We start from the raw sequence: 57,671 nt of genomic DNA, 5'->3' as shown, positions 1-57,671 counted from the left end.
GAACCTCTGCTCGGGTCTGGAGCAGAGGGAAAACCTTATGCCACCGGCTCCACCAGCACGCAGGCCGCTGCATGGCCATTGCCCAGATCGCGCAGCGCAGGCGGATCATGTTCGTCGAAATCAATCACCGCACCCTTTGCGGTATCAGAAATGGTCGCCGCTTGGGCAAGACTTGGATGTTTGGCTTCCATCGCGGCGACAAGTGCTGCCTGTGCTGCGGCAAAGCCTTGTGGCGCGCTTACTGTCAGTTGCAATCCGTTCCGCGATACAGTTCCCAAGGCTTTGGCCTGCGCCTCGCCCCGTGCCGCATCTGCAATCCCAACATCTGTAAGTGCAGCCTCCACGTCGCGGGCCTCCCAGCCACATTGCGGCGTTGCCACCGGACAACGCGTGTGAAAACGACAGCCGTTTGGCACATCAATAGCCGAAGGGATCTCACCAGCTGCTTCCGGCGGCGGCTTCACCACATCAGGATCAGGTTCGGGCGAAGCTTCGATCAAAAGTTGCGTGTACGGGTGACGGCGTTCCCTGATAACGGTTTCAGTTGGGCCAACTTCAACCACCTGCCCCAAATACAGGATTGCCGTCCGGTCAGCGACATAGCGAATAGTTGGCAAATCGTGGCTGACATAGACAAAGCTGATTCCCAGATCATCACGAAACCGGCGCATCAAATTCAAGACACCTGCACGGATGGATACATCAAGCATCGAGACGGGCTCATCGGCAACAACGAAACGCGGCTCTAGAATGATAGCGCGTGCAATGGCGATACGCTGGCGCTGGCCTCCCGAAAGCTCATGCGGGAAACGCTCTAGATAAAGCTTGGCCGGTTTAAGCCCCGCCCGTTCAAGTGCCTTTATGACCCGCTGCTTTTGTTCTTCGCCTTTGGCTATTCCGTGGATTGTTAAAGGTTCCCCCACAATCCGTGCAATAGTGAAGCGTGGATTGAGCGTTTGATAGGGGTCTTGGAACACCATTTGTGCGCGGCGTCGAAACGCCTTGAGCGCCGCGCCGGACAAATCCGAAATATCCTCGCCCTCTGACAAAATCCGGCCAGATGTCGGTTCTTGCAATTTCACCAGAACCTCGCCGGTAGTGGTTTTGCCAGACCCCGATTCACCGGCGAGACCGAGGATTTCACCGGCCTGCAGGCTCAGGTCTACACCATCAACGGCATGAACTTTCTTTTCTGGCCCAAACATGGGGCCGGGAACATCAAAGTGACGCTTCAGATCATCAACCTGCAACACCTCTCCAATGCGGGGCGGGGTGTCAGGTGTCAGCTTACCCTCAACTTCTGCACCAAGACGGCGGCCGACCTCTTCCCATGTGCTATTGCGCGCCGCGACTTTTCGGAACTCCTCTACTTTCTCAGGATAGTGACATGACGCAGAGCGATCAGGTCCCACAACATGCAACGGCGGCACATCTGACCGGCACATGTCAGTTGCAAAGGGGCAGCGTTCAGCAAAACGGCAACCCGCTGGCGGGTGAAGCAGATTGGGCGGTGACCCAGGGATCGAAATCAGCTCTTTCTGCGCGCCTTCAAGGGTTGGGAACGCATTGGTCAGCCCCATCGTGTAGGGGTGAAATGGTGCGCCAAACACTTCCCGCACCGGCCCGGTTTCCATGATTTTGCCGCCATACATTACCGCCACCCGGTCACATGTCTGCACAACCACAGAGATGTCGTGCGTAATGAACAACAGCGACATACCGCGATCTTTACGTAGCTTCGCGAGCCGCGACAAAATTTGGGCTTGCGTCACAACATCAAGGGCGGTCGTTGGTTCGTCGGCGATAACCAGCTTGGGTTCAAGCGCCATGGCCATCGCGATCACGGCACGTTGCTTCATACCACCTGACATTTCGTGCGGGAACGCTTGCAGCCGCGACGGGTCAATCCCCACAGCGCGGAACAGCCCCGCGGCGTGTTCCATCGCCTCTGCTTTATTGATATCGATATGTGCCTGCATTGCTTCGACGATCTGATCGCCAACACGGTAAACCGGATCAAGCGCATTCATGGCGGCTTGACTGATCCAAGCAATTTCGTTCCAGCGCACCTTGCGTATGTCTTCGCCATCTAGCGGCACCAGATCACGCCCGTCCACGTCGATGCGACCTTTTGCGATTGCGCCATTTGGCGGCAGAAGCTTCAACATCGCCTTCGCCGCTGTGGTCTTGCCGCAGCCCGACTCTCCGACCAGCCCAAGCGCCTCGCCGGGGCGAATGAAGAAATCAATCCCGTCGACAGCTTTGACAGGACCATCGCCGGTCTCATAATGGATCGCCAGATCCGCAACGTCTAACATCGGTTTTACTTCGTTATTGGTCATCGGCGAGCCCTCAACCGTGGGTTTGCGACCAGTTCAAGCGACCGCGAAATGAAGAAAACCGAAAGAACAGTCATCATGATGAAGATGCCGGGCGGCAGGTTCCACCACCATGCGGTCCGCCACGCCCCGGACAATCGGGCATCATGCAAAATGCCGCCCCATGACACCGATTGCGGCGGCCCAAGACCAAGGAAGGACAGCGTCGCCTCGGCGATGATTGCTACGCCAACCGTGATCGCGAGCTCAAGGAAAACAAGCGGCATGACGTTGGGCAAAATATGCAGATACATGATCCGCAGATCAGAAGCGCCGGCAACACGCGCGGCTTTTATAAACGGACGTTCACGTAACGACAGCACCTGCGCGCGGATCAACCGCGCGGTTGTTCGCCATGTCAGCAATGACACGGCAAGGATCACGATGCCCAAACTGGGTGTGAATAATAACACAAGGATCAGTGCGAAAGGTTCGAATGGGATGCCATACATCACGTCGACCGTTCGCATAAGTATGGTGTCCGTCTTGCCACGGTAAAAGCCTGCAACAAGACCAACATTTGTGCCAATAATCATCACAAGTGTCGCACCCAAAAAGCCGACTAAAAGAGCGATGCGCGAGCCGTACATGCTGCGGCTGAACAGATCACGGCCCAAATGGTCGGTCCCGAACCAATGCGCAGCAGAGGGGGACGCAAAACGGACCACGAATTTATCCGAGCCCAGCGCTATCGCGCCTGCATCATTAACCAATATCGTGCGCAAGTGACGCTCTGATTCAGTGCTCGCTAAAATCCAATCTTGCTCGGGTGCGCGCTCCATGATGATGCCATTTCGCCCCACGGCATATCCTCTGCCCGCATCATCAATCCAACCAGCCATAAGACCTCGGCTATCCGGGGTTTTGTCGACGGTCCATTTGCCGTCGGGTCCATCACGCCGGATAAGAGTGCCACGCTCTCCAATTGCCAAAGCTGTTCCGGACGACGCGATATGCAAATCTTCCAACGTGCGACTGGACCCCAGACGAACAAGTTCCACCGCGTCGCTGGCAGGGTCATAGCGCATCGCAACGCCACGTTCGCCTACCACAAGGACCGTGCCATCGACATCTTTTGCCACCGCATTAAGTGTCATGCCGCGACCCAGCGGAGAATTCAGGGGGCTTAGCGATTTATCCGTCACGTCAAAACGCAGGATCGTTTCATCCTGTCCGACGATCAATGCCGTTTCATCATCCACCCAAGCAACTGAATTCAGCGCAACCGTTTGATCAGTCGTGACAACCTCCCAATCGGTGCCAGTGCGCAGTAACAGAGCGCCGTCGCCACCCACGATGATCGCCGAACCTGTGTCGGTCATGGCAACACCGTTCAAATCGGCAATGACAGGCAGATCGACTCGTTCCCAATTGTCTGCTGTGCGGGTCCACAGGCTGCCCTGACGCCCGACGATCAAATCCTCACCCGCGCGGGACGCGGTGTCGTTCAGCGCAACCTGACCAAGGGAAGGCTGCAACAACCAGCCGTCGTCCGTCCGCAACAAAACAGATCCGTCTTCATCTTCGTTGATCGCAAAAGGGTCTTGCGATGCGATCATTGGTGCAAACAAAGCCATGCAGAAGATCATCGTCAACACAATAAGCCCGACAACCGCCAACCGATCTTGCAACATCAATCGCAGGGGCGCGAATGCCTCTTTTAGCGCGGGAGAAATCATGACAGGCGCACCCTCGGATCAAGTGTAGAATAGAGTATATCGACCAGCAAATTCAGGAAGATAACGAACGTGGCCATGATAAGAAAACAGGCCTGCGCCAGCGGAAAATCCGATGTGCGGACCGCATTGAGAATCTCGCGACCCAAACCGGGCCAAGAGAAGACAACCTCGACCACAACCTGGCCACCGGCGGCAAGACCAATCGTGACAGCAAGCTGCGTTACCACCGGCAACAGAGCATTGCGAGCAGCATGACGAAACAATACCGAGCGTTCTTGCAGGCCCTTGGCGCGGGCCATTTCGATGAAATCCTCACCGTAAACCTCAAGCATGGTGTTGCGCATGATAAGCAATGGCGACCCAAGATAGAACAGCGCAACAATCATCGCGGGCAAGATCAGGTGGCGTAAGAAATCCAACGTCAGGATCTTGTCCCAGAACCCCGTTGCTTCGTACGGCAAGGTCCGCATACCGGATGTTGGCAACCATTCAAGCCAGACGCCAAATATCAGAATCGAAATCATGCCCGTCCAGAACATTGGCGCCGAGCGAAACATGAGACCGAAGAAAATTCCCCACGAATCCACCGACGAACCGCGACGCCACGAAAGCCATGCACCCAACGGCACACCAATGCCGTAAGACACAAAAATTGCGGCAAGCATCAATACCAGTGTGTTACCCAAGCGCTCCCATATGATCTCGGATACCGGTGCGCGATAATGAAAAGATGTCCCGAAATCACCGGTTAAAGTGTTTTGCAGAAAGATCAGATATTGGTTCCAGAGCGGCAGATCGAGGCCGAACTGCCGACGGACGTCTTCCCGCTGTTCAGGGCTTAACCCTTCAGACACAAGCACAGTTGTCGGATCAGGTAAGCCTAACCGAAACAAGAAAAAAAGAAGCGTCGCAATGATGAACAGAGCCAGAAGTGCCTGAAGAAAACGACGGATCAAATAGCCGCTATTGCGCATTTGATATCCTTATAAATATAGCCCCGCCACGAGTGGTCATGGCGGGGCGATTGACGATCAGAAACTGCTTACTTCTGTAGTTTCCCGTCTGACGACCAGCTGTAACCCGCTTCTTCAAGCTCGGTTTTGGCCGCCTCCATGTCATAATCAAGACGCTCGGTGAAGGCATTATGCCAAAAGGCATTGACCGGAGCGATGACGCTTGACCCGGGCTCACCACGACCATCAAGCAGAACGTTCACGATACGCTCACGATCAATCGCTTTTGTCAGTGCGCGGCGGAACGCCACATCCTCAAAATGAGGTTTCCGCAGATTGTAGGTCAGGTGATAGTAGCCAAAGTCCGGCACGGATACGACCTCAAGGTTTTCGTTCTGCTCAGCCAGCGGTATCTGTCCGGCTTCCATCCGCCAAGCGGTTACATCGATCTGTCCAGTCTGAATGGCGGTAAAAACACCCTCACTATCGGCGAAAATCTGGAACTCTACGGAATCAATGGCGATTTCATCCGCGTGGAAGTGGTCCTCAAATTTGTCGAGCTTCATGAATTCGCCAAGAGTGTATTGGCTGAACTTGAACGGACCCGAGCCAACTGTCGGAATGTCGCCCGGCGCAAGCTCCATCGGGTTTTCGATCTTCTCCCAGATATGCTTGGGCAAAATTGAAATCTGGCTCAGCGTGATGGACCCAAACGGCGCGGAAGGTGCATTCAAGTTAAAACGCACAGTCAAATCATCCAAGATTTCCACATTATCAAGCGCGGTCAGATAACTGTTAAAGTAGCCGTAATCCGAATTTACAAGATAATCATAGGAAAACTTAACATCCGCAGACGTAACGGGCATGCCATCATGAAAAGTAAGCCCTTCACGAAGCTTCACTTCAATGGTCTGCTCGTCGATAGCCGTCACAGATTCTGCCATCCAGTTTTTGACTTCGACATCGGGGGTCAGACGCACAAGGCGGTCATAGTAAAGACGCATCCATTTCCAAGCCCAGACGGTGTTGGCCAGCATCGGGTTGATATTGTCGGGCGATTGCGGTCCGCCATAACGCAGGGTTTTACGTTCGGTTAGCGGCTTGGCCTCCATCGGTACCCATTCGGAATACAGTGCCTCTCCGGCCATCGCTTTCATATTCTCGAAGTTGTTTTTGTTATAGGCCACCACTTCGTCGCGATGAAACAGGATTGCCAGCGGTGCATCAGGTGCCGCAATTTCTTGCAGTTTATGGACCATCTCCTGACGTTTAGTTTGATCAAACTCGCGCGATTGCGCTTCAAAAAGCTTATCGTATTCGGGGTTGGAATAACCACCCGGGTTGTTCGCGCCCATAACAGCATTGTCCGAGCTAAGCGTGCCGAGATAGAATTGCGGATCAAGACGGTCCACACGCCCCGACCAACCCGAGATCGTGACTGCAAAGTCCTGCTGATCGTAGAACTTGCTCAAAAGCGTGGAAAACTCAGTTGGTGAAACAGTGACATCCAGCCCCAACTCTCTCCAAGCCTCTGCGATAATATAGGCGCCTTCATAGCGGATCGGATCATATGCCTCGGTGGTTGTGATGATCTCGATCGGCTCAACCGCCGTTTGCGCCTGCAACGCTACTGGTACGCCAAGCGCCAAACACAGCGCAAGACGGCTTGCTACTTTTCCTCGACACATGTCGGAATCCTCCCCTACAGAACTTTAATAAGTCAGCCTAGTCGCTTAACTAATATAGTCAATGGACATATCCATGTAATAAGGGCCGCGGTTCTCGCGGCCCTTAAATGACTGATTGGAGGCTAATTTTATCAATGCAGTAGGTTAAGCTTCTGCTTGATTAAAGATCTGACTCTGAGATCCCAGTCCGCAGCCTAAGAGGATTGCTGATCTTGGTGCATCTTGGCTTGCCCCTGCGCCGATGGGTGTCTGACATGAACGATTTCAGGAGGGCTTTGATACCATGACGATATCCCGAGCAAGGCCTGACAGAATTTCCGGGCCATCCTCGCGCAAGATTACAATATCTTCCAGGCGCACACCGAACTCCCCATCCAGATAGATGCCCGGCTCGATCGAAAACACGTTGCCTGCGCGCATTTTGGTGGAGCCACTTGCACTGATATAGGGCGGCTCGTGAATGTCCACGCCAAGGCCGTGGCCTGTGCGGTGAAGGAATTTTTCACCGTAACCAGCCGCCGTGATAGTGTCGCGCGCGGCCCGGTCGATGTCTGATGCAATGGCACCGGGGCGGGACGCCTCCAGCGCGGCTTGCACGGCGCGTTCCACAATACCCGCCACCTTGAGGAATTCGGTCGAGGGCTTTTCCCCGAACCAGCCACAGCGGGTCATGTCGGACGGTGCGCCGTTCAGGCGGCAGCCGGTGTCGATCAGCACGGCCATTTCAGGCTCCAGCTTGGTGTCACCAGTGTGGTGGTGTGGATAGGCGCCATTGTGGCCAAATCCGACGATGGTAAATTCCGGCGTGGCTCCGTTGGCCTTGTAATGAGCGTGGATCGCGGCCTGCACGTCGCGTTCGCTGACACCTTCGGCCAGTGCGGCGAAACCGGCCATGGCGGCGTCATCGTTCAGGCGGGCACTGGCGCGCAGCGCTTCGTATTCCGCGTCATCCTTGATCTGGCGCAACAAACCCACGGTGTCGGCAGCAAAGCTGCGGCGCGGCGCGTCCATTGCATCCAGCAGCAACAGCGCAAAATCTGCGCGCATGGCTTCGTCCACCGCGACGGACAGGTTCGCACCCGTGGCGTTACTTTCCTGCAAAAGCTCTTTCAACGCCGCATCGGGGCCGGTGTGGTCAGCCCATGTGTGGAACGGCAGATCGGTGTCCTTTCGCGCGGCATCGGCGTTCAGCGCGGGCATCAGAAGTCCAGCATAGTCCTGTGACACCAGCAACATCACCGGCCGCTCGTCGCCGTGGGGGTCAAGACCGGTCAGCCAGAGCATATGGCTGGTCGGGCCAATGGCCACAAGATCGGTGCCGTTTTCGGCCATAAGAGTGCGCAGCTTGGTCAGACGGGTCTTCACAGAGATAATCCAATTCAAGTTAGTATTGCAGTCAACAGGGCGGCCCCACACGGGCCGCCCCATCCTTTGGTCTCAGTCGGCTTACTCTTTTTCGACCAGACGATAGAACACGAAGTCCGACGTAGCGCCGTTCACATAGCCCGACACATCTGCATCCATCGCCACCTGATAGGACGCTTGGAACATGATCACGATGGGGCTTTCCTTCTGCACCGCGCGTTGCAGCTCCAGATAGTCGTCCAAGCGGGCCTCGGGGTCAGGTTCAGTCAAAGCACCAAGGGTCAGTTTATTCACCTCGTCCGGCACTGCCCACGCATTACGCCATGTCGTCGTGGCCTGATAGTTCTCGTCCGAGTTGTCAGCATTATAGGCGAAGGCCTTGGCGTTGGAATGAGGGTCCATGAAGTCGGGGCCCCAATACAGCAACATCGCCGCATGAGTCCGCTCACGGTACTTGGTGATGACTTGTGCGCCGGTGCCCGGCAAGATTTCAAAGTTGATGCCCGCGTCGGCAAAGCTTGCTTGCAACGACTGCGCCATATCAGTGAAGGGGGCTGCGTTGATCACGTCAAGCTCGACGGTGATTGGCAGGTCAATATCTGCCTCTTCAAGGATTTGCTTTGCTTTTTCAAGATCATAGCTATAGGGCGTTTCTTCCAGCGCACCGGGGAAACCCTTGGGCCAGAACGCCTGATGAATTTCCATCTGACCTTCAAGGAAACTGTCGGTCATGCCAGAATAATCCACAAGATAACGGGCGGCTTCCCAAAGGGCTGGGTCAGTCAGCGCATCGTTCTTTTGGTTGAATGACAGGAAATGCACAGCCGCCTGTGGGAACGATTCGACCTTGATGTTGTCGCCACTCATCCCTTTGATCTGATCCGGCGTCAGGTTGCGCGCCATGTCAATGTCGCCCTTTTCCAGCAAAAGCTGCTGCGTCGCAGCCTCTGCCACGTGTTGTAAGATCACGCCCTGCATGGCAGGGGCCCCCTTGAAATAGTCAGGGTTGGCCTTAAGCCGAACCAGCTCCGCTGGACGGAAGGTTTGCAGCGAAAACGGCCCCGATCCGGCACTGTTTTCGTTCAGCCACGCGTTGCCCATATCACCATCAACTTCGTTGGCCATGACCGTTTCCATGTCCACGATGGACGCGGGGCGGGATGCAAGCACGTTCAGAACAAAAGCTGGGGAATAGTTACCGTCATAGCGGATGGTGATCGTGTTGCCGTCGGCGGTGACCATATCATCCACGTTTTCAGGCGTCCAACCCAGCTGCGCCAAAACGAACGCCGGCGTGAGGTTCAGTTTGATCAGTCGCGCAAGACTGCCAGTCACGTCTTCGGGGCGGACCGGATTGCCCGAGTGGAACGTCGCCCCCTCGCGCAAGTGAAAGGTCACCGTTTTGGCGTCTGCGTCGGTTTCCCAGCTGTCGGCAAGGCCTGCGGCCAGCACGGTGGTGTCTTCGGCGTCATATTGCACCAGACGGTCATAGATGTTGGTAACCAGTTCGCCGCTAGTGAATTCATAGGCTTGCGCGGGGTCGATCGCGACGATGTCGTCGATGTTCTGCGCCACAACCAGCAGGTTCGGTGGTGTGTCGGCCATGGCCGGTGCAGCCAGTGGCAAGGCCAGAACGCTGGCCAGCAATGCGGTTCTCAGGGTTTTCATGGTCTCTCTCCCGTTAGGTTCGGTTTCTATGATTGTTCACTTGCGCATCAGAACGCTGAGCGTGCCAGTCCAGATCATCCGCGCGGGCTTGTCGCTGTGGTTGGCCCATCGGTGCGGGGTTGCCCCGCTGTAGTGCAGCGCGTCTCCGGCTCCCATCACGATGACCTCATCGCCCAACGATTGTTCGATTTCGCCCTCAAGCACCATGATGATTTCTTCCCCGTCATGGGTCGCGGTTTCAGATGTATAGCCGGGCGGGACGATCAAGATATAACTGCTTAGCTCGGAACCGGGGTAGTCATGGCTGATCGCCTCGTAAGACAGGGTCGATCCGGGCAATGAAAACTGCGGCCGCTCGCTTGCGCGTGACAAGGCCGTGGCTGCGCGAGGTGTGGTGATGAAGTAATCCAGCTCCACTTCAAGTGCATGTGCGATTTGCGCCAGCGTACCAAGCGACGGCACCGCTTTGTCGGTTTCAACCTGGCTAAGGTAACCCACAGACAGACCGGCCCGTTCTGCCACCGCCTTCAGCGTCAGCATCAGCTTGCGCCGTCGCGCCCGAATGCGCGGACCCAGAACCGTCGTCGCCTGACGTGCCGCAATATGCGTGCTGTCATTGCTTTTTTCCGGTTGGTTCTTCACGCGCCCCCCTAAAAAACTTTTTTAGATATAAGCAAAACTTTTTGCATTTGCCAAGCGGTTTCACTAACCTTCGCTGAAGCCATACCGCCGCGCCTCGAAAGGGTCGCGATCATAAGGACCGCCGCACCATGTCATTCAACCCCAACGTTCCGCACATGCGATTAGCCCGCTTCGCACGGTCGTTGGGGGGCTTTGCGGTCATCACGGTCCTGACCTTTCTGGGCCTTATGGCGATCACGTTCTTTATCGGCCGCGTCGTTCCGATTGATCCGGTGCTTGCTGTCGTCGGTGATCGGGCGACAAACGAACAATACGAAGCCGCGCGCGTGGCGATGGGGCTGGACCGACCCCTGATCATGCAGTTCTTTTCCTATGTGGCCGACGTAGTGCAGGGCGATTTCGGCCGGTCGGTATCCACCGGGCGACCTGTGGCGCAGGATTTGGTCCGGGTCTTTCCCGCCACGCTGGAAATGGCCACAATTGGCATCATAATTGGCGTCGTGCTGGGCGTGCCAATGGGGGTCTATGCCGCCGCCCACGCTGGCAGCTGGGCGGATCAGGTGATCCGTGTTCTGGCGCTTTTGGGTTATTCAGTGCCGGCCTTCTGGCTGGGTCTGGTCGGTCTGGCGCTGTTTTATGCGGGGTTGGGATGGGTCGGTGGACCGGGCCGGATTGATGTGTTTTTTGATGGGCTGGTGGAACCGGTCACGGGGTTGCTGCTGGTCGATTCCCTGCTGGACCGGAACATGGAGGTCTTTCGCAGTGCCCTGCACCGGATCATCCTGCCTGCCACCATTCTCGGGTTCTTTTCACTTGCCTATATCGCGCGGATGACCCGCAGTTTCATGCTAGATCAACTCAGCCAGGAATACGTCACCACCGCCCGCGTCAAAGGTCTGAGCGAGACACGCGTGATCTGGGTCCACGCCTTTGGTCCCATTCGCGTGCCGCTGATCACGGTTATCGGGCTAAGCTACGCTGGGCTGCTTGAAGGGTCGGTGATGATAGAAACAGTGTTTTCGTGGCCAGGTATCGGCAACTACCTGACCACCGCCCTTTTCAATGCCGACATGAATGCCGTGCTGGGCGCAACGCTGGTAATCGGCGCAGTGTTCATCCTGATCAACAAGATATCGGACGTGCTTTATCGCGTTCTTGACGCGAGGAGCAGATAATGCACGCATGGCTGATTTCCGACAGTCCGGCATCGCGCCTGCAAGCCAGCGCCGGACGCGCCTATCGTGCAAGTGGGATGTTGCTGCGCAACCCACTGGCCGTTGCAGGGGCGCTGATCATCGGGCTGCTGATATTCACAGCCATCGCCGCCCCTTGGATTGCACCCGAAAGCCCCGTGGGACAAAATCTGTCCAACCGCCTTCTACCCCCTTCGGCCGATCACTGGATGGGCACGGACGAACTGGGCCGAGACATCTTTTCAAGGGTCATCTATGGGTCGCGGATCACGCTGATGATCGTTGCGCTGGTGGCGGTAATTTCGGCACCGCTTGGCCTGGTGATCGGGGCTATTTCGGGCTATTTCGGCGGCTGGACAGATCGCATCTTGATGGGCCTGACAGATGTCTTCCTGTCGATGCCAAAACTTATTATGGCGCTCGCATTTGTGGCCGCCTTGGGGCCGGGGATCGAAAATGCAATCATCGCCATCGCGATCACTGCATGGCCGGCCTATGCTCGCATCGCGCGCGCCGAAACGTTGACTTTCCGTAATGCCGAGTTTGTCTCGGCCACGCGTCTTCTGGGGGCGTCGCACTCACGGATCATCGTTCGTCATGTGTTGCCGCTGTGCACCTCTTCCATGATCGTGCGGGTGACGCTGGATATGGCCGGGATCATCCTCACCGCCGCGGGCCTTGGCTTTCTTGGGCTTGGTGCGCAACCGCCCCTGCCGGAATGGGGCGCGATGATTTCGCGCGGACGTGTGTTCATCCTTGATCAATGGTGGGTCGCGACGATGCCGGGGCTGGCGATCATTCTGGTCTCGCTGGGGTTCTGTTTCCTCGGCGACGGCTTGCGCGATGTTCTGGATCCGAAATCGGCGGGAAAATCATGACCGAACCCCTTCTGTCCGTGCGCAACCTGCACGTCAACTTTCCTACGCCGCAGGGCCGTGTCGATGTGGTTAAGGGCGTATCCTTCGATCTGGGGCAGGAGCGCCTTGGCATCGTCGGTGAAAGCGGGTCGGGCAAATCCATGACCGGCCGCGCAATCTTGCGTCTGATCCGGCCCCCCGGCCGCGTCACGGCTGAAAAGCTTGAATTTCAGGGGCGCGACCTGCTGTCCCTGCCCGAGCGTGAGATGCGTCACCTGCGCGGTGCGCGAATTTCGATGGTCATGCAGGATCCACGCTATTCACTTAATCCAGTCATGACCATTGGGCGGCAGATTGCCGAAGCATTGCGCGCGCACGAAAAATTATCGCGCAGCGCGACACGCGCGCGGGTGCGCGACATGCTGGAATCAGTGCAGATCAACGACCCCGACCGCGTCGCCAAGATGTATCCGCACGAGGTATCGGGCGGCATGGGCCAACGTGTGATGATCGCAATGATGCTGATACCCAAACCCAAGGTCCTGATCGCAGACGAGCCAACCAGCGCGCTGGACGTCAGCGTTCAGGCACAGGTGCTGGATCTGATCGATACGCTGGTGCGCGATCAGGGTATGGGGTTGATCCTGATCAGCCACGATTTGCAACTGGTCGCCCGTTATTGTGACCAGATCCTTGTGATGAATGCAGGCCGCGTGGTTGAACGCTGCGCCGCCGGTGAACTGGACCGCGCCACGCACCCCTACACCAAAGGGCTTTTGGCGTCTGTGCCGCGTATGAACGAAACGCGTGACGAACTGCCGACGCTGGACCGCACCGCGTGGGAGGGCACATGACTACCGCGATTTCACTCGACAATCTGGACATTTCCTACAGCGGAAACCGCGTCGTGCAAGGTGTCACCTTCGATGTGGCCGAGGGCGAAAGCTTCGCCCTTGTCGGCGAAAGTGGATCAGGGAAATCCACCGTACTCAAGGCGATTGCAGGACTTGCGCCGGAATGGACCGGCGGGATGACCGTGCTGGGCAAGCCGCGTGGCCACGGGCCGGACAAGGATCTGGCCCGCACCTGTCAGATGGTTTTTCAGGATCCCTACGGATCATTGCACCCACGCAAAACCGTCGATGCAGTTCTGTCTGAACCGCTGGCGATCCACGGGCTGGGCGATCGTTCAGAGCGGATCGAAAAAGCACTTCGGGATGTCGGCCTGGACCGGCGTTTCCGGTTCCGTTATCCGCACCAAATGTCTGGCGGCCAGCGGCAGCGGGTGGCGATTGCCCGCGCGCTGATGTTGGAACCCAAGATCATGCTGCTGGACGAACCCACCAGCGCGCTGGATGTCAGCGTGCAGGCTGAAATTCTAAACCTGCTGAAACGGCTGCGGGCAGAACAGAACCTGACCTACCTGCTGGTCAGCCACGACTTGCCTGTCGTGGGGTTCATGTGCGACCGGATCGCGGTGATGACCAAAGGCCAGATCGTTGAAATCGCCCCTGTCACGGCTCTGCATGACGGAGCTTTCAGCGATCCGTATTCACGAACCCTTTATGCCGCCAGCGGCGGCTGATCCCGAAGGAAAAACCATGACAACATCCCACCACGCGACATTCACTGCCGAATTATCCGCCGCCACCACCGCCGATGCTGCACAGGCCGCCCTGCATAAGCTGGCCAATGCGTTGATCGACGCGCGGCTGTTCACGGTGATGACCGTGGATATGGATACCGAACTGGCCAGCCGATCCTATACCAGCGATCCCGAAAACTACCCGACTTCCGGCACCAAACCGATTGAGCGCAACCCATGGTTCGATCAGGTCCACGACGACCACCGGATGTTTGTGGCCAACACGCTTGACGATATCGACGCCGTCTTTCCCGACGCGGAACTGATTGGGTCGCTGGGTTGCGGCGCAGTGATCAACCTGCCGGTGGTTCATAAGGGCGAATTGATTGCGACGGTCAACATGCTTGACGCAGCAGGCACGTATACACCCGAGCGGCAAAAGATTGCCGCGGACGGCCTGACGCTACCTGCCTTGGCGACGCTCCTGACCGTTGCCCAGTTGAACGACGACTGACACGGTGGGCGCCACACTTCGGTCATGTCGCGAAGGCTAGGTCACGTTCCGGTTCCGTTTAGTCAGCCGATCTAACGCACGGGCGTCGACCCCCGGTTCGTGGCGGGGCGTTAGCTGACGGCGGCGCTAGACAAGCTTAACCGGTCGGGCTTGATGTTTCCTTGCGCAGCACCAGTCCACACCAAGGCGACTGCCTTTTGGTGTGCTGACGAGAGCCGCCTGGTTGCCGATATTATTGAACTGACGCGGCAGCAGGCACCAACTCCAAACCACTTTCATCAACGATGCGCGCCACGTGTGAAAGATAATACTAACGCTTGATGGTAGCCGGCTCGCCACAGTGTTCACACTGCGTCCGTCCAGCAGCAGGCCGGGGCGCGCGACCCTGTTCCACGCTTTCCTGAAGGGCGTTCCGGAAGTGGACCTCGCCGAAGCCCGAAAGATCATCGAAAACTGGACGACCGATTACAACACTGAACGACCTCATACGTCGCTCAGCAGGCCTTTACCGCAACCCATACAACAAAAAGACAAAGGAGCAGATCACGCGGCTGGGTCAGCACTTACATTGATTGGGCGTCTGCCCACTCTCACCGCTGGAACATCATAGTTGGGTGTTTCTTGTGTCGAAAAGTAGTTCACGATTTAGAAAGTCTCCGCATCATGGGTTCGGCAGATATCCAAGTTCAAGAGGGTGGACCACGCGCGCTGCGACTATCAGATCGGGCATTCAGCTGCCGCGATCATCCGCGCATCTTGGCGGGCCGTTGTTTCGGACGTTTTCAACAAACACCGTCGCTGATCATTTCATCATTTTATGGGTTCATAAATGATGGGATTAACAAGCGTTAACGCGCTCTGCTGCGAAGTAACGCATCAAAAAAAGATGATTACCTGCCGTTCGTGCAACGACAAGACATTTTATTTGCTGCCGAATCCATTAGATGTGGCAACAAAATTGCATCGCAAAGGTAGTAGTCAGCATGAAACTTTCTGAGTGTTCTAAGAGGTTTTCGGAATGAAGTATCTTCGACCCGTGATCGCAGGGATTGTGGTTTTAGCCGCGATCGCAACAATCGGTTGGTATTTTTGGGACCGGCAAACGGGCGGCCTGCCCGAAGGTTTTGCCACCGGGAACGGCCGCCTCGAAGCAGATCAGATCGACATCGCCACCAAGATTCCGGGACGGGTCGCAGAGATACGCGTCAGTGAAGGCGCTCTTGTACAAGCCGGTGATGTTCTTGCGGTGATGGACACGCGCGAGCTTGAAGCGCAATTGGCACGCGGCAAAGCCGATGCAGCCAGCGCGGCCAGCCAGGTTGAAGAGGTGCGCGCCCTGATCGAACAGCGCCGCGCCGAAGTTAAGATGGCACAAGGTGATTTTGGCCGCGCGAGCACGCTGGCCGATCGTGGCGTGAATTCACAGGTGCTGGCCGATCAACAAAAAACCCGGCTGGCCACGGCCGAAGCCGCCCTGCACGCCGCAACCGCCCGGTTGAACACGGCCGAACGCGGCGTCGAGGCAGCAAACGCCTTGGTCTCGCAATACGAAACGCAGATCGCAGATGCTACACTGACCGCGCCGGTGCTGGGCCGGGTCCTTTATCGTCTTGCCCAACCCGGCGAGGTTCTGGGTGGCGGCGGCAAGGTAATCACGTTGTTGGATCTGTCACAGGTCTACATGGAGATGTTCCTGCCTGCAGACCAGTCAATGCGCACCGGCCTAGGCGCCGAGGCGCGGATCAGGATCGACAGTATTCCCTATGCGATCCCAGCCTATGTCAGCTTTGTCTCGCCCAAGGCTCAGTTCACGCCGAAGCAGGTTGAAACTGCTGATGAACGTGAAAAGCTGATGTTTCGCGTCAAGGTGCGTCTGCCTGAAGAACTTGTCAAAGCCTATATCGAACAGGTCAAGACCGGTGTGCGGGGTGTGGCCTATATCCGCCTTGCGGGAGCCGAGGACCTGCCATGGCCCACCGAATTCGTCGGCGAACCGATCCCCGCCGATGCCCTGCCGGGAAACTGAGCCATGCAGACCTCGTGTGTCGCCCGCGTTCAGGCGCTGAGCCATCGCTATGGTAAGAATTTGGCGATTGACGATGTGACACTCGATCTGCCGACGGGAAAGATGTTGGGGTTGATCGGGCCGGATGGCGTGGGCAAATCCACGCTGCTGTCGCTTCTGGCTGGCGTGCGCAAGATTCAGACCGGCGAGGTGATGGTATTGGACGGCGACATGGCCGACCGGAACCACCGCGAGGCGGTTTTCATCAACATCGCCTACATGCCGCAGGGCTTGGGCAAGAACCTCTACCAAGAACTCAGCGTTCAGGAGAACCTGCAATTCTTCGGTCGGCTGTTCGGCCATGATGCCGCCGAGCGGCGACAGCGGATCGACCGCCTGACAAAGGCCACCGGGCTCGATCCATTTCTGGACCGTCCGGCGGGAAAGCTGTCGGGCGGGATGAAACAGAAGCTGGGTTTGTGTTGTGCGCTGATCCACGACCCGGATTTCCTGATCCTTGATGAGCCGACAACCGGTGTTGATCCGGTGGCGCGCGATCAGTTCTGGAATCTGATCGACGACATCCGTGCCGATCGACCGGGCATGAGCGTGCTGGTGGCGACTGCCTATATGGAGGAGGCCGAGCGGTTTGATTGGCTTGCCGCGATGGATGACGGGAAAATCCTGGCGACCGCATCACCCGATGAGATGCGCAGGCAAGCCGGCGTGGACACATTGGAAGAAGCCTTTGTGTCGCTCTTACCCGAGGCCAAGCAGCGGAAAAGTGCGCCCGTCGAAATGACCCCACTGGACCAGGCAGAGACCGGACATGCGATTGTGGCCAAGGGGCTGACCAAACGGTTTGGCGATTTCACTGCGGCGAGCGATGTCAGCTTCGAGATACGTCATGGCGAGATATTCGGCTTTCTGGGGTCGAACGGGTCGGGCAAGACAACGGTCATGAAGATGCTGACGGGGCTGCTTCCGGCAAGTGAGGGCGAGGCGTGGCTGTTCGGCGAAAAGGTCGATGCGTCCAACGCCGAAACGCGCATGCGTGTCGGCTACATGTCGCAACTCTTCTCGCTCTACGGCGAACTGACAGTGCGCCAGAACCTCAAGCTGCACGCCCGCCTGTTCGATCTGCCAAACGACGAGATCGAGCCGCGTATCGAAGAGCTTCTGACCGATCTGGGTCTTGGCCGCTACGAAGACTCGTTTGCGGGCGAATTACCGCTGGGGCTGAAGCAACGGCTATCGCTGGGATGCGCGGTCATTCACAAGCCCGATATCCTTATCCTCGACGAGCCGACATCCGGTGTCGATCCCGTTGCGCGTGACGAGTTTTTTGACCTTCTGGCCGATCTGTCGCGGGGCGATGGGGTGACGATCTTCATCTCTACGCATTTTATGAACGAAGGTATGCGCTGCGATCGCATCAGTCTGATGCATGCCGGCCAAGTTCTGGTCTATGACACACCCCAAAACCTTGCCGCCGAAAGCGCATCAGGGACGCTGAACGAGACGTTCATCGACTACATCACCGATGCGATGGGCGCGCCCGAAACGGCCCCCGAAAAGCTTACAGGCCTGGGGTCGGATCAGGCATCCCGCAATCACAGTCCCCGGCTTGTGCGTCTGTTCGCGGTCAGCCGCCGCGAAACGCTGGAGGTGATACGCGACCCGATCCGCTTGGCGTTCGGGCTTTTGGGGTCGATGCTGCTGATGCTGCTTTTTGCTTATGGTATTTCGACAGATGTGACCGGGCTGACATTCGCCGCCTACGATCAGGATCGTACACCTGAAAGCCGTGCCTATCTGGCGAATTTCCAAGGTTCCCAGTATTTCAACGAAGCGCCGGCTGTCACCAGTGACGAAGAGTTACGGCGCCGGATGGTCGCCGGTGAAATCACGCTGGCCATCGAGATACCTTCAGGGTTCGGGCGCTCAGTCGCCACTTTGCAACCGACCAGCGTGGCGGCGTGGATCGACGGCGCAAATACCATCCGCGCATCGACAATCGAAGGCTACGTGCAGGGCGCACACGCCACGTTTCTGTCCACCCGAGCCACTGCCGCGGGGATGTCAGGCATGTTGCAGCCCAAGGTCAATATAGAACCGCGCTATCGCTATAACCCCAGCTTTGAATCGCTGCCCTCCATGGCGGCCTCGGTGCCTGCGATCCTGCTGATGCTGTTTCCGGCGATCCTGATGGCAGTCAGCATCAGCCGAGAACGCGAAATCGGCACGATCACCAATTTCTATGTCACGCCTACCAGCAAGCTGGAATATCTGTTGGGCAAGCAACTGCCCTATATCGGGTTGGGATTGATCAACTGGATGATACTCACCGCAATGGCCGTCTTCATGTTCGATGTGCCGCTCAAAGGATCCGCCCCGGCGCTGGCGTTAGGGGCCGTGGCCTATGTGGCCGCCTCTACTGGTTTGGGCATGATGGTTGCGGTCTTCATGCGCACCCAGGTTGCGGCAGTGTTTACGACCGTGGTCGTTGCAATGATGCCGACGGTGCAGTTCTCGGGCTTGATCCAGCCCGTCTCGACGCTCGAAGGCGCAGGTCGCATTCTGGGGCAGCTCTGGCCGACCAACTATTTCATGCAGATGAGTGTCGGCGTGTTCAACAAAGCCCTTGGCTTTGACCAACTCGGACCCAATATCCTGCTGCTTCTGCCGTTCGCGCCAGTGTTCGTGGCGGTGGCTGTTCTGTTCATGCGCAAGCAGGAGGCATAGATCGTGCGACGTATCAAAAATGTTTTCTGGCTCATCGGCAAGGAATTCCGCACATTGTGGCGCGAGGCGATCCTGCTCTTGCTGGTGATCTATTCCTTCGGTCCCAGCATGTATGTCGAAAGCTCCGGGGCTGGCGGGCCGCTCAACAATGCCGTGGTCACGTTTGTCGACGAAGACCGCTCGACGCTCAGCCGCGCGTTGCAAAACGCCCTTCTGCCGCCGCGATATCTGCCGCCGAAAGAGGCCGGGGCGGATCAGATCGACCGGATGATGGACTGGGGCGAGACGACTTTCGTGGTCGTGATCCCCGCCGGGTTCGAAGCGGATGTGCGTGCCGGGCGCACACCGTCCCTGCAGCTCAATATCGATGCGACCAAGACGATGGCGGCGGCGGTTGGCACCGGCTATCTTACCGCCACCTTCAACGAAGAGATCAATCGTTTTGCCACAGGTGAAGATCTGGCGCCTGTATCACCCCTCGATCTGGTCCTGCGCCGATCGTTCAACCCGGCGGGCGAAACTGCTTGGCTGCGCTCGGTTTCCTCGCTCCTAAACCAGTTGTCGATCCTGACCATCGTGCTGACCGGTGCCGCGCTTATCCGTGAACGCGAACACGGGACAATCGAGCATCTGATGGTCATGCCGCTGAGCGCCATAGAAATCGCCATGGCGAAGATCATTGCCAACGGCCTGGTGATCTTCGTGGCCTTCACATTCGCCCTTTTCGTTATGGTCGAGGGCTTCATGGACGTGCCTTTCGCAGGTTCCGAAGGTCTATTGCTGCTTGGCACGGCGGTCTATCTGTTTGCGGCGGCATCCATCGGTGTGCTGCTTGGTATCGTGGCGCGCAGCATGGCGCAATTCGCACTTCTCCTCATCCTGACGATCACCCCGATCATGATCCTGTCGGGTGGCATGACACCGATCGAAAGCCAGCCTGCATGGTTGCAACCGATCACATGGCTTCTACCGTCCCGGCATTTCATGGAGTTTGCCGTTGCCATCGCATTTCGCGGGGCCGATTTCAGTATCGTGTGGCTGGAATTCCTCTGGACATTCCTTCTGGGCGCAGCCTTTCTCTTCGTCAGTCTGATCCTCTTCCGCCGGTCGGTCTCGGGTGGATGACCCATGCGCGGACGCATTAGGGATTCAGGAAGCCTCCAACTGGCGTGAGGTCAAGGTTGGCCCGAGATAAGGAATGGCAAACGTCATCGCTTTGATGGTCACTTTGGCAATCAGGATTATCTGGCCCGAACTACTGTGCCAGACGGGTTCCCGTTTGCGCAAAGACCACGCCCAGCACTGTGATCAGTGTTGCCCATTTGCGGCTTACCTCCAACCGGTTCTAATATTGGATTCACGGCTCTGTAGGATAATTGCGACGCTGCACATGGTACGCTAGGGCGAGCGACGGCTGTTGCTACTGCCGATATCCAATCCCATCGGTCCAAGGGACGCAAGATCTGTCACGAATGGCCAAGTCAGGTGTCACCCGGCAACATAAATGTAAAAGTGGTGAGCCGTGAAGGATTCGAACCTTCGACCCACTGATTAAAAGTCAGTTGCTCTACCAACTGAGCTAACGGCCCACTCTGTGAGCGCGGTGAGTATAGCCGCCGGCTTGGCAGGTCAACCCCAATTTCCACGGAATCTGTTCGATCTCTGGCAAAAGTTTTCGCAAGGGCTTATATCGCGCGATATGGTTTGTGACGACATATCAATACGCACGCTTGGCTTCATGAAATGGCATGGGGCGGGCAACGATTTCGTGATCATTGACTCGCGAAGCACGGATGCTGTGGTCACAGAAGACCTGGCCAAAGCCTTGGGGGATCGAAATCGCGGTATCGGGTTCGATCAGTTGGCTGAAATCCGAAGCTCGGGCATCGCCGATATCAACCTTGATTTCTGGAACGCAGACGGTAGCCGCGCCGGGGCATGTGGAAACGCTACCCGCTGCGTAGCGCGCTATATGATGGATGTGACCGGTAAACGCGCACTGACCATCCGCACCTCGCACGGTGTGCTTGAGGCGCGTCTTGATGGCGATCAGGTATCGGTGAATATGGGCAGGCCACAGACCGCGTGGGACGAGGTGCCGCTTTCAGAAAACGTCGATACGGCCCATCTGCCGCTGGATGGCGACCCGGCTGCCGTAGGCATGGGCAATCCGCATTGCGTATTCTTTGTTGACGACGCCGAGGCGGTCGATGTTGCCGCCATTGGCGCGCATATCGAACATGACCAATTGTTTCCCGAAGCGACCAATGTCGAGTTTGCCCAAGTCCGCGCCCGTGACGAAATCCGGATGCGCGTTTGGGAACGTGGGACCGGGATAACTTTGGCCTGCGGGTCCGGAGCGTGTGCAACCGTTGTCGCCGCCCATCAGCGCGGGCTGACGGACCGCCACGTCAAGATGGAACTGGATGGCGGGTGGCTGACGCTGGACTGGCGCGAAGACGGGGTTTGGATGACGGGTCCGACGGCCTTCGTGTTCGAAGGCCAGTTGATGCCTGCTTTTCTGGAAGGGATTTAGGATGAGCACCACCCCCCCTGTCTTTGCGACACTTGGCTGTCGTCTGAACGCCTATGAAACCGAGGCGATGAAGCGACTGGCCGATGAGGCGGGTGTCGAAGGTGCCGTGGTGGTCAATACCTGCGCCGTCACCGCCGAAGCCGTGCGCAAGGCGCGTCAGGAAATTCGCAAGCTGCGCCGGGAACACCCGGACGCCAAGGTGATTGTCACCGGTTGCGCCGCTCAGACCGAACCCGAAACCTTCGCAAATATGGACGAGGTCGACACCGTCATCGGAAACCACGAAAAGATGGCGCCCGAGACATGGGCGGGCCTTGCCCCGGACCTGATCGGCGATACCGAGCGTGTGCAGGTCAACGACATCATGTCCGTGACCGAAACCGCCAGCCATCTGATCGACGGGTTCGGCACGCGAAGCCGCGCCTATGTGCAGGTCCAGAATGGTTGCGATCACCGCTGCACATTCTGCATTATCCCCTATGGTCGGGGCAACTCGCGCAGCGTGCCTGCGGGTGTCGTCGTCGATCAGATCAAGCGCCTTGTGGACAAAGGGTTCAACGAGGTCGTGCTGACCGGCGTGGACCTGACAAGTTGGGGCGCCGATCTGCCGGGCGGGCCGCGTTTGGGTGATCTGGTCATGCGCATCTTGCGTCTGGTGCCTGACCTGCCGCGTCTGCGCATCAGCTCGATCGATTCCATCGAGGCAGATGACAACCTGATGCTGGCGATTGCCTCCGAGCCGCGCCTGATGCCGCATTTGCATCTGAGCCTTCAGCACGGCGATGATATGATCCTGAAGCGTATGAAGCGCCGCCACCTGCGCGACGACGCCATCGCGTTTTGTGAAGAAGCGCGCCGCCTGCGCCCCGGCATCACCTTCGGCGCCGACATTATCGCGGGTTTCCCGACCGAAACGGACGCGCATTTTGAAAACAGCTTAAAGCTGGTGGCTGAGTGCGACCTGACATGGTTGCATGTCTTTCCCTACTCAAAACGCGAAGGCACGCCCGCGGCGAAGATTCCCACACAGCTCAACGGCACGGTCATCAAGGATCGCGCCGCGCGACTGCGTGCCGCTGGTGACGCTCAGGCCAAACGGCATCTGGCCGCCCAAGTCGGGCAGAAACACCGCATCTTGATAGAAAATCCCACCATGGGCCGGACCGAGCAATTTGCAGAGGTGACGTTTCAGACACCACAGGTCGAAGGGACCATTGTTACAGCTATTCCGATCTGCACTGACGAACAGCAATTAGTGGTCTGATCGACCGACATTCGGCTGCCGTCCCACGCAGAAAAGTGGACATGCCGCCCCGTCGCCCCTACATTCTATGTGAAGGAGGATCACATGCCCTTACCTATCGCCCCGATTGCGGCTTTCGCGATCCGCTATGGTTCCGTCGCCGTCGCCACATATGCGCTGGCCCGGTCCATCGAACGCGCACCGCGTGATCAAAGCGTGGAAGACACGCTGGACACCGCGCCCGAAGGCGTGACGACCCGTCGCGATGATGAACAAATGAACGCTACGGCCCGTATGCGCCGCGTGATTCGCTTGGGCACTGACGGACCGGGCATAGAGATCGACGCGGTCAGCTTGACCCGCATCCGCTTTCGAAAGGTTTGATCCATGCAGCTTGTCTATTCGCCCGCCTCGCCCTTTGCGCGCAAGGCTCGGATGCTGATCCTTGAGACCGGCCAGCAGGACGAGGTTGAGTTGGTCGAGGTTGCCTCGTCCCCCACCGCACCCAACCCGCAACTGACCGCCGCCAACCCGCTGTCCAAGATCCCCGCACTGATCCGCACTGACGGGCCGACCCTTTATGACAGCCGCGTAGTGACGCGGTTTCTGGATGCCCGCGCTGGCAGCAACCTCTATCCCGACGACCGGATATGGGAGGTTCTGACCCTTGAAGCGACCGGCGATGCGATCATGGATGCCGGTGTACTGATGGTCTATGAGACCCGCTGCCGCCCCGAGGACATGCAGTTCGAAGGCTGGGTGGACGCGCAGTGGGGCAAGATCGCAGGCGCGCTGGACGCGCTTGACACCCGGTGGATCAGCCATTTGTCCGGGCCGCTGGACATGGCGCAAATCTCGGTCGGGTGTGCGTTGGGTTATCTTGATTTCCGTCACGCAGACCGCGACTGGCGCAAAGGTCGCGATTCTCTGAATAACTGGTTCGCTGCCTTCTCGCAGCGCGACAGCTTCCAGACCACTGCTCCGATCTGAATCGCCCCTCGCCCGATTCCCGGCCCGATTGCCGTCACTATCCAGCATCATGACCTTGAAAAGCCGCACCTGCGCTCTAATGACTTCTGGACGGGGCGCAATTCCTTGGATAAACAGCCGCAAAACGGACCGCTTTCTTGGGCGGTTTACTGTCGTGTCGGTTGCAATTCTGCGACCTAGCTAGGGAGATGCGCTCTTGTCACAAGCCGACGACCACGAAGGAACCCGCCGGGATTTCCTTTATTATGCAACAGGTGGTGCCGCAGCCGTAACGGCCGGTGCCGCAGTTTGGCCAATGGTCAATCAGATGAACCCCTCTGCTGACGTGAAGGCGCTTAGCTCAATCCGCGTGGATATCTCAGGCATTGAGCCGGGCACACAGCTGACAGTCAAATGGTTGGGCAAGCCGGTGTTCATCCGTCGTCGCACGGACGAAGAAATCGAACTGGCCCGCGAACAGGATGCAGCTAACCTGCCCGACAAGTTTGCCCGCAATGACAACGTCGACGCAACGTTGTCTGCGGATGACGCAAACCGCACCATGGACGAAAAAGGCGAATGGTTGGTCATGATGGGTGTGTGCACCCACTTGGGCTGTGTGCCTTTGGGCGACGGCGCTGGCGACTATCAGGGTTGGTATTGCCCGTGCCATGGTTCGCACTACGACGCATCTGGTCGTATCCGTAAGGGTCCAGCACCCGAAAACCTGCCCGTTCCCGTCGCCGAGTTTGTCGACGAAACGACGATCAAACTGGGCTAAGGGAGGCTTATATGTCCGGAATTCCTCATGATCATTACGAACCCAAATCAGGGTTCGAAAAATGGCTCGACAAGCGGCTTCCCGTGGTTGGGCTTCTGTATGACACGCTGATGATCCCCACACCCAAGAACCTGAACTGGTGGTGGATCTGGGGCATCGTTTTGACCTTCTGTCTGGTGATGCAAATCGTAACCGGTATCATTCTGGTCATGCACTATACCCCGCATGTCGACATGGCGTTTGCGTCGATCGAACACATTATGCGTGACGTGAACGGCGGGCATATGCTGCGCTATGTTCACTCTAACGGTGCTTCGCTGTTCTTCGTGGCAGTTTACATCCACATCTTCCGCGGCCTGTTCTACGGTTCTTACAAGGCCCCGCGCGAAGTGACGTGGATCATCGGCATGTTGATTTACCTGATGATGATGGCCACCGGCTTCCTGGGCTACGTTCTGCCTTGGGGTCAGATGTCCTTCTGGGGCGCAACCGTCATCACCGGCCTGTTTGGCGCCATCCCGTTCATCGGTGAAGGCCTGCAAACTTGGCTGCTGGGTGGGCCGGCCGTGGATAACGCCACGCTGAACCGCTTCTTCTCGCTGCACTATCTGCTGCCCTTCGTGATCGCCGCACTTGTTGCCGTTCACATCTGGGCGTTCCACACCACGGGTAACAACAACCCGACGGGTGTGCCTGTGCGCACCGGATCGAAAGAAGAGGCCGAGAAAGACACCCTGCCCTTCTGGCCCTACTTCGTCATCAAGGACCTGGTTGGCCTTGGCATCGTGCTGATCATCTTCTTCGCGATTGTCGGTTTCATGCCCAACTATCTGGGCCACCCCGACAACTATATCGAAGCCAACCCGCTGTCGACGCCCGCACATATCGTGCCGGAATGGTATTACCTGCCCTTCTACGCGATCCTGCGTGCCTTCACCGCCGACGTTTGGGCCGTGCAAGCGGTCAGCTTCCTGACCGGTGGTATCGTCGATGCGAAGTTCTTCGGCGTGGTCGCCATGTTCGGTGCAATCTTCGTGATGGCGCTGGCGCCGTGGCTGGACACCTCGTCGGTTCGCTCGGGTCAGTATCGTCCGGCGTTCAAGTGGTGGTTCCGTTTGCTGATCATCGACTTCATGGTTCTGATGTGGGTCGGCGCACGCGACACGGAATTCCCGCATGATTGGATTTCGCTGATTGGCGCCACCTACTGGTTCGCATACTTCCTTGTCATCCTGCCGCTTCTGGGTCTGTTTGAAAAACCCACGACGCCGCCGGCCACGATCGAGGAAGACTTCAACGCCCACTATCCCGGCGCAGCCGAGTGAGAAAGGATCTAGGATCAATGATCAAGAAACTCGCAACATCCGCTGTCGTCGCGCTGGCGCTTGCCACTGGTGGCGCACTTGCAGCTGGCGATGAAGGCCACATCGAAGACTTCGCGTTTTCGTTTGAAGGCCCGTTCGGCACCTATGATCAAGAACAGCTGCGTCGCGGCCTGAAGATTTATACCGAGGTCTGCGCGGCCTGCCACGGCCTGCGCTATGTGCCGCTGCGCACATTGGCAGACCCCGGTGGCCCGAACTATACCGAAGACGAAGTGCGCGACTACGCCGCCGAACATTTCTTCGTCTATGATGCGGAACTGGACGAAGACCGTCCGGCGAAACCATCGGATTTCTTCCCCGCTGTGTCCGGCGAAGGGATGGGCCCGGACCTGTCCTTGATGGCGAAGGCACGCGCGGGCTTCCACGGCCCGGCGGGAACGGGCCTGAACCAGCTGTTCCGCGGTATGGGCGGCGCTGAATATATCGCCAGCTTCCTCTTGGGCTTCACCGGAGAAGAAGACGAAATCGCCGGCACCTTCCTGTACGAAAATACCGCTTTCCCCGGTGGCTGGGTGTCGATGGCGCCACAGTTGGAAGATGGTCTGATCGACTATGATGACGGCCACAGCAACACTGCCCGCGACATGGCCAAGGACGTGTCGGCCTTCCTGATGTGGACGGCAGAGCCTAAGATGATGGCCCGCAAACAAGCTGGGTTCGTCTCTGTCCTGCTATTGGTGCTTCTGACATCGCTTCTGTATCTGACCAACAAGAAACTGTGGGCCCCGCATAAGGGCAAGCATCTGGATCTGTAAGGTTCGACATAAAGAATAAAAAAGGGCGCTTTCGGGCGCCCTTTTCTTTTGCCAATCGGCCGCGGTTACACGCCCAGATAATCGCGCAGCGCGGCGGGTGGATCGTCAAACATTTGTGCGGTCGGCACCGGGGCGTGCGCGCGTCCGCCTTCGACCAGTATGACCTCGTCCGCTATGCGGCGCGCATCTTCGGGGTTATGGCTGACCATCAACATTGTCGCCTGTGTCTCGGTCGCCAATTCGGCCACAAGGTCGAGCATCTCAACGCGAAGCGCTGGCCCCAGGGCGTCGAAAGGTTCATCCAGCAACAGAATCGAGCGATCACGCAGCAACACGCGCGCAAGAGCCACCCGCGCGATCTGTCCACCCGACAATTGCGCCGGTTTGCGCGCGCCTTTACCCGCAAGCCCGACACGGCCCAAGGCAGCCTCGACCCTTTTGTGATCTTCGCGCATCAACCGCAAATCAGGCCGCAGGCCAAGGCCCACGTTCTGCGTGACGGACAGGTGGGGAAACAGGTTATTGTCCTGAAACACCATGCTGATGGGGCGCGCCGCCGGATCATCGGCCATAGGCGACCCGCGCCACATCACCCTGCCACGGCTCAGCGGTTGAAACCCCGCGATCATGGCCAGCAAGGTGGACTTGCCCGCACCTGATGGCCCCAGTACGGCCACGCGCCGCCCCTCGGACACGCTGAAGTCAGCGGCGAGCGTGAAATCACCCAGATCAACCCACGCATCTTCAAGTGTCAGCATCCACGCGTCCTCCGCGGTCAAAAATCCAGAACAGAGCCAGCGACAGCCCCAGCAATAGCAGCCCTGCCGCCGCCGCATCATCCATCCGGTAAGCTGTCATAAGGCGATACATCTGCAACGGAAGCGTCGCCCCCTGTGCATCAGCAAACATCGCGATGACCCCAAGATCGCCCATCGACAGCGCCGCCGCCAACCCCAGTGCAAACCCAATCGGGCGGCGCAGGCGCGGCAGCCATAACAGCCGCACCCGCGTCAGCCCGTGCATCCCCAAGGCATCCGCCAGCGCACCATAGTCCCGCTCGACCGCCGTCAACGCAGGCACAAGGGCGCGCAGGGCAAACGGCAAGCTCATCGCCGCGTTCACAAGTGCCGTCACCGGCAACGCAAGGTCCGAGGGTTTGATGAACGGAAACAGGATCAGGAACAACCCCGTCCCGACAACCAAAGGCGAGGCGGCGATGGTCAGATATCCCAACCCCTCGACCAGTCGTGCCCCGCGTTGCACGACCAAAGCCGCAATCGGCAAGGCAAGCGCCAAGGTCAGGACCGCCGAACCCAATGCCACCGCAAGCGACCGCCCGGCCGCCTGAAAAATCGACGCAGGCAACGTGGTCAGCCCCGGCACGCCTGCCAGCACAACCATTGTCAGGGGCAGCAGCAGAAACAGGCTGGCAAACGTCACGACGACCACATCCAAAACCCGCTGCACAAGGCCGTCATCCCAACGCTGCACCGCCCGATCAAGCCCGGTTCCCATATCCCCCGGCATGGTCACGCGAAACGCAATCAGCGCTGCACTTGCCCCCATCGCAAACTGGATCAGCGCCAGCAGCGCCGCGCGGCCAAGGTCAAAATCAAACTTGAACGCTTCATAAATTGCAAGCTCGACCGTCGTGGCCCGCGGCCCCCCGCCCAACGCCAGCGCCACGGCAAATGAGGTCAGGCAGATTAGGAAAATCACCAAAAACGCGCCGGGGATCACCTCGCGCAGCATCGGGCGTTCCAGCGTGCGGGCGATGTCACGCGACCCCATGCCAAGCGATGCGGCCAGCCGGAAGCGTTCGGCGGGGATCGACAGCCATCCTTGCAAGATCAGGCGAGTCGCCAGCGGCAGGTTGAAAAACACATGCGCCAGAATGACACCGTGATAGCCATAGACCGAAATCGGTTCGAACCCGAACACGCCGATCGCCTTGCTGATCACCCCGCTGCGCCCGAACACGGCAATCAGACCCAGAACAGCCACGATAACCGGCAGGATAAAGGGCGCACCCAGCAGGGTGACAAGCGCCATGCGGCCAGGAAAACTGCGCCGGGCCAGCGCGCGGGCGACGGGGATGGCCAGCACGACGCTGATGCCTGCGGACAAGGTCGCCTGCCAAAGCGTGAACCGGATTGCCGCCCAGTCTGACGGCCCAAGCCCCCGTCCGCCTTCGGCCCGCAAGGCGACGGCAACGAGGGTGCCAAAGACCAGCACCACCAGCAGACCGGCGGCCAGCAGGCCGGGCCAGTGCGACACCCAGATGGGGCGCGTTATCCGGCCCGCGCCCCGCATTCTAGTTCGAGATCGCCTTCAACCATTCATCCAGCGCGGGCCGGCGCAGGGCGTCAGCCTCGTCTTCGGAATAGAAGATCGCTTTATTCGGCACAGCTAGCAGGTTGAATTTTTCCGGCAGCAATGACGGATCGAGCTTTGACGGATACGACCAGTTGGATGTCGCAATAGCGGTCTGAAATTCCTCGGTCAGGACATAATCAAGAAACGCATCGGCCAGATCGGGCTGGTCCGTCGTCTTAAGCTTGGCCGCAAGTTCGACGAACAGATAATGCCCGTCGTCGAAGATCGCGGCAGACTTGCTCGTATCGTCCTCGGCGATGATGTGATAGGCGGGCGAGGTGGAATAGGACAGGACCATGTCGGCCTCGCCATCCGTGAACATGCCGTAGCTTTCCGACCAGCCTTGCGTTACGGTCAGAACCTTGGGGGTCAGACGCTCCCATGCTTTGGGCGCGTCATCGCCATAGATCGACTTGACCCACAGCAACAGCGCCAGCCCGGAAATCGAGCTGCGCGGGTCTTGCAGAACGATCTTCACATCGTCCGGCATGTCCAACAGCGCGTCGAAACTGGTGGGCGGCGTGTCCATCTTCGTGTTGTCATATATGAAGGCCACATAGCTGTAGTTGAACGGCAGAAACACATCGTCTGTCCAATCCACAGGCATGGTCAGACCGCTGACATCCTGGGCGTGCGGGGCAAACAAGCCGGATGCGCGCGCGCGAACAGTGACGTCGGAGTTCAGGCCGATCACCACGTCGGCGTCGGTGCGGTCACCTTCCAGCAGGATGCGCGGCAGCACGTCGCCGGTGATAAATTGCAGGTCACAGTCGCAGCGGGCCTCGAACCCCTGTTCAATCCCCGGACCTGGCCCCCATTCGGACGCAAAGTAATCGGGGGCATAGACTCGCAACACTGGCGTTTCCGCCGTGGCCGCCTGGGCCATCAGTGCAAGTCCTGCGACAAATGAAAGGGTCTGTTTCATGGCATCCTCCAAATGCGCCGGACGGAGTGGCATTTGGGACATCCAAATTACCTTCCCTCCGCCGGTCTTAGCCGGTTCAGGTTCAACGGGTCCGCAAACATGCATCTCAGCCAGCCCAAGCCAGCACCCCGAGGTCATCTGAGTCCTGCCCGGTTTGGCCCAGTTTGGCAAGCCCCCCTTGACGCAACGGCCATGATCGGCATTGTGACCGCTATCATCCGTCAGATCGGAGCCGTCATGTCGGACGCATCACATTCCCCCCTCAGGGGGCTGGGCTTTGCCTTCGCGGCCTTCGCCGTGTTCGCGACGCATGACGCCGTGATCAAGACGCTCGGCGTCAACTTTTCGGTTTTCCAAATCATCTTTTTCGCGATGCTGTTTGCCTTTGTGCCGATGTCCGTTCTGATGCTGGCGGACCGGCAGGTGGACAATTTCCGCCCGCGTCATCCTTGGCTGATCCTTCTGCGGTCGGCCACATCGTTGATCGCAATGTCCGCAGCATTCTATGCCTTTACCGTCCTGCCCTTGGCCGAGGTTTATGCCCTGCTGTTCGCCACCCCCCTTCTGATCACCGCGATGTCCGCACTTTTGCTGGGTGAAACGGTGCGCGCACAGCGATGGGCTGCAGTTATGGTCGGCCTGATCGGTGTGCTGATCGTCCTTAGGCCCGGCGTCATTCAAATCTCGTTCGGCCATATCTGCGCCTTGATCGCGGCGTTCTGTTCCAGCCTTGGATCCGTCATCATGCGCAAGATCGGGGGGGAAGAGCGGACAGCGGTGATGATCCTTTATCCCATGCTGTCCTCAATCACATTCATGGCGCTGATCCTGCCCTTCGTCTATCGGCCGATGGAAGTGACACAACTGGGTATGTTGGCCAGCCTTGGCGTGTTGTCCGTGGGCGCGCAGGTGATGATCATCGCCGCTTATCGCGCCGCGCCTGCGGCAGTGGTCGCCCCCATGCAATACAGTCAAATCCTGTGGGCCACCCTGTTCGGCGCGCTTTTCTTCGAAGAATGGCCCGACATGTGGGTGGGCGTAGGCGCGTCTGTCATCATCGCATCGGGCATCTTCATCGTCTGGCGCGAAAGCCGGCCATCGGTATCCATGCGCAACCCGATTTTGCGCGACCCGAACCCGCGTTACGACGCCGGCCCCAGCCCCAAGCCAAAACATCGCCGCCCGCAAAGCTGACGCGCGCGCGCTTCCCTTTCACGCGCGCCTTCGCTATCACCCTGACAACGAAGGAGCTTGCGCATGTCGATGAACAGTTTTGGCCATATCTTCCGCGTCACCACATGGGGCGAAAGCCACGGGCCAGCGCTTGGCGCAACGGTCGACGGTTGCCCACCCGGTGTGCCGCTGGAACCTGAAATGATCCAAGTCTGGCTGAACAAACGCCGCCCCGGCCAGAACAAGCACACGACCCAGCGCAACGAACCCGACCAGGTGCGCATCCTGTCGGGGGTGTATGAAGGCAAAACCACCGGCACGCCGATCCAGTTGATGATCGAAAACACCGACCAAAGGTCGAAAGATTATGGCGAGATCGAAAAGACCTTTCGCCCCGGTCACGCCGACATCACCTATTGGCAGAAATATGGTATCCGTGACCCGCGCGGGGGTGGACGTTCGTCTGCGCGTGAAACAGCGGCGCGTGTGGCCGCCGGTGGGGTCGCGCGCGAGGCACTGAAGGCGCTGCTGCCGGGGCTTCAGATCAAGGGTTACATGACACAGATGGGCGCTTTGCACCTTGATCGCGATAAGTTCGATTGGGACGCGATTGACCAAAACCCGTTTTGGCTGCCGGACAATAGCGCCGTCAAGGAATGGGAAGACTATCTGCACCACCTGCGCACCAAGGAAAACGACAGCGTCGGCGCAGCCGTCGAGGTCGCGATACGCGGCGCCCCTGCCGGCCTTGGCGCGCCGATCTACGCCAAGTTAGACACTGATTTAGCCGCCGCAATGATGTCGATCAACGCCGTCAAAGGTGTCGAGATTGGTGAAGGCATGGCGGCTGCGGGCCTGAAAGGCACCGAGAACGCGGACGAAATTTTGATGGGGGATGACGGCCCGGTATTCAGCTCTAACCACGCGGGCGGCATACTGGGTGGGATTTCCAGCGGACAGGATATTGTCGTTCGGTTCGCGGTAAAGCCCACCAGTTCGATCCTGACGCCCCGTCAGTCGATCACCAAATCAGGCGAACCGGTCGAGGTTGTCACCAAGGGCCGCCACGACCCCTGCGTCGGCATTCGCGCCGTGCCCGTGGGCGAAGCAATGGCGGCGTGCGTCATCCTTGATCATGTTATGCTCCACCGTGCCCAGATGGGCGAAGGGGTACGCGGCAAGATCGGATAAAGGGACGCCGCGCTGCGCGCGGCGGATTTGAGGCCTCCGGCGGGGATATTTCGGGCCAGAAGAAGCCACGGGATATATCAGGACTGTGGTGGCGCTTGTTTTGACAATTGGACGGCCAGAATGCCGGCGGTGATGATTGCAACGCCGATGAAATCCATCACGGTCAGCGCTTCGCCCAGAAACAGCCACGCGATGGCAACCCCGAAGAATGGGTTGAGGAAGTGGAACGTCGCCGCCTTGACCGCGCCAATGCGCCCGACCAACGCAAACCATACCCAAGTGGCCAGAAGCCCCGGAACAACCACCGTGTAGCTGAAGGCAAGACCAAGGCGCAGGCTTGGTTCGAAACCGGGGCTTTCCAAAAAGATCGCAACTACTGCCAAGACAGCTGCACCCACAAACATTTGCAAGCCGACAATCATCATCAGGTTGCCCCCCGAGGACGCGGTGCGCACCGCAAGGGTTGCCACCGTCAGCGCGCCTGCTCCGACAAAACACAGGATGACCCCCGTCACATCGACGCCACCCGACAGCCGCGACCCCATGATCAGCGCGACCCCCACCATACCCGCCAGCAGGCCAATCAACGCCAAGGGGCGCATTCGGTCGCCCATAACCAACCAACCCGCCAGCGCGACCATCAGCGGCATGGTCGACGCGATGATCGAAGCAAGACCGGCCTCGACCCACTGCATCGCCACAAAATTCAATCCCAAGTACAGTGCGTTTTGGCAGACGCCAAAAATGATCACTGCCCGCCATTGGTTGCGCGTCAGCCTCCAGCTTTGGCCCAGCGCGCGGGCGATTATGACGCCCAACAGGCCGGAAATCAGAAACCTGAGCGCCAAGGAATACAGCGGCGGCGCATCCGCCACGATGATGCGTGCGGACGTGAAAGCCGAGCTCCACATCAGGGCAAAGGCCAGCCCCATCACGATTGCGCGCAGATCCATGTTACCTCCGGCAATAGAAAAGGGCCGCCACTTGGGCGACCCTTTCCGAATTCCTGAGTGGGGACAAGCCCCGAAGACGCTAAATCAGCCGTTCACGCTGTCTTTCAGAGCCTTTGCGATGGTCATTTTCACGACCTTGTCCGCTTCTTTGTGGATTTGCTCGCCGGTGGCGGGGTTACGCACCATGCGTGCGGGACGCTCGCGGCAATAAATCTTGCCTACACCGGGCAGGGTCACGGCACCGCCGTTGGACACTTCCTTGGTGATAATGTTGATGATACCGTCCAGCGCGCTCGACGCCGATTTCTTGTCCGAGCCCATTTCTTCGGCCAGAGTAGCGACCAGTTGGGTCTTCGTCATAGGTTTCGACATATAATACACTCCTCACATTTACCCATTTGTTGGGCTTCATCGGGCGCATTTAACTGTATGTAGCAGGGGGACACAACGATTTGTTATGCTGTTTTCCCCAATAAATAGCGCTTTTTTGCCTGTTTTCGCGCTTGTTGACCTAAAGGAATGCTGTCTCTTCGAAGCTTCTGAGTTTCCGGCTATGGATTCGCTCGATCGGCATGTCGCGCAGGGATTCCATTGCCTGAATTCCGATCAGCAGGTGCCGTGCGACCTGCGAGGTATAAAAATCCGATGCCATGCCGGGCAGTTTCAGCTCTCCGTGCAAGGGTTTATCGGATACGCACAAGAGCGTGCCGTAGGGAACGCGGAAACGAAACCCGTTGGCGGCAATCGTCGCGCTTTCCATATCCAGCGCGATGGCGCGCGATTGGCTCAGCCGTTGCACAGGGCCGGATTGATCGCGCAATTCCCAATTTCGGTTGTCCAACGACGCCACCGTGCCCGTTCGCATGATGCGCTTCAGCTCGTAACCTTCCAGCTTTGTCACCTGCGCCACGGCCTGTTCCAGCGCTATTTGGATTTCAGCCAAGGGCGGGATCGGCACCCAAATGGGCAGATCGTCGTCCAGCGCCTTGTCTTCGCGAAGATAGGCGTGGGCCAGCACAAAATCCCCCAACCTTTGGCTGTTACGCAGCCCCGCGCAGTGACCGACCATCAACCACGCGTGAGGGCGTAGAACTGCGATATGGTCGGTGGCGGTCTTGGCGTTGGATGGGCCAACGCCGATATTTACAAGCGTGATCCCCGTCCCATCGGCCCGTTTCAGGTGATACGACGGCATCTGCGGCAGTTTGGCCAGCACCGGAAGCACCTGATCAGGGGACGTGATTTTGTGATGACCAGGGCCGACAAACGCATCATAGCCGCTGTTTGGGTCACCCAGCATCAGGCGGGCATAGGCTTCGAACTCATCCACATAAAACTGATAGTTGGTGAACAGAACATGGTTCTGAAAATCCTCGGGCTTGGTCGCGGTATAGTGCGACAGCCGCGCCAGCGAATAATCCACCCGTTGCGCGGTGAAAGGGGCCAGCGGCGCAACGCCATCCGCGTCTTTTAACGCCACGCCATTCACGATGTCATCATTTGTGCTGGCCAAATCCGGCACATCGAACACGTCGCGCAGCGGAAAACTCATCACTCCTTCTTGCGGAACGGTGATATTTGGGTCGTTCGCAACCGCGAAATGCACTGGGATGGGCGTGTCCGAGAAGCCGATCTGAACCGGCACGTCGTGGTGTTCCAACAGAAGCGAAATTTGCTGGGTCAGATAGTTTTCAAACAGATCCGGCCGCGTAATCGTCGTGCTGTAACGCCCGGGTGCCGCCACGTGACCGAAGCTAAGCCGCGTGTCGATCTGCACATGGCTGGTCGTTGTCAGACTGATCTGCGGATAAAACGCACGAAAACGAGTGTCGGGTTGGTCGCCGGATGCCGATTGTTCAAAACGATCACGCAAGAACGTGCAGGCCTGATCGTACAAATCCCGCAATCTTTGCACAGCTGCCTTGGCGTCAGTGAAGGTCTCGTGTGGGCCGCTTGGCGGTGTGATCACGGGAATAGAGTTTGAATTGGCAGGCATCAGGGATTCTCGATCAAATTGGTCAGTTCGAATTTGGTGACATCGACAAGGCCCAAATCAGAAATGCGAAGTTCGGGGATGACGACAAGTGCCAGAAGCGAATGCTGCATATAGGCGTTATTCAAGGTACACCCACAGTCCGCCATCGCAGCAACCAGTGCGTCGGCCTTGGCGGCAACCTTGTGCGCCGGGGCGTCCGACATCAGCCCAGCGATGGGAAGTTCGACTAAGGCCAGTTCCTTGCCATCCCGGAAAACGGTAACACCGCCGCCGACTTCGCCCAGTCTGTTGGCGGCCAGCGCCATATCCTCGTGGCTGGTGCCGACGACGATCATGTGATGGCTGTCATGCGCGACGGTCGAGGCAATCGCCATCTGCCCCTGATACCCGAAGCCGGACACCAGACCGTTGACAACGTCCCCCGTCGCGCGGTGGCGTTCGACCAGCGCGATCTGGCATACGTCGTTGGCTTGATCCATCTGAACCACGCCGTCTGCGACTTCCAGATCACGAACCAGCGCCTTGGTCGGAGCTTGGTTTTCAACAACACCGATGACCTTGGCCCGGACCGAGTTCGCACCGTCAGGCGCCGCGATCTTGAAATCCGCATCTTCAAGCGGTTTGCCCAGACGCACGGTCTTACGCGCAAAATTCGGCCAGTCCAGATGCGGGCAGTCGACCGTCACCTTTCCGCCTTCGGCCACCGTCACCCCGCGCGCAATGACGCGGTTGATCGGCAGGCCGGTCAGATCATCGGTCAGGACCAAATCTGCCCGCCGCCCCGGTGCAATAGAGCCTAATTCACGCTCTAACCCGAAATGCGTGGCCGTGTTGATCGTTGCCATTTGCAGTGCAATCAGCGGATCGCAACCGCAGGAAATCGCATGGCGCAGAACACGGTTCATATGACCCTCGTTCACCAGAGTGCCCGAATGGCAATCATCGGTGCACAGGATGAAATTGCGCGGATCCAGACCTTTTTCCGTGACCGCCGTGATCTGCGTTTCAACGTCATACCACGCCGAGCCCAACCGCATCATAGACCGCATCCCCTGCCGCACGCGAGCAATCGCATCAGCTTCGCAGGTGCCTTCGTGATCATCGGCGGGACCGCCGGCGGCATAAGCATGAAAAGCGGGGCCAAGATCAGGGCTGGCGTAATGGCCACCAACGGTCTTGCCCGCGCTTTGCGTCGCCGCAATCTCGGCCAACATCTGCGCGTCGCCATTCACAACGCCAGGAAAATTCATCATCTCGCCCAGTCCGATGATGCCCGGCCATTCCATCGCCTCGGTCACATCTTCGGGCGTGATTTCTGCACCGGTCGTTTCTAACCCCGGCGCGGATGGCGCGCACGAAGGCATCTGGGTAAAGATGTTGATGGGCTGCATCAGAGCCTCATCATGCATCAGCTTGACCCCCTCAAGCCCCAGCACATTCGCAATCTCATGCGGGTCGGTAAACATGCTGGTGGTGCCATGCGGGATCACGGCACGGGCAAATTCGGCAGGCGTCAGCATCCCGCTTTCGATATGCATGTGCGCGTCACAAAGACCCGGGATCAGGTATTGCCCGTCCGCCTCGATCACCTTGGTCACGTCACCGATGCAATGGCTGGCGTCGGGGCCGACATAGGCAAAGCGCCCATCGGCAATGGCCACCTGCCAATCGTCCAGAACCTCGCGGCTGTGAACATTCACGACACGCCCGCCACGGATTACCAGATCGGCGGGTTCACGGCCCGCCGCCACCGCGACAAGGCGGGGGGCACAGTCAGACCACGGTTTTAAACTTCTCTGTTCCATCATCTCATTGTTCCAGTTTCCCATGTTAGCGCAAGCCCCAAAAAAGACGCCGAATTTTCCGCTTTTCAATCGCGGCTGCACGGCGATACTGCGCGCATGGAAAAGACGCTTTTTATCTTCGGGTTCGGGTACTCGGCCCGCGCGCTGGCACGCCTGCTGCAAGGCGAGTTCACCATCATCGGCACCTCGCGCGAGGTAGGCGACGGTGTCATTCAATGGCCGGGGTCGGACATCACCGCGCCCCTGTCAAAAACCACACATCTGCTGATCTCGGCCGGGCCTGACGCAGACGGAGACCCGGTTTTACGGCAGGTTAGAGACCATATTGCCCAAATCGCCCCACAGCTTCAATGGGTGGGCTATCTGTCCACCACCGGCGTTTATGGCGACCATCGAGGTGGATGGGTTGACGAAGAAACGCCCCTCAGCCCTTCCACCAAGCGCGGGCAGCAGCGCGTCAAAGCCGAGGCGGCGTGGCAAGAACTTGCCGCCGAGACCGGGTTGCCCCTTCACATATTCCGGCTGGCGGGAATCTATGGTCCCGGCCGCGGGCCGTTCGCCAAGGTGCGGCGCGGCACCGCGCGACGGATCATCAAAAAGAACCAGGTATTTTCACGCATCCATGTTGATGACATTGCGCAGGTGCTGGCTGCCTCGATCGCCAGACCGAACCCGGGACGTATCTATAATGTCTGTGATGATCTTGCCGCCCCGCCCGAAGATGTGCTGGCCCATGCCGCCGACTTACTAGGCGTGCCGCACCCACCTGCCGAGGATTTCGAGACCGCCGAGATGACGCCGATGGCCCGCAGCTTCTATGCCGAAAGCAAACGGGTTCAGAATGAACGGATCAAAGACGAACTGGAAGTAAAGCTGCTTTATCCAACGTATCGCGACGGGCTGGCCGCATTGCTAAAAGCCAAGGGTTAGGCCCGCTTTTCGCCAATCTGGGCGACGCTCAGCACATCAAGCACCTTGGCTTCGATATCCTTGGCCGACAGCTTGGCTTCTTCATACATCCGCGCAGGCGAGGCGTGGTCGATGAATGTGTCTGGCAGAACCATTGACCGGAATTTCAGACCCGTATCAAACACACCTTCCTCGGCCAGAAGTTGTGCAACATGGCTACCGAAGCCGCCAATCGCACCTTCCTCAATCGTGATCAGCGCCTCGTGGTCGGCAGCCAGTTGCAAGATCAGGTCGCGATCCAATGGCTTGGCAAACCGGGCATCGGCAATCGTTGGGCTGATGCCGCGCGCGGTCAAAGCCTCGGCGGCTTTCTCGACCTCGGACAAGCGCGTGCCAAAGGACAGGATCGCCACACGTGACCCTTCACGGATCATGCGGCCCTTGCCGATTTCCAGCACCTCGCCCTGTTCTGGCAGATCGACGCCAACGCCTTCGCCGCGCGGGTAACGAAACGCACAGGGGCCATCGTTGATCGAATGCGCGGTGGCGACCATGTGCATCAACTCGGCCTCATCCGCAGCGGCCATAACGACCATTCCGGGCAGGTTAGACATGTAACCGATGTCAAACGCACCCGCATGGGTCGCCCCATCGGCACCAACAAGCCCAGCGCGGTCAATGGCAAAGCGCACGGGAAGGCGTTGCACCGCGACATCATGGACGACCTGATCATAGCCACGTTGCAAAAACGTCGAATACATCGCGCAAAAGGGCTTCATCCCGCCAGCGGCCAACGCTGCCGAGAAGGTCACACCATGCTGTTCAGCAATTCCCACATCGAAACACCGCGACGGATACCGTTCGGCCATCGGGTTCAGCCCGGTGCCGTCGGGCATCGCTGCTGTGACGGCGCAAACCTTGTCATCCTTACCTGCCAGGTCAACCAAAGCCTTACCAAAGACCGAGGTGTAGCTGGGCGCATTGGACGGTGCTTTATGCTGCTTTCCACTGGGCACGTCGAACGTCGCTGTCGCGTGGCCACGATCTCGGGCAGATTCGGCGGGGGCGTAGCCCTTACCCTTTTTCGTGATCACATGGATCAGCATCGGCCCGGTGGCCCGGTCATGCACTGTGCGCAGGATGGGCAGCAGAGTTTCCATGTCATGCCCGTCGATGGGGCCGACATAGGAAAAGCCCAGTTCCTCGAACAAGGTGCCGCCGACGGTCATGGACTTGACCATTTCCTTCGCCCGGCGCGCGCCTTCCTGGAAGGGTTCGGGCAACAGGCTGACGGCCCCCTTGGCGGCGGCTTTCAGCTCTTGAAACGGCTCGCCCGCATAAAGGCGGCTGAGGTAGTTCGACATCGCGCCTACTGGCGGTGCAATCGACATTTCGTTGTCGTTCAGAATGACAAACAATCGGCGGCCCAGATGGCCTGCGTTGTTCATCGCCTCGAACGCCATACCAGCAGACATGGCGCCGTCGCCGATCACTGCCACCGCGTCACCGATGCCATGTTCCGGCGCGCCGCCCAGATCACGCGCCACCGCAAAACCCAGCGCCGCCGAGATCGAGGTCGAACTGTGCCCCGCCCCAAACGGATCAAAGGGGCTTTCGCTACGCTTGGTGAAGCCCGACAACCCGCCTTCGGCGCGCAGGGTGCGGATGCGGTCGCGCCGGCCAGTCAGAATCTTGTGCGGGTAACATTGGTGGCCCACATCCCAGATGATCCGGTCGCGGGGCGTATCGAACACCGCGTGCAGCGCGACGGTCAGTTCGACAACGCCCAGCCCGGCACCCAGATGGCCGCCGGTTTTAGATACCGCAGAAATCGTTTCGGCCCGCACTTCGTCAGCCAGCGCCACAATCTCGCGATCTGACAGCGATTTCATATCTGCTGGAACCGTTACGCGGTCCAGAATGGGTGTCTCGGGTGTATCGGCCATGTGCGCCCCGTTGCCTATCTGTCGCGTTGGATAACGAAACGGGCGGCATCCCGCAAGGTATCGGCGGCCTGACCATAAGGTGCCAGGGCGTCGCAGGCATCGTCGACCAGCGCCGCTGCGCGGGTTTTTGCCGCCTGCAGGCCCAGCATCGACACAAAGGTCGCCTTGCCCGCACCTGCATCCTTACCAACCGCCTTGCCAACCGCCTGCACGTCGCCTTCCACGTCCAGAATGTCATCGGCAATCTGGAACGCCAGCCCCAACGCGGTGGCATAGTCGTGCAGCGGCGTAGGGTCAGCACCAGCCAACAGCGCACCCGCTTCCGCCGACCAGCAGATCAGCGCACCGGTTTTGCCTTCCTGAAGCGTGATGATGTCGTCAAGTTCCAGGGGGGTGGCCGCAGTCTCGGCCGCAATGTCCAGGGCCTGCCCGTGGACCATGCCCACCTGCCCGGCAGCTTGCGCCAACGAGGATACGAGCGCCACCCGCGCATCCCCCACCGCGTCATGGGTCAGAAGCTCAAAGGCTAACGCCTGCAACGCATCGCCGACCAAAACCGCCGTCGCCTCGTCCCATTTCCTGTGAATGGTCGGCAGGCCACGCCGCAGATCGTCGTCATCCATACAGGGAAGATCGTCATGGACCAACGAATAGGCATGAATGGCCTCAATCGCGGCGGCGGGCCAGACAGATATTGCATCGTCAATCCCATGCAGCCGCGCCGATTCCATCACCAGAAACCCGCGCATCCCCTTGCCACCCTGCGTGGCATAGCGCATCGCATCGGCCAAAGCGCCATCTTTCCGGACCGCGCCATGCAAACAAGCTTGCGCTTGCGCACGCGTTTCCGTCAGTCGTGCGTGGAACACTTACAGCCCTTCAACCGGGGTTGTCCCGGTCGGGGTTCCATTGGCGTCAAGCGTAATAGCGGCGACCTTTTCTTCGGCTTCTTTCAGCTTCTTCTCGCAGCGCGCCTTCAATTCGGCGCCGCGCTCATACAACTTGATCGAATCCTCAAGTGCCACGTCGCCGCGCTCCAACTGGCCCACCACGGCTTCCAGCGCGCGCATGGCCTCTTCAAAACTCATCTCGCCTACGGGTTTGTCGCTCATGCGCCTCGCTCCATCATCACGTTTACATAGGCCCCGACACTGTCGCCGAGAGCCTGCAGATCATAACCCCCCTCAAGCGACGATACCACCCGGCCATCGCAGCATTTGTCCGCCAAATCGCAAATCCGATGCGCCATCCACGCGAAATCTTCGGTTTCCCATTGCAGACCCGCCAGAGGGTCGCGGCGGTGGGCGTCGAAGCCTGCCGAGACAAGCACCAATTGCGGCTCATAAGGCTCTAACACAGCGGAAAACGCTTTCTCCCAGGCCTCTTGCATGACCTCGCCACCGGTTGCCTCTTCCAAGGGCATGTTGATGATCTGCTCGAAGGCGCCCTTCTGATGCAGCCCACCCGAACCGGGATAGAGCGGCATCTGGTGCGACGACACGAACCGCACCCGCGATTCGTGCCACAAAACATCCTGTGTACCGTTGCCATGATGAACGTCGAAATCCAGCACGGCGATCCGATCGAGGCCGTGATGTTCCGCCGCATAGCGGGCCGCGATGGCGACGGTCGAAAACAGACAAAAGCCCATCGGGGTGGCCTTTTCGGCGTGGTGTCCCGGCGGGCGACAAGCGACAAAAGCATTCTGCGCCTCGCCTGCCAAAACAGTGTCTATTGCAGCCACATTCGCCCCAACCGCGCGTATCGCGGCCTCAAGCGAGCCGGGTGCCATGAACGTGTCACCGTCAAGCTGCGTCAGCCCCTCGACCGGGGCGGCGGCCTCGATTTTTTGAAAATACTTCAGCGAATGACCCAGCCGGATATGGTCGATCTTGCCCATCGGTGCGGTGCGCCGATCAAGCCCCGAGAAGCGGGGGGCGGACAGGGCGGTCTCGATCGCGTCCAGCCGGGCGACCTGCTCGGGATGCCCCGGCGGCGTGACATGGTCGTGATAGGCCGGATGGGTATAAAGCAACGTGGTCATGGCGCGACGCTAGGCCAATCCACGCCGATCAACAAGCCGATCAGTCAGGCGCCAGCATATAGCCCGCGCCCCGCACGGTCTGAAGGTATCGTGGCTGCTTGGGGTCCGCTTCCAATTTACGCCGCAGGCGGGTGATCTGCACATCCACCGCGCGTTCCTGCGCCTGTCCCTGATCACGGCCCAACTGCTCGACCAGTGCACCGCGGCTGACCGCATCACCAGGCGAGGCCGAGAATATCTTCATCAGCTGCGCCTCGGTTGCGGTCAGCCGCACCAGATCTTCACCATGCCAAAGCTCGCCGCGTTCGGTGTCGTACTGCTTGTCGCCAAGGTGCAGAACCTTCGGTGTGACCTCTTCTGTCGTGACTGGTATGCGCCGCAGGATGGCGTTGATGCGCAGCAGCAGCTCTTTCGGTTCGAACGGTTTGGACAGGTAGTCGTCCGCCCCGGCCTCAAGCCCCTTGATCCGATCTTCGGTATCGCCCTTGGCGGTCAAAAGCAGAATCGGCGTGGCGAGTGTTTCACGCAGGGCGCGCGTCAGGCTGATCCCATCCTCGCCCGGCATCATCACATCCATCACGATCAGGTCGAATTCCAACCCGTCCAAAATACGCCGTGCGTGGGCGGCATCGCGCGCGGCGCTGACCCAGAACCCCTGCCGCACAAGGTATTTCTGCAAAAGGCGGCGGATACGTTCGTCATCATCGACGATCAGCAGATGAGCTTCAGCCAGATCAGTCATTGCGGTCATCCTTCACGCGGTTGAAATGGTGTCGCAGCTCGGGGTCCATCATCGCCTCGAGCACCGCGCGAAAGCCCTGGACGGCATCTGGCCCGGCTTCGCGGTAAGCTTGACGCATCCGCTCGCGCTGCGCGATGGACAATTCCTGTTCCAGCGCCGCCCCCGCATCGGTCAGGAACAGATGCCGTTCGCGTTTGTCGCGGGTGCCGATGCGGCTATCGACCAGCCCATCGTCGATCAACGTGCGTAACACCCGGTTCAAAGATTGCTTCGTCACACCCAGAATGGACAGAAGGTTGTTAACCGTGGTGCCCGGCGCACGGCTGATGAAGTGAAGCGCCCTGTGATGCGCACGGCCCAGCTTGTGCGCGTCAAGGATGCGATCGGGATCGGCAGTGAAGCCGCGATAGGCAAAGAACATCGCCTCGATCCCTTTGCGCAACTGCTCGTCCGTCAGGAACAACAGCGCATGACCACCCGGTGCCTGCATATCCGTCATCGCCTGCCTCATCACAATTCATGTTACAGGGACCAGTTTTATGTCAGTGTTGTTGACTTTCCAAGAATCAATTGTTAGCGAATTCTTGATTTTGCGTAATTTTATATCCCAAGCGGACCTAATTTGGGCAACTTTCCAAAATACACCCATGGGTGACAGACGGCAAAGGACGTGAAGATGAGCGGATATGATGACCGTGATGGTAAAATCTGGATGGACGGCCAACTGGTCGATTGGCGCGATGCGAATGTCCATATCCTGACCCATGCACTGCACTATGCCTCGTCCGTGTTCGAAGGTGAACGGTTGTATAACGGCAAGATTTTCCTGTCGCGCAAGCACTCGGAACGGCTTTTGAAATCGGGCGAGATGATGGATATGCCCATTCCCTATACCGTCGATGAAATCGAGGCCGCCAAGCAAGCCGTCGTCGATGCCAATGGGTTGACCGATGCCTATGTCCGCGTGGTCGCGTGGCGTGGCGTGGGTGAAGATATGGGTGTCTCGTCCGCCCGAAATCCGGTGCGGATGGCGGTCGCGGCCTGGTCGTGGGGTGACTATTACGGCGACGCCAAGATGCAGGGCGCCAAGCTCGACATCGCGAAGTGGAAACGCCCGTCGCCCGAAACCATCCCGACTGCGGCTAAGGCCGCCGGTCTTTACATGATCTGCACCATGTCCAAACATGCGGCCGAGGCAAAGGGCTGTTCCGACGCGCTGTTCATGGATTATCGCGGCTATGTGGCCGAAGCGACCGGCGCCAACGTCTTTTTCGTGAAGGATGGCGAGGTGCACACGCCCCTGCCCGATGCGATTCTGAACGGTCTGACACGGCAAACGGTGATTGGCATGTTGCAGGACAAGGGCGTCACCGTGCACGAACGCCACATCATGCCAGAGGAGTTGGAAGGGTTTGAGCAATGCTGGCTGACCGGCTCCGCCGCCGAAGTCACACCGGTTGGCCAGATCGGCGAGCACATGTTCGAAGTTGGCGCCCTGACCCGCGAAATCGCCCAGGACTATGAAAAACTGGTGCGCAGCTAGGGCGTCTTAACGCTTCGTGAACCTGGCCACCCTATCCTGACGCGGAGTCGGGAAAGGGGGTTGGGCATGTTTGCGCGTCGAGAAGCCAGATTGCTGTTTGTGATCATCGCTGTGATCATGCTGCCGACCGCGCTGTCGCTTGCGTGGTATCACTACAGCCAAGACCCAACTCTGCGCCCGCTTGGCATCACCCAAGAAGCGATCGAACGAGAGACCCCCATCCGCCGACCCGAGGTGATTGCGCAGCTTCACTGGGATCGTGCGGTCGAAGGGCAATCCAGCGACCGGTTCGCGCAACTGCTGGTGCAAGCCTTCGATATCAAGAATATTGCCCTGCAAGTTGTCGTCACGGACACGCCGGACGAAGGGTCATCCGTTTTGTATCAGGTGGGCGCATCGCGCATCGGACCGTTCGACAAGGCCAACGCGGTGAAGGGCGTCAACGCGGCAATCCAAGCCTATCACATGATCGTGGCGCATCCCCGTCCACCGCCGGTGGACCAGCCTCCGCCCACCCCCTAGGGTCGGGACAGTTTTGCCACCGCCCAGCGCGCAGCGTCGGCGACAACCGGATCATCGCTGTCTACATGCCCTTGCGCATGAGGCAACAGAGCGGGATCATCCGAATTTCCGATGGCATAAAGCACATTGCGCAGAAACCGCGACAACCCGATCCGCTTGATCGGGCTGCCGGAAAAATGCGTGCGAAAACCGGCATCGTCGAACCCGACCAGATCCGCCAGCTTCGGCGCCACCAGATCGTCACGCGCGGCGTATCGCATTTCGGACGCCTCGACCGCGAACTTGTTCCACGGGCAGGCCGCAAGGCAATCGTCGCATCCATAAATGCGGTTGCCCAGTTGCGAGCGCAGCGGCTCATCCACAGGCCCCTTATGCTCGATCGTCAGATAGGAAATACAGCGGCGCGCATCCAGTTGAAACGGCGCGGGGAACGCGTCGGTCGGGCAGGCTTCAAGACAGGCAGTGCAAGACCCGCAATTCTCGCGCCCCGGCTCATCGACAGGCAGCTCAAGCGTCGTGAAGATCGCGCCCAGAAAGAACCAGTTGCCCAATTCGCGCGACAACAGGTTGGTGTGCTTGCCTTGCCAGCCCAGCCCGGCGGCGGCGGCAAGAGGTTTTTCCATCACCGGGGCTGTGTCGACGAACACCTTGATCTCGCCCCCGAAGCGGTCGATCATCCAGCGCCCCACGCGCTTCAGCCGTTTCTTGACGATATCGTGGTAGTCCCGGTTCTGTGCATAGACGCTGATCGCGGCGCGGTCGGACATTTCCACCACCTTCATCGGGTCATGCGTGGGGGTATAGGGTTCGGCCAGCATGATGACGGTGCGCGCCTCGGGCCATAGTGCAGCGGGGTTGCCGCGCCAGTGCATCCGTTCGCCCATCCAGCCCATATCGCCATGGCGACCTTCGTCCACATAGGTTTCCAGCCGTTCGGCGATTTGGGGCACGCTGTCAGGGCGGCAGAACCCTGCTTGCGCGAAACCTTCGTCCAGGGCTTGATCATTGATGGCCTGCCGAATCTCGGCGGTCAAAAATCCAGATCCGAATAATGCGGAGGCTGCGGGAAGCCCGGAATCTGGTCGGCCAAAATTGACCGGAACGCGGGGCGCGATTTGATCTTGGCATACCATTCGCGCACGTTCTCGTTCCGGTTCCAGTCCACATCGCTGATGTAGTCCAACGCCGACAGATGCGCGGCAGCGGCGAAATCGGCCAGCGTCATCGTATTTCCCGCCAACCAGCGGCGCTGTTCCAGCAGCCAGCCCATGTAATCCAGATGATACTTGATCGCCTTCGCGCCGGCCTTGATGTTGCGGCTTTCAGGATAGCCTGCGCCCATTACCTTCTTGTTCACCCGTTCATACAACAGGTTCGACGTCACCTCGTGATGAAATTTGTCGTCGAACCAGTTGACCAGCCGCCGCACCTCGTATCGGCCATCGGCATCGTCAGGCAAAAGCGCGGGCTCGGGGTGGCGTTCTTCGATATATTCACAGATCGGACCGCTTTCGCTCAGCAGCTTTCCGTCCATTTTCAGGATCGGCACCTTGCCCGCCGGGTTGCGGCGCAGAAAATCCGAGCTTCGCTCCCAGTATTTTTCCTCGACCAGTTCGACCTCGATCTTCTTTTCGGCCAGCGACAGGCGCACCTTGCGGCAGAACGGGGACAGGGGGACGTGAAACAGGCGGTTCATGGCGGGTATCCGATATCCTTCTTTGCCTTGTATTGCCGCGTTTGCCGCTTGGGATCAATCCTCGAAACAGGCGGCGCGCCCATCCGCGCGGATCGTGGCCGCCCCGTCCAGAATGGCCTGCGCCCGTTTGCGCACAAATGGCGACGGGCGCGAGGCTGATCGTTCCTTGGGGTTGGGCAGAAGGGCGGCCAGACGCGCGGCCTGCACCGGCGACAGTTTGTCTGGCGTGATGTCGTAATAATGCCGCGCCGCCGCATGAACGCCAAACACGCCTTCATCGAATTCAGCGATGTTCAGGTAGACCTCGATGATGCGACGTTTGGACCAGACCAGTTCGACGAAGGGTGTGATCATGGCCTCAAGCGCTTTGCGCGGCCAGGAGCGCCCGTGCCACAGATAGGCGTTCTTTACGACCTGTTGCGTCAGAGTCGATGCGCCCCGTCCACCACCTTCGTCAATCGCCGCGCGAATGGCGCGCATGTCAAAACCCCAGTGCTGGCAGAAATTCGCATCCTCTGCCGCGACGACTGTGCGCGCCATGATGGGCGCCACGTCTTCAAGATCTACCCATTGGCGTTCAGCCCAGCCCAGCCGCATCTTTTCAGCGATGATGTGAGGGGTGGTGAAGGGGTTGACGAAAGCATAGCCCACGATGCCCAGCGCGAAAAACACGATGACCGCGAGAACGGCACGCCTGAACCACAGCTTCACCCACTGGATCGGGTGAAGTCTGATGCGCTTTTTCTTTTGCGCCTTTTTCTTGCCGGTCGGCTTCTTTTTAGCTGCTCGTGCCACGTATCTTTCAGACCATGATGTGCCGATCTGGTCAAGGCGCAGGGGGAAAGGATGACGCCCGCCGGTTAGGCGGACACCCAAGCTTTTGCGACCCTATTGCGCGGGGATGGCGTCAGCGTCGAGGCTGAGCGGGGCGGGCAGTTTGTCCAGCATCTCGACCGGGCAGACCTGCAGGAAGTTGCTGCGCTCAAGCTCCCAATGGCGCAGGATCTCGGCAGCCTGCTGGCTGTTCGTTTCATCCGCGTGGCGCTGGATCAGGGACTTCAGCTGGGCTTCCCAGTGGTCGACTGTCACCGGGTTGGTGACAAGGCTTTCCATGTTCATATAGTCCTGCGCCGCGCCATCGGGGTCATAAAGATAAGCCATGCCGCCCGTCATCCCCGCACCGAAGTTGGACCCGATGGACCCAAGGATCACTGCCACACCGCCGGTCATGTATTCGCAGCCGTTCGATCCACAGCCCTCGATCACCACATGCGCGCCCGAGTTGCGGACCGCGAAGCGTTCGCCCGCGCGGCCTGCGGCAAACAGATAGCCGTCGGTTGCACCATACAGCACCGTATTGCCGATGATCGTGTTGTCCTTGGCCACAAGCGGGCTGGACAGCGGCGGGCGCACGATGATGGTGCCGCCCGACAGGCCCTTGCCGACGTAATCGTTGGCGTCACCTGACACCTCGATCTTCAGGCCGGGTGCTGCGAACGCACCCAGCGACTGACCCGCCGAGCCTTGCAGCTGCACCGTCAGGTGGTCGGGTTGCAAGCTGTTGCGCATCCCGAACCGCTTGACGATATGGCTGGAGATTCGCGTGCCGACCGTCCGGTGCGTGTTCTGCACGGTATAGGACAGCTGCATCTTTTCACCGTCTTCAAGGAAACGATTCGCGTCGCGCACGATCTCGGCGTCCAGCGTGTCGGGCACGGCGTTGCGCTTGCGGTCGCGGTCGTAAACGATCTTGTCTGCCCCATCGACGACCAGAAGAAGCGGGTTCAGGTCCAGATCATCCAGATGCGCCGAGCCGCGGCTGACTTGGCTGAGCAGATCGGCACGTCCGATCACCTCGTCCAGCGAACGTGCACCGATCGAGGCAAGGATTTCACGCACTTCCTGCGCATAGAAGGTGATCAGGTTGACCACCTTGTCCGCACTGCCGGAGAACTTCTTGCGCAGGTCTTCGTCCTGCGTGCAGACGCCCACGGGGCAAGTGTTCGACTGGCACTGACGCACCATGATACAGCCCATCGCGATCAGGGCGGCGGTGCCGATGCCGTATTCCTCGGCCCCCATCATCGCGGCCATGACGATGTCACGACCAGTGCGCAGGCCGCCATCGGTGCGCAGCGTCACGCGGTCGCGCAGGTTGTTCATCGCCAGCACCTGATGCGCTTCCGTCAGACCCATTTCCCACGGCAGACCGGCAAACTTGATCGAAGTCGCAGGCGACGCACCCGTGCCGCCGTTATGGCCCGAAATCAGGATCACGTCGGCCTTGGCCTTCGCCACACCCGCCGCAATCGTGCCAACGCCCGAGGCCGCCACCAGCTTCACAGTCACCTTGCAGCGCGGGTTGATCTGCTTGAGGTCGTAGATCAGCTGGGCCAAATCCTCGATCGAATAAATGTCGTGGTGCGGCGGCGGTGAGATCAGCGTCACACCCTTGGTCGAATGGCGCAACCGCGCAATCAGGTCGGTGACCTTCATGCCGGGCAACTGGCCACCCTCGCCGGGCTTAGCACCCTGGGCGACCTTGATTTCCAGCTCTTCGCACTGGTTCAGGTATTCGGCGGTCACACCGAAGCGGCCCGATGCCACCTGTTTGATCTTGGCTGACGGGTTGTCACCATTCGGTTCCGGATGGAAATGCGCGGGGTCTTCGCCGCCCTCGCCCGAATCCGACTTGGCGCCGATGCGGTTCATCGCGACATTCAGCGTCTTGTGTGCCTCGGGCGACAGCGCACCCAGCGACATACCCGGCGTCACGAACCGTTTGCGGATCGCGTTGATGCTTTCGACCTCTTCAATCGGGACTTCCTTGCCCAGGGGCTTGATGTCCAGCAGGTCGCGCAAATGGATCGGGGGGTTGGCCCGCATCCGCGCCGAATATTGCTTCCACATCTGGAACGAGGCACGATCACAGGCCGACTGCAGCAAGTGCATCGACTGCGCTTCCCATGCGTGGGTTTCGCCCGTCCGGCGCGCCTTGTAGAACCCGCCCACCGGCAGCACCTGATTGCCGTGGCGATATCCGGCCGCGTGCACTTCCTCCAGCTTCTTCTGGATACCGTTCACACCGATGCCAGATATCCGCGACGTCATGCCGGGGAAATACTCGGCCACCATCGCGCGGCTCAGCCCCACGGCCTCGAAATTCAGCCCGCCCCGATAGGACGAAATGACGGAGATCCCCATCTTCGCCATGATTTTCAGAAGCCCCTGGTCAATCGCCTCGCGATAGCGGGCAACGGCTTCGGTCAGCGAACACTCCAACAGGCCGCGGTCGATCCGGTCGGCCAGGCTGTCCTCGGCCAGATAGGCGTTCACCGTGGTCGCGCCACAGCCCACCAGCACCGCGAAATAATGCGGGTCCAGACATTCCGCCGACCGCACGTTGATCGAACAGAACGGGCGCAGCCCCTTGTTGACCAACCAGGAATGAACGGCCGAGGTCGCAAGGATCATCGGCATCGCGATGCGCGCCTCATTCTGCCCCTGATCGGTCAGCACAATATGCCCGGCACCGGACCGCACCGCGTCTTCGGCCTGCGCACGGATGTCGTCCAGCGCGATGCGCAATGCCCCCGCGCTGCCGCCGGCCGGGAAGGTGCAATCAATTTCGACCATCTGACGGCTGAACACCTCGGTCATCTTTACGAATTGTTCGTTTGCGACAAACGGGCTTTCCAACACGATGATCTCGGTCTGTGTGCCGCTTTCGTCCAGCACGTTTTTCAGGTTCCCGAACCGCGTCTTCAACGACATGACCCGAAATTCGCGCAAAGAATCGATGGGCGGGTTCGTGACCTGGCTGAAGTTTTGGCGGAAATAGTGACTAAGCGGGCGGTATTTCGTCGACAGAACCGCCGAGGGCGTGTCATCGCCCATTGACGCCAGTGCTTCTTTCCCATCCTCAGCCATCGGGGCAAGGATCTGCTCTAATTCTTCCAAAGTATAGCCAGCAGCAAGCTGACGACGGCGCAATTCATCACCGGAATAAATCGGCTTTTCCTCGACGCCCGTCAGGCCTTCGCCCAGATCGTTGATCTTGCCGACCCATTCCCCGAACGGGCGCGACACGGCCAGTTTGTCCTTGATTTCGGTGTCGTGATACAGCTTGCCTTCGACCGTATCGACGGCCAGAAGCTGCCCGGGGCCAAGCGCCCCTTTCTCCACGATTTGCGCCTCGTCAATCGGCACCATCCCGGCTTCAGAACCGGCAATCACAAGGCCGTCGCCGGTGACGACATAGCGCATGGGGCGCAACCCGTTACGATCAAGCCCAGCGCAGACCCAGCGACCGTCGGTCATGGCAAGCGCGGCAGGGCCGTCCCACGGCTCCATCACCGAGTTGCAATAGGAATACATGTCCTTCCACGCCTGCGGCAGTTCCACCGCCTGCTTTGACCAGCTTTCCGGCACCAGCATGGTTTTCGCCATCGGGGCCGAGCGGCCTGCCCGCACCAGCACCTCGAACACGGCGTCCAGCGCGGCAGAATCCGACGACCCACCCGGCACGATCGGCTTGATATCCTCGGCCAGATCGCCAAACGCGCCGGACGCCATACGGATTTCGTGGCTTTTCATCCAGTTCAGATTGCCCTTCAGGGTGTTGATTTCACCATTATGGGCCAACATGCGGAAGGGTTGCGCGAGCCACCATTGCGGAAAGGTGTTGGTGGAATAGCGCTGGTGATAGATCGCGAAGGTCGAGGTGAACCGTTCATCCATCAGGTCGGGATAAAACTCGGCAACCTGCTCGGCCAGCATCATCCCCTTGTAGATGATCGAACGGCAGGACAGCGACGCGATATACAACCCGTTGATATGTGCGCTTGCCACTGCCTTTTCGATCCGGCGGCGGATCACGTAAAGCTCGCGTTCGAAGGTCTCTTCATCGACACCCTTGGAATTCGAGATCATGATCTGTTCGATCTCGGGCCGGGTGGCGTTGGCCTTTGCGCCAAGGCAAGTGATGTCGACCGGAACGTGGCGCCAGCCGTAGATGCTGTAGCCCAACCGAAGGATTTCGGTTTCAACGATTGTCCGACAAGCTTCCTGTGCGCCGAAATCGGTGCGCGGTAGAAACACCTGACCGACGGCGATCAGTTGATCCTCGTGCGGTTCGTGCCCGGTGCGGCGAATTTGGTCGTGGAAGAACGGAACGGGGATCTGAACATGGATGCCCGCGCCGTCCCCCGTCTTGCCGTCAGCATCCACAGCCCCGCGGTGCCAGATTGCTTTCAGGGCGTTGATGCCCGCTTCAACCACCTGACGCGAGGCCGTGCCATCAACCGAGACAACCAGCCCGACGCCGCACGAGCTGTGCTCGTCTTCCTGGCGATAAAGGCTGTGTTCGTCCATGAACTTGCGCTTGGTTTCTTCGCGGCGGACCCAATCGGCATCGTATTTCGTCATCAAGACTCTCCTGTCGGTCGGGCAGGGGCACTGTGGCCCGGCAGCCCGGAAAATTCATTATTCTGCGGCAAGCGCGCGGGCAGCGTTAAGCGAAGCGATGATATTTTCCCCCGCCTCGCGCCCATCGCGAATGGCCCAGACGACCAGTGACGCGCCCCGCACGATGTCACCCACGGCCCAGACACCATCCAGATCGGTCTGATGCGTTCCGAACGCGGCTTTCACGGTGCCCCAGCGAGTCACAGGAAGGGCGTTTTCGCCCCAAAGCGCGGGCAAGTCTTCAGGTTCGAACCCCAGGGCTTTGATGACCAGATCGGCGTCCTCGGTGTAATCTGACCCTTCGATCACTTCGGGGCTGCGACGGCCCGAGGCGTCGGGTGCGCCAAGCCGCATCTTCTGCACGATGACGCCCTTCACCGGATCACCGCTGAACCCCTTGGGGGCCGACAGCCAAACAAACTCGACGCCCTCTTCTTCGGCGTTCTGTGTTTCGCGTTGCGATCCGGGCATGTTGGCGCGGTCGCGGCGATACAGACATTTGACAGATTTCGCGCCCTGCCGGATGGCCGTGCGCACGCAATCCATCGCCGTATCGCCCCCGCCAATGACAACGACCCGCTTGCCTTCGGCGTTCAGCTCTCCGCTGTCGAATTCCGGAACGTCGTCGCCAAAGCTCAGCTTGTTCGAGCATGTCAAGAAATCCAGTGCGCGGACGATGCCCTTGGCGCCTGCCCCCGGCCCGGACAGGTCGCGCCCCTTATAGACACCGGTCGCCAGAAGGACGGCGTTGTTCTGCGCGCGGATGTCCTGAAAGCTGATGTCATCACCGACATTGCAGTTCAGGACGAACTCGACGCCCGCATCCTCCAAAAGTTTTACGCGGCGCATCACCACGTCTTTCTCAAGCTTGAAGCCGGGAATGCCATAGGTCATCAGCCCGCCCGCCCGGTCATGGCGATCATAGATCGTGACCTTGACGCCTTCGCGTACCAGAACGTCGGCTGCCGCCAACCCGCCCGGTCCAGCGCCAATGATCGCCACCCGTTCATCGCGTGACGTGTGCGGCGTGATCGGTTCAACCCAGCCCTTATCCCATGCGGTATCGGTGATGTATTTCTCGATCGCGCCGATGGTGACGGTGCCGTGGCCCGATTGCTCGATCACGCAATTGCCTTCGCACAGACGGTCCTGCGGACAGATCCGACCACAGATTTCAGGGAAAGTGTTGGTCGCCTGGCTTAGCTCATATGCTTCTTTCAACCGGCCTGTGGCAGTCATTTGCAACCAGTCGGGGATGTTGTTGTGCAGCGGGCAATGCGACTGACAATAGGGAACACCACATTGGCTGCACCGGCTGGCCTGTTCGGCAGCCTTTTGGGCGGCGAACTCGGCATAGATTTCGTGGAAATCTTCGCGGCGGGCATCGGCCGCCCGTTTTTCGGGCATATCTCGTGCGACATCCACGAACTTCAACATTGGCTGCTTGGCCATACTGGCTCCCATCAACTTAGCTTGGATGGGCGTTTGTATAACCGGCTTGCAGAAAATAAAAGGCAGTATAGCTGTCCTATTATTATTATTTTTGCCAAAAGACTGTTCTTAAACGGGATTATATTACAAATTTATGTCAGCACACATGCCATATTATCGCCCTTCCCTTTCCAGCCCGCTGGGATAGCTTGCGCGGCAACACTTAAGAAGGCCCGCGCATGACCCTTGCCCATCTGTTTCTTGTCGCCGTGATTCAAGGCTTGACCGAATTCCTGCCGGTGTCGTCATCGGGGCATCTTGCGCTGATCCCACACCTGACGAATCTGCCCGACCAGGGCCAAGCCATCGACGTTGCTGTGCATCTAGGCACGCTGGGCGCCGTTGTGCTGTTTTTCTGGGCCGATGTGCGTATGGGGCTGGCCGGCATTCCACGTATGTTGACCGGGCGCATCGACACACCTGGCGCGAAGCTGGCGTTTCTGTTGGCTATTGCGACCATCCCCGCCATCATCCTGGGCCTTTTGCTGAAACTGACGGGACTGAACGACGTGATGCGGTCCGTGAAGGTCATCGCATGGACGATGCTTCTGTTCGGACTGGTGCTGTACTGGACCGACCAAAAAGGCGCGACAGCCAAGCGGGCTGACGACTGGACGCTGCGCGACGCGGTGATCATGGGGCTGTGGCAGGCCTTGGCGCTGATTCCCGGCACATCGCGGTCGGGTGCCACGATTTCGGGCGCGCGCGCCTTGGGTTACGACCGCACGGACGGGGCCAAACTGGCGATGCTGATGTCGATCCCTACCATTTTTGCATCCGGCGTCCTTCTGGGGGTCGAGGTTGCCGCAACGGCTAACCTTCAGGTCGCCCGCGACGGCGCGATTGCCGCCGCGCTGTCGTTCGTGTCGGCACTTCTGGCGCTTAGCCTGATGATGCGGCTGCTACGGTCAGTCAGCTTCACGCCCTATGTTGTTTATCGAATCGCGCTGGGTGTGGTTCTGCTGGGGTTTGCCTATCTATGAAAAAAGGCGCGGAGGTCCGCGCCTTTCACTTAGCTTTTCAACGCGGCCTTAACCGTTCGTGCGCAGATTCTTGGCCGAGTCCTGAATGGCGGCATACTGACCACCCGGACGGAACCGCCACAGGTAATTCGGCAAAATGACCTCCATCGCCGTAGGGGTGATACCCAGGTCGCCAAAGCCCTTCGCATCCTTCGCAACGACATTGTCATGGCGAAGCGAACGAACCTGATCGCGCGTCAGTGGCGCCTTGATCAGACCGCCCGAAATCCACTGGACAAAGTCGAAAATCGCCGCCTGCATCCGGGCAAGGCCGAACGGCATGTTGAAGACCAGCCGCCGCTTCTGCACTATATCCAGCATCCGGTCGATGATTTCACGCAAGGTTTCGATATCCGGCCCGCCCAGTTCATAGATCCCCGGCTCTGCCTCGCCCAAAACGCCCTTTTCAGCCGCTGCGGCCACATCATCGACATAGACCGGCTGGAATTGCGTATCGCCGCCTGTGATTGGCAGGATCGGCCCGAAGCGGGTCATGTTGGCAAAGCGATTGAAGAACTCGTCCTCTTCCCCAAAAATGACCGAGGGGCGCAGGATCACCGCATCAGGAAACGCGTCCAGAACGCCCGCTTCGCCCTGGGCCTTGGTCTGCGCATATTCGCTGTCGCTGTTCGCATCCGCACCAATCGCCGAGATCTGCACCAATTGCTTCACGCCCTGCTCGGTCGCGATCCGTGCGACACGCTCTGCCCCGTCGTGATGCACCGCGCCAAAGCTGTTCTTCCCGATTGAGCTCAGGACACCCACACAATTGACCACCGCATCCGCACCCATCATCGCCGCCCGCACAGACGCGTCATCGCGGATATTACACAAGACGGGCTCGACTTGCCCGACGACACCATAGGGGCGAACGAACAGCGCTTCATTCGGCCGCCGCACGGCAACGCGCACGCGCCACCCCTGCTTGGCCATCCGGCGCGCGATATAGCGCCCGACAAAACCCGAACCGCCATAGATCGTGACAAGCTTGTACATGGTAGCTCTCCTTGAAAACCTTGGGTTTTGCATAGCTTTCAATGCCGCCCAGAGCAAGGCGCAAACGGAAATGTTGAGAATCCCGCGAAATGCAGTTGACAGTCCCAACCGGTCGCTTTAAATCGCGGCTTCATGGCACCTGCCCAGGTGGCGGAATTGGTAGACGCGCTAGCTTCAGGTGCTAGTGTCTGTATGGACGTGGAGGTTCGAGTCCTCTCCTGGGCACCATTCGTCCCTATATTCACGATATAAATCAGAATATTGTGTGACTAATGGGTTTTCCTATCCACCCTTCTGTCCAACGTGATTACTGTCTGTCAGGCGGTCAGCCAAAATTATGGAATGAGAAGGTGTAGAGCTTCGCGATCCGCGCGGCAGTGGGTGGGTCAGATCAAGTTGAAGCCCCTGTTTTGCTTCTGCCTGGAATAAGCCTTTGATGGGAAGCTTAAACCTCGGTGTCCCGTCAAAAACGTCTCAGTCAACGTCTACCAGTGGGCATCGCCATGCATTCTAACCTTCAAACAGCAGGTTTGATTGCGACCTAGACCAGACGATCCTTGGCCCTATCGGAAGCGACCGAATATCAATCTACTTGAAAGCAATTGACGACCGCGAAGACCGGCTCCTAGAACTGGAACCGCGGGCTGACCGAACTGATGATTTTCAAGCGGCCGTAGAGGTGCTTCAAGCACGAAACTGACCGCTTCCAACAAGATTGGGGCTGCATTAATGACGTTCTTAGCGTTAATGAATTGTCCAAGTTTGGGTTCGATTGCGCGACAGTTGTCCGATATGGCTGGCGATCGGATAACCGCCGCCCTCTCGCAACCGGATTCAGTCATTCGGCAGAACTGATTTCGTTCGGTTTAGGTGCAAGGTCGGCCAGAATGGGGCAATCCGGCCGGTGGTCCCCGGCGCAGGCATTGACCAGATGCGCAAGCGTTGCGCGCATTTCCGTCAGCTCTGCGATTTTCTGGTCGATCCGGTCAAGATGATCTTCGGCGATATGCTTAACCTCGGCGCTGGTGCGGTGGTCATCTTCATAGAGCTTCAGCAGATTGCGGCAATCCTCGATACTGAAACCAAGCGCGCGGGCGCGTCCGAGAAAGGCTAGCTTGTGCACGTCGCGGTTACGAAAGCTGCGATAGCCGTTGGCACTGCGCAGCGGCTTGACCAGGCCGATATCCTCGTAATAGCGAATGGTTTTGGCTGGCAGACCGGACCGTTCCGCGACATCTCCGATGTTCATCTCGAAATCCTCCTTATTCGGCTGGCGCAAGGGACGGGTTGGCGGCTGGGCGAACCCGTTCGGATTCGTCCATCACCGGGGCGATACGGCGCAGCCTGAGCGCGTTGCTCAGCACAAAAACCGAGGACAGCGCCATTGCACCGGCAGCCAGAACCGGCGACAGCAACAAGCCGAACACCGGATAAAGCACACCCGCCGCCAGCGGAATCAGCGCCACGTTATAGCCAAAGGCCCAAAACAGGTTCTGTCGGATATTGCGCATGGTGCGGGTCGAAACCTGATAAGCATTCACCACGCCGCGCAGATCGCCCGACATCAGAACCACATCGGCCGACTCGATGGCCACATCCGTGCCGGTGCCGATGGCGATTCCCACATCGGCGTGCGCAAGCGCCGGGGCGTCGTTGATGCCATCACCAACGAAGGCCACCTGCCGTCCGCCATTGCGCAGATCGTCCAGCGCCGCAACCTTTCCGTCGGGCAAAACACCGGCAATCACTTGGTCGATACCGGTCTCGCGCGCGATCGCATCCGCCGTCTCGCGCTTGTCGCCCGTGATCATGGCAACCTTCAGCCCCAGTTCGTGCAGCGCCCCGATGGCTGCGGCACTAGAGGGTTTGACCGGGTCGGCCACGGCGATCACGGCAGCCACGCGCCCGTCGATGGCGGCAAAAAGCGCCGTGCG

The 57,671-nt window shown here is 59.0% G+C and carries 49 protein-coding genes, 2 tRNA genes, 1 pseudogene and 1 riboswitch (1 of these 53 only partly in view); of the genes and pseudogenes, 23 read left to right on the top strand and 29 right to left on the bottom strand.

The genetic code is table 11. The annotated features are described in order from the left end of the window. Positions 1-35 precede the first annotated feature (35 nt). The 7 genes from MN186_RS10110 to MN186_RS10080 form a co-directional block, all read right to left on the bottom strand. On the bottom strand, positions 36-2,342 hold the full coding sequence (locus tag MN186_RS10110) for a dipeptide ABC transporter ATP-binding protein (RefSeq protein ID WP_242114247.1): 2,307 nt from the start codon (positions 2,340-2,342) through the stop codon (positions 36-38). Next, positions 2,339-4,057: an ABC transporter permease subunit gene (locus MN186_RS10105; RefSeq protein ID WP_242114246.1), complete on the bottom strand. Its 1,719-nt coding sequence runs from the start codon at positions 4,055-4,057 to the stop codon at positions 2,339-2,341. Before MN186_RS10105 ends, MN186_RS10110 begins: the two co-directional genes overlap by 4 nt. Further along, complete coding sequence (locus tag MN186_RS10100) at positions 4,054-5,031, bottom strand: ABC transporter permease (RefSeq protein WP_242114245.1); 978 nt, start codon at positions 5,029-5,031, stop codon at positions 4,054-4,056. The genes MN186_RS10105 and MN186_RS10100 overlap by 4 nt, the downstream gene beginning before the upstream one ends. A gap of 68 nt (positions 5,032-5,099) precedes the next feature. Beyond that, positions 5,100-6,527, bottom strand: a complete 1,428-nt coding sequence (locus MN186_RS10095; protein WP_242114244.1) for an ABC transporter substrate-binding protein — start codon at positions 6,525-6,527, stop codon at positions 5,100-5,102. Between the two features lie 435 nt (positions 6,528-6,962). After that, on the bottom strand, positions 6,963-8,069 hold the full coding sequence (locus tag MN186_RS10090; protein ID WP_289069389.1) for a M24 family metallopeptidase: 1,107 nt from the start codon (positions 8,067-8,069) through the stop codon (positions 6,963-6,965). Positions 8,070-8,144: 75 nt separating this feature from the next. Beyond that, positions 8,145-9,731 carry an ABC transporter substrate-binding protein gene (locus MN186_RS10085; RefSeq protein WP_242114243.1) on the bottom strand — a complete coding sequence of 529 codons (1,587 nt, stop codon included), beginning with the start codon at positions 9,729-9,731 and terminating at the stop codon, positions 8,145-8,147. Between the two features lie 36 nt (positions 9,732-9,767). After that, positions 9,768-10,373 carry a helix-turn-helix domain-containing protein gene (locus tag MN186_RS10080; RefSeq protein WP_338024987.1) on the bottom strand — a complete coding sequence of 202 codons (606 nt, stop codon included), beginning with the start codon at positions 10,371-10,373 and terminating at the stop codon, positions 9,768-9,770. A 128-nt stretch (positions 10,374-10,501) separates the two neighbouring features. Here MN186_RS10080 and MN186_RS10075 point away from each other — a divergent pair, with 128 nt between their 5' ends. The 9 genes and pseudogenes from MN186_RS10075 to MN186_RS10040 all read left to right on the top strand — a co-directional run bounded on the left by MN186_RS10075 (position 10,502) and on the right by MN186_RS10040 (position 20,397). Next, entirely contained in the window at positions 10,502-11,548 is a 1,047-nt protein-coding gene (locus MN186_RS10075) for an ABC transporter permease (RefSeq protein ID WP_242114242.1), read from the top strand. Further along, positions 11,548-12,444 carry an ABC transporter permease gene (locus MN186_RS10070; RefSeq protein WP_242114241.1) on the top strand — a complete coding sequence of 299 codons (897 nt, stop codon included), beginning with the start codon at positions 11,548-11,550 and terminating at the stop codon, positions 12,442-12,444. Before MN186_RS10075 ends, MN186_RS10070 begins: the two co-directional genes overlap by 1 nt. Further along, complete coding sequence (locus tag MN186_RS10065; protein WP_242114240.1) at positions 12,441-13,277, top strand: ABC transporter ATP-binding protein; 837 nt, start codon at positions 12,441-12,443, stop codon at positions 13,275-13,277. The genes MN186_RS10070 and MN186_RS10065 overlap by 4 nt, the downstream gene beginning before the upstream one ends. After that, positions 13,274-14,008, top strand: coding sequence for an ABC transporter ATP-binding protein (locus MN186_RS10060; protein WP_242114239.1), 735 nt, complete (start codon positions 13,274-13,276; stop codon positions 14,006-14,008). The genes MN186_RS10065 and MN186_RS10060 overlap by 4 nt, the downstream gene beginning before the upstream one ends. 16 nt (positions 14,009-14,024) lie before the next feature. Next, positions 14,025-14,522, top strand: coding sequence for a GAF domain-containing protein (locus tag MN186_RS10055; RefSeq protein WP_242114238.1), 498 nt, complete (start codon positions 14,025-14,027; stop codon positions 14,520-14,522). Between the two features lie 340 nt (positions 14,523-14,862). After that, positions 14,863-15,039 (top strand): annotated as a pseudogene (locus tag MN186_RS16625) (integrase core domain-containing protein); the annotation flags it as partial. 501 nt (positions 15,040-15,540) lie between these two features. Continuing rightward, a complete protein-coding gene (locus tag MN186_RS10050) occupies positions 15,541-16,548 on the top strand; it encodes an HlyD family secretion protein (protein WP_242114237.1) in 1,008 nt (335 codons plus the stop codon). Positions 16,549-16,551: 3 nt separating this feature from the next. After that, positions 16,552-19,272 (top strand): ribosome-associated ATPase/putative transporter RbbA, encoded by a 2,721-nt coding sequence (gene rbbA / locus MN186_RS10045; RefSeq protein WP_242114236.1) that lies wholly within the window; start codon positions 16,552-16,554, stop codon positions 19,270-19,272. Positions 19,273-19,275: 3 nt separating this feature from the next. After that, positions 19,276-20,397 (top strand): ABC transporter permease, encoded by a 1,122-nt coding sequence (locus MN186_RS10040; protein ID WP_242114235.1) that lies wholly within the window; start codon positions 19,276-19,278, stop codon positions 20,395-20,397. Positions 20,398-20,785: 388 nt separating this feature from the next. Here MN186_RS10040 and MN186_RS10035 read toward each other — a convergent pair. Then, positions 20,786-20,861 (bottom strand) — tRNA-Lys (locus MN186_RS10035). 149 nt (positions 20,862-21,010) lie between these two features. Here MN186_RS10035 and dapF point away from each other — a divergent pair. The 7 genes from dapF to MN186_RS10000 all read left to right on the top strand — a co-directional run bounded on the left by dapF (position 21,011) and on the right by MN186_RS10000 (position 26,941). Next, on the top strand, positions 21,011-21,808 hold the full coding sequence (gene dapF, locus MN186_RS10030; RefSeq protein WP_289069368.1) for a diaminopimelate epimerase: 798 nt from the start codon (positions 21,011-21,013) through the stop codon (positions 21,806-21,808). 1 nt (position 21,809) lies between these two features. Further along, entirely contained in the window at positions 21,810-23,072 is a 1,263-nt protein-coding gene (mtaB, locus tag MN186_RS10025) for a tRNA (N(6)-L-threonylcarbamoyladenosine(37)-C(2))-methylthiotransferase MtaB (RefSeq protein WP_242114233.1), read from the top strand. A gap of 84 nt (positions 23,073-23,156) precedes the next feature. After that, the gene (locus tag MN186_RS10020; protein ID WP_242114232.1) at positions 23,157-23,435 is read left to right on the top strand and encodes a hypothetical protein; all 279 of its coding nucleotides are present in this window, start codon (positions 23,157-23,159) and stop codon (positions 23,433-23,435) included. 3 nt (positions 23,436-23,438) lie between these two features. Further along, the gene (locus MN186_RS10015) at positions 23,439-24,041 is read left to right on the top strand and encodes a glutathione S-transferase (RefSeq protein WP_242114231.1); all 603 of its coding nucleotides are present in this window, start codon (positions 23,439-23,441) and stop codon (positions 24,039-24,041) included. Positions 24,042-24,237: 196 nt separating this feature from the next. Continuing rightward, positions 24,238-24,801 carry a ubiquinol-cytochrome c reductase iron-sulfur subunit gene (petA, locus tag MN186_RS10010; protein WP_242114230.1) on the top strand — a complete coding sequence of 188 codons (564 nt, stop codon included), beginning with the start codon at positions 24,238-24,240 and terminating at the stop codon, positions 24,799-24,801. Between the two features lie 11 nt (positions 24,802-24,812). Then, complete coding sequence (gene petB / locus MN186_RS10005; RefSeq protein WP_242114229.1) at positions 24,813-26,126, top strand: cytochrome b; 1,314 nt, start codon at positions 24,813-24,815, stop codon at positions 26,124-26,126. Positions 26,127-26,143: 17 nt separating this feature from the next. Continuing rightward, positions 26,144-26,941 carry a cytochrome c1 gene (locus MN186_RS10000; RefSeq protein WP_242114228.1) on the top strand — a complete coding sequence of 266 codons (798 nt, stop codon included), beginning with the start codon at positions 26,144-26,146 and terminating at the stop codon, positions 26,939-26,941. A gap of 65 nt (positions 26,942-27,006) precedes the next feature. Here the strand turns inward: MN186_RS10000 and MN186_RS09995 are convergent, their stop codons facing one another. Genes MN186_RS09995 through MN186_RS09985 form a run of 3 tightly spaced genes read right to left on the bottom strand, consistent with a single transcriptional unit; the run spans position 27,007 to position 30,242 of the window. Then, positions 27,007-27,699, bottom strand: coding sequence for a thiamine ABC transporter ATP-binding protein (locus MN186_RS09995; protein ID WP_242114227.1), 693 nt, complete (start codon positions 27,697-27,699; stop codon positions 27,007-27,009). Next, on the bottom strand, positions 27,686-29,254 hold the full coding sequence (locus MN186_RS09990) for a thiamine/thiamine pyrophosphate ABC transporter permease ThiP (protein ID WP_242114226.1): 1,569 nt from the start codon (positions 29,252-29,254) through the stop codon (positions 27,686-27,688). The genes MN186_RS09995 and MN186_RS09990 overlap by 14 nt, the downstream gene beginning before the upstream one ends. 1 nt (position 29,255) lies before the next feature. Beyond that, complete coding sequence (locus MN186_RS09985) at positions 29,256-30,242, bottom strand: thiamine ABC transporter substrate-binding protein (RefSeq protein WP_242114225.1); 987 nt, start codon at positions 30,240-30,242, stop codon at positions 29,256-29,258. 36 nt (positions 30,243-30,278) lie between these two features. Then, positions 30,279-30,383: riboswitch (TPP riboswitch) on the bottom strand. Between the two features lie 51 nt (positions 30,384-30,434). Here MN186_RS09985 and MN186_RS09980 point away from each other — a divergent pair. Then, complete coding sequence (locus tag MN186_RS09980; protein WP_242114224.1) at positions 30,435-31,436, top strand: DMT family transporter; 1,002 nt, start codon at positions 30,435-30,437, stop codon at positions 31,434-31,436. Positions 31,437-31,499: 63 nt separating this feature from the next. After that, the gene (gene aroC / locus MN186_RS09975) at positions 31,500-32,606 is read left to right on the top strand and encodes a chorismate synthase (protein WP_242114223.1); all 1,107 of its coding nucleotides are present in this window, start codon (positions 31,500-31,502) and stop codon (positions 32,604-32,606) included. A 77-nt stretch (positions 32,607-32,683) separates the two neighbouring features. On the opposite strand, the gene MN186_RS09970 is transcribed toward aroC, so the two are convergent. From MN186_RS09970 to ade, 4 genes are all read right to left on the bottom strand, one after another. Continuing rightward, a complete protein-coding gene (locus MN186_RS09970) occupies positions 32,684-33,559 on the bottom strand; it encodes a DMT family transporter (RefSeq protein WP_242114222.1) in 876 nt (291 codons plus the stop codon). A gap of 84 nt (positions 33,560-33,643) precedes the next feature. After that, entirely contained in the window at positions 33,644-33,931 is a 288-nt protein-coding gene (locus MN186_RS09965) for an HU family DNA-binding protein (RefSeq protein ID WP_242114221.1), read from the bottom strand. A gap of 139 nt (positions 33,932-34,070) precedes the next feature. Continuing rightward, positions 34,071-35,555 carry an AMP nucleosidase gene (locus MN186_RS09960; protein ID WP_242114220.1) on the bottom strand — a complete coding sequence of 495 codons (1,485 nt, stop codon included), beginning with the start codon at positions 35,553-35,555 and terminating at the stop codon, positions 34,071-34,073. Further along, on the bottom strand, positions 35,555-37,360 hold the full coding sequence (gene ade, locus MN186_RS09955) for an adenine deaminase (RefSeq protein WP_242114219.1): 1,806 nt from the start codon (positions 37,358-37,360) through the stop codon (positions 35,555-35,557). The genes MN186_RS09960 and ade overlap by 1 nt, the downstream gene beginning before the upstream one ends. Positions 37,361-37,456: 96 nt before the next feature. On the opposite strand from ade, the gene MN186_RS09950 reads away from it, so the two are divergent. Continuing rightward, positions 37,457-38,290, top strand: a complete 834-nt coding sequence (locus MN186_RS09950) for an SDR family oxidoreductase (RefSeq protein ID WP_242114218.1) — start codon at positions 37,457-37,459, stop codon at positions 38,288-38,290. Here the strand turns inward: MN186_RS09950 and dxs are convergent. Genes dxs through MN186_RS09920 form a run of 6 tightly spaced genes read right to left on the bottom strand, consistent with a single transcriptional unit; the run spans position 38,287 to position 43,512 of the window. Then, the gene (gene dxs, locus MN186_RS09945) at positions 38,287-40,215 is read right to left on the bottom strand and encodes a 1-deoxy-D-xylulose-5-phosphate synthase (protein ID WP_242114217.1); all 1,929 of its coding nucleotides are present in this window, start codon (positions 40,213-40,215) and stop codon (positions 38,287-38,289) included. The two genes, MN186_RS09950 and dxs, sit on opposite strands and share 4 nt — an antisense overlap. A 14-nt stretch (positions 40,216-40,229) precedes the next feature. Then, entirely contained in the window at positions 40,230-41,036 is an 807-nt protein-coding gene (locus MN186_RS09940) for a polyprenyl synthetase family protein (RefSeq protein WP_242114330.1), read from the bottom strand. Positions 41,037-41,084: 48 nt separating this feature from the next. Then, on the bottom strand, positions 41,085-41,327 hold the full coding sequence (locus MN186_RS09935; RefSeq protein WP_242114216.1) for an exodeoxyribonuclease VII small subunit: 243 nt from the start codon (positions 41,325-41,327) through the stop codon (positions 41,085-41,087). Continuing rightward, positions 41,324-42,259, bottom strand: coding sequence for a histone deacetylase family protein (locus tag MN186_RS09930; RefSeq protein WP_242114215.1), 936 nt, complete (start codon positions 42,257-42,259; stop codon positions 41,324-41,326). The genes MN186_RS09935 and MN186_RS09930 overlap by 4 nt, the downstream gene beginning before the upstream one ends. 40 nt (positions 42,260-42,299) lie before the next feature. Further along, entirely contained in the window at positions 42,300-43,001 is a 702-nt protein-coding gene (locus MN186_RS09925; protein WP_242114214.1) for a response regulator, read from the bottom strand. Continuing rightward, positions 42,994-43,512, bottom strand: a complete 519-nt coding sequence (locus MN186_RS09920; RefSeq protein WP_420838923.1) for a MarR family winged helix-turn-helix transcriptional regulator — start codon at positions 43,510-43,512, stop codon at positions 42,994-42,996. Before MN186_RS09920 ends, MN186_RS09925 begins: the two co-directional genes overlap by 8 nt. A 165-nt stretch (positions 43,513-43,677) precedes the next feature. Here MN186_RS09920 and MN186_RS09915 point away from each other — a divergent pair, with 165 nt between their 5' ends. Both MN186_RS09915 and MN186_RS09910 read left to right on the top strand, forming a co-directional pair. Next, a complete protein-coding gene (locus MN186_RS09915) occupies positions 43,678-44,544 on the top strand; it encodes a branched-chain amino acid aminotransferase (protein WP_242114213.1) in 867 nt (288 codons plus the stop codon). A gap of 66 nt (positions 44,545-44,610) precedes the next feature. Continuing rightward, the gene (locus MN186_RS09910) at positions 44,611-45,066 is read left to right on the top strand and encodes a hypothetical protein (RefSeq protein ID WP_242114212.1); all 456 of its coding nucleotides are present in this window, start codon (positions 44,611-44,613) and stop codon (positions 45,064-45,066) included. Here the strand turns inward: MN186_RS09910 and queG are convergent. The 5 genes from queG to MN186_RS09885 all read right to left on the bottom strand — a co-directional run bounded on the left by queG (position 45,063) and on the right by MN186_RS09885 (position 53,680). Next, the gene (gene queG, locus MN186_RS09905) at positions 45,063-46,100 is read right to left on the bottom strand and encodes a tRNA epoxyqueuosine(34) reductase QueG (protein WP_242114211.1); all 1,038 of its coding nucleotides are present in this window, start codon (positions 46,098-46,100) and stop codon (positions 45,063-45,065) included. The genes MN186_RS09910 and queG overlap by 4 nt on opposite strands. After that, positions 46,097-46,762 carry an FtsZ-binding protein FzlA gene (gene fzlA, locus MN186_RS09900; protein ID WP_242114210.1) on the bottom strand — a complete coding sequence of 222 codons (666 nt, stop codon included), beginning with the start codon at positions 46,760-46,762 and terminating at the stop codon, positions 46,097-46,099. The genes queG and fzlA overlap by 4 nt, the downstream gene beginning before the upstream one ends. Positions 46,763-46,816: 54 nt before the next feature. Beyond that, on the bottom strand, positions 46,817-47,557 hold the full coding sequence (gene mtgA, locus MN186_RS09895) for a monofunctional biosynthetic peptidoglycan transglycosylase (RefSeq protein ID WP_242114209.1): 741 nt from the start codon (positions 47,555-47,557) through the stop codon (positions 46,817-46,819). A 93-nt stretch (positions 47,558-47,650) separates the two neighbouring features. After that, positions 47,651-52,189 (bottom strand): glutamate synthase large subunit, encoded by a 4,539-nt coding sequence (gene gltB / locus MN186_RS09890; RefSeq protein ID WP_242114208.1) that lies wholly within the window; start codon positions 52,187-52,189, stop codon positions 47,651-47,653. 57 nt (positions 52,190-52,246) lie between these two features. Further along, positions 52,247-53,680 carry an NAD(P)-dependent oxidoreductase gene (locus MN186_RS09885; RefSeq protein WP_242114207.1) on the bottom strand — a complete coding sequence of 478 codons (1,434 nt, stop codon included), beginning with the start codon at positions 53,678-53,680 and terminating at the stop codon, positions 52,247-52,249. A 218-nt stretch (positions 53,681-53,898) separates the two neighbouring features. Between MN186_RS09885 and MN186_RS09880 the strand changes: the two genes are divergently transcribed. Continuing rightward, positions 53,899-54,702, top strand: a complete 804-nt coding sequence (locus MN186_RS09880) for an undecaprenyl-diphosphate phosphatase (protein ID WP_242114206.1) — start codon at positions 53,899-53,901, stop codon at positions 54,700-54,702. Positions 54,703-54,750: 48 nt separating this feature from the next. On the opposite strand, the gene MN186_RS09875 is transcribed toward MN186_RS09880, so the two are convergent. After that, positions 54,751-55,737: a complex I NDUFA9 subunit family protein gene (locus MN186_RS09875; protein ID WP_242114205.1), complete on the bottom strand. Its 987-nt coding sequence runs from the start codon at positions 55,735-55,737 to the stop codon at positions 54,751-54,753. A 141-nt stretch (positions 55,738-55,878) separates the two neighbouring features. On the opposite strand from MN186_RS09875, the gene MN186_RS09870 reads away from it, so the two are divergent. Then, positions 55,879-55,965, top strand: a tRNA-Leu gene (locus tag MN186_RS09870). A 610-nt stretch (positions 55,966-56,575) separates the two neighbouring features. Here the strand turns inward: MN186_RS09870 and cueR are convergent. Both cueR and MN186_RS09860 read right to left on the bottom strand, forming a co-directional pair. Continuing rightward, positions 56,576-56,986 carry a Cu(I)-responsive transcriptional regulator gene (cueR, locus tag MN186_RS09865; protein WP_242114204.1) on the bottom strand — a complete coding sequence of 137 codons (411 nt, stop codon included), beginning with the start codon at positions 56,984-56,986 and terminating at the stop codon, positions 56,576-56,578. A 13-nt stretch (positions 56,987-56,999) separates the two neighbouring features. After that, on the bottom strand, positions 57,000-57,671 hold the final stretch of the coding sequence (locus MN186_RS09860; RefSeq protein ID WP_242114203.1) for a heavy metal translocating P-type ATPase. It continues 1,836 nt past the right edge of the window; only the last 672 of its 2,508 coding nucleotides appear in the window; its start codon lies off the right edge, out of view; its stop codon occupies positions 57,000-57,002.

This window comes from Aliiroseovarius sediminis, from assembly GCF_022678485.1.
In the GTDB taxonomy this organism is placed as follows: domain Bacteria; phylum Pseudomonadota; class Alphaproteobacteria; order Rhodobacterales; family Rhodobacteraceae; genus Aliiroseovarius; species Aliiroseovarius sediminis.
The sequence above is the reverse complement of the archived record's forward strand: the minus strand, read 5'-3'. Positions and strand labels throughout refer to the sequence as shown.

Coding starts and splice junctions, on each gene's coding strand:
- dxs (WP_242114217.1), bottom strand. CDS start 40,215: ATGGCCGATACACCCGAGACACCCATTCTGGACCGCGTAACGGTTCCA.
- fzlA (WP_242114210.1), bottom strand. CDS start 46,762: ATGAACCGCCTGTTTCACGTCCCCCTGTCCCCGTTCTGCCGCAAGGTG.
- rbbA (WP_242114236.1), top strand. CDS start 16,552: ATGCAGACCTCGTGTGTCGCCCGCGTTCAGGCGCTGAGCCATCGCTAT.
- MN186_RS09915 (WP_242114213.1), top strand. CDS start 43,678: ATGAGCGGATATGATGACCGTGATGGTAAAATCTGGATGGACGGCCAA.
- MN186_RS10110 (WP_242114247.1), bottom strand. CDS start 2,342: ATGACCAATAACGAAGTAAAACCGATGTTAGACGTTGCGGATCTGGCG.
- cueR (WP_242114204.1), bottom strand. CDS start 56,986: ATGAACATCGGAGATGTCGCGGAACGGTCCGGTCTGCCAGCCAAAACC.
- MN186_RS10070 (WP_242114241.1), top strand. CDS start 11,548: ATGCACGCATGGCTGATTTCCGACAGTCCGGCATCGCGCCTGCAAGCC.
- MN186_RS09965 (WP_242114221.1), bottom strand. CDS start 33,931: ATGTCGAAACCTATGACGAAGACCCAACTGGTCGCTACTCTGGCCGAA.
- MN186_RS09990 (WP_242114226.1), bottom strand. CDS start 29,254: ATGCGGGGCGCGGGCCGGATAACGCGCCCCATCTGGGTGTCGCACTGG.
- MN186_RS09970 (WP_242114222.1), bottom strand. CDS start 33,559: ATGGATCTGCGCGCAATCGTGATGGGGCTGGCCTTTGCCCTGATGTGG.
- ade (WP_242114219.1), bottom strand. CDS start 37,360: ATGGAACAGAGAAGTTTAAAACCGTGGTCTGACTGTGCCCCCCGCCTT.
- MN186_RS10105 (WP_242114246.1), bottom strand. CDS start 4,057: ATGATTTCTCCCGCGCTAAAAGAGGCATTCGCGCCCCTGCGATTGATG.
- MN186_RS09920 (WP_420838923.1), bottom strand. CDS start 43,512: ATGAGGCAGGCGATGACGGATATGCAGGCACCGGGTGGTCATGCGCTG.
- MN186_RS10055 (WP_242114238.1), top strand. CDS start 14,025: ATGACAACATCCCACCACGCGACATTCACTGCCGAATTATCCGCCGCC.
- MN186_RS10100 (WP_242114245.1), bottom strand. CDS start 5,031: ATGCGCAATAGCGGCTATTTGATCCGTCGTTTTCTTCAGGCACTTCTG.
- MN186_RS09880 (WP_242114206.1), top strand. CDS start 53,899: ATGACCCTTGCCCATCTGTTTCTTGTCGCCGTGATTCAAGGCTTGACC.
- aroC (WP_242114223.1), top strand. CDS start 31,500: ATGTCGATGAACAGTTTTGGCCATATCTTCCGCGTCACCACATGGGGC.
- MN186_RS10000 (WP_242114228.1), top strand. CDS start 26,144: ATGATCAAGAAACTCGCAACATCCGCTGTCGTCGCGCTGGCGCTTGCC.
- dapF (WP_289069368.1), top strand. CDS start 21,011: ATGAAATGGCATGGGGCGGGCAACGATTTCGTGATCATTGACTCGCGA.
- mtaB (WP_242114233.1), top strand. CDS start 21,810: ATGAGCACCACCCCCCCTGTCTTTGCGACACTTGGCTGTCGTCTGAAC.
- MN186_RS10050 (WP_242114237.1), top strand. CDS start 15,541: ATGAAGTATCTTCGACCCGTGATCGCAGGGATTGTGGTTTTAGCCGCG.
- MN186_RS09875 (WP_242114205.1), bottom strand. CDS start 55,737: ATGTACAAGCTTGTCACGATCTATGGCGGTTCGGGTTTTGTCGGGCGC.
- MN186_RS09960 (WP_242114220.1), bottom strand. CDS start 35,555: ATGCCTGCCAATTCAAACTCTATTCCCGTGATCACACCGCCAAGCGGC.
- petB (WP_242114229.1), top strand. CDS start 24,813: ATGTCCGGAATTCCTCATGATCATTACGAACCCAAATCAGGGTTCGAA.
- MN186_RS10085 (WP_242114243.1), bottom strand. CDS start 9,731: ATGAAAACCCTGAGAACCGCATTGCTGGCCAGCGTTCTGGCCTTGCCA.
- MN186_RS09935 (WP_242114216.1), bottom strand. CDS start 41,327: ATGAGCGACAAACCCGTAGGCGAGATGAGTTTTGAAGAGGCCATGCGC.
- MN186_RS09930 (WP_242114215.1), bottom strand. CDS start 42,259: ATGACCACGTTGCTTTATACCCATCCGGCCTATCACGACCATGTCACG.
- MN186_RS10060 (WP_242114239.1), top strand. CDS start 13,274: ATGACTACCGCGATTTCACTCGACAATCTGGACATTTCCTACAGCGGA.
- MN186_RS10015 (WP_242114231.1), top strand. CDS start 23,439: ATGCAGCTTGTCTATTCGCCCGCCTCGCCCTTTGCGCGCAAGGCTCGG.
- MN186_RS09925 (WP_242114214.1), bottom strand. CDS start 43,001: ATGACTGATCTGGCTGAAGCTCATCTGCTGATCGTCGATGATGACGAA.
- MN186_RS09950 (WP_242114218.1), top strand. CDS start 37,457: ATGGAAAAGACGCTTTTTATCTTCGGGTTCGGGTACTCGGCCCGCGCG.
- MN186_RS10065 (WP_242114240.1), top strand. CDS start 12,441: ATGACCGAACCCCTTCTGTCCGTGCGCAACCTGCACGTCAACTTTCCT.
- MN186_RS09980 (WP_242114224.1), top strand. CDS start 30,435: ATGATCGGCATTGTGACCGCTATCATCCGTCAGATCGGAGCCGTCATG.
- MN186_RS09885 (WP_242114207.1), bottom strand. CDS start 53,680: ATGGCCAAGCAGCCAATGTTGAAGTTCGTGGATGTCGCACGAGATATG.
- MN186_RS09995 (WP_242114227.1), bottom strand. CDS start 27,699: ATGCTGACACTTGAAGATGCGTGGGTTGATCTGGGTGATTTCACGCTC.
- gltB (WP_242114208.1), bottom strand. CDS start 52,189: ATGACGAAATACGATGCCGATTGGGTCCGCCGCGAAGAAACCAAGCGC.
- MN186_RS09985 (WP_242114225.1), bottom strand. CDS start 30,242: ATGAAACAGACCCTTTCATTTGTCGCAGGACTTGCACTGATGGCCCAG.
- MN186_RS09910 (WP_242114212.1), top strand. CDS start 44,611: ATGTTTGCGCGTCGAGAAGCCAGATTGCTGTTTGTGATCATCGCTGTG.
- MN186_RS10075 (WP_242114242.1), top strand. CDS start 10,502: ATGTCATTCAACCCCAACGTTCCGCACATGCGATTAGCCCGCTTCGCA.
- MN186_RS10020 (WP_242114232.1), top strand. CDS start 23,157: ATGCCCTTACCTATCGCCCCGATTGCGGCTTTCGCGATCCGCTATGGT.